Source organism: Raoultella sp. (assembly GCF_039594335.1).
GTDB lineage: Bacteria > Pseudomonadota > Gammaproteobacteria > Enterobacterales > Enterobacteriaceae > Klebsiella.
In genome coordinates this window covers 1-57671 of the sequence record NZ_JBCNNS010000009.1, presented here as the reverse complement: position 1 = coordinate 57671, position 57671 = coordinate 1, and the positions used below count along the sequence as shown (strand labels likewise).

Here is a 57671-nt window from a genome sequence, read left to right as displayed (position 1 = left end):
TGCCCAGGTGGCGGTCTATTCTGACCATTTCAGCCATGTATCGGTCATGAGAAAGGTCCTGCTCCGCATGGCCAGTTGGATACACTACCTCTATCTGGACCATTAATTGCGATGAGGGCAGGCTGACGTTAAGTCTGACCTGCCTTTTGCCTTCGAGTGAACCATACTTACCTTTTTGTTGGCGATAAGGAGCAGGCAATGAAACTGATCGGCAGCTACACCAGTCCCTTTGTGCGTAAAATCTCCGTCATTCTGCTGGAGAAAAACCTCCCCTTCGAATTCGTCAATGAATTTCCCTACCAGGACGTGAACGGCGTCGGGAAATATAATCCCCTGGGCAAGGTGCCGGTGTTGGTCACTGACAGCGGCGAATGCTGGTATGACTCCCCGATCATCGCGCAATACCTTGATCAGCTCGGCGCTGCGCCGGCAATGGCGCCATCGGACCCGAAAGCGGCGTTGAAAATGCGCCAGCTGGAGGCGCTGGCCGATGGCGTAATGGAGGCGGCGCAGGCACTGGTGCGCGAAAAGAGCCGTCCGGCGGCGCAGCAGTCAGAAAGCGAGCTGTTGCGCCAGCGGGAAAAAGTGGCTCGGGGCCTTGATGCGCTGGAAGCCTATGTCGCCGACGGCAGCCTGCGTATCGATGAGGTTAATCTGGCGACGATTTCAGCGGCGTGCGCCATTGCCTATCTTAACTTTCGGCGGGTTGCGCCCGGCTGGTGTGCGACCCGGCCTCAGCTGATTAAGCTGGTCGATGCGCTTTTTCAGCGCGACAGTTTTGCCCGTACCGAACCGCCGAGGACTTGACCCAGGCAGGTAACAGTTTCCCCCCGGAGACGTTACAATCACTGCTGATTTGTTGACTCCCTCTCCCGTCGGGAGGGGGGCAAATAATTTACCGCCAGGTCCATTCATGACTACCGATATTCGTGTGCTTTACACCCGGCTTCCGGCCACCGACCGTTTGCTTCGCGACCCCGCTTTTTCTACTGTGCTGGCCCGCTATGGTCATGCTCAGGTGGTGGCGCTCCTGCGCCAGATGCTGGAGGAGGCGCGGGAATACATTCGTCAGGCGCAGGCGCTACCGGGCTGGTGCGATGACTGGCCGCAGGAAACCGGGCGACGGCTGGCGCAAACCGGGCAAAGCGCGCTGCGTCCGGTGTTCAACCTCACCGGCACGGTGCTGCATACCAACCTGGGGCGCGCCATCCAGGCGGAAGCGGCGGTTGAAGCGGTCACCCAGGCGATGCGCGCTCCGGTCACGCTGGAGTACAGCCTGGATGATGCCGGGCGCGGCCACCGCGATCGGGCGCTGGCGGATCTGCTATGCCGCATAACCGGCGCGGAAGATGCCTGCATCGTTAACAATAACGCCGCAGCGGTGCTGTTGATGCTGGCGGCCACTGCCGGCGGTAAAGAAGTGGTGCTCTCGCGCGGCGAGCTGGTGGAGATCGGCGGCGCATTCCGCATTCCCGATGTGATGCGCCAGGCGGGTTGCATCCTGCATGAAGTCGGCACCACCAACCGCACCCATGCAAAAGATTATCGCCAGGCCGTGAATGACAATACCGGGCTGTTGATGAAGGTCCATACCAGCAATTACAGCATCGAGGGCTTCACGGCAGCCGTCGATGAAGCCGGGCTGGCGGCGATTGGCCGCGAAGCGGGCATTCCGGTGGTCGCTGATCTGGGCAGCGGTTCGCTGGTTGATTTGAGCCAGTATGGTCTGCCGAAAGAGCCGATGCCACAGGAGATGATCGCGGCGGGCGTCAGTCTGGTGAGCTTCTCCGGCGATAAGCTGCTGGGCGGCCCACAGGCGGGGATTATCGTGGGTGAGAAGGCTATGATTGCCCGCCTGCAGCAGCACCCGCTTAAGCGCGCGCTGCGGGCGGATAAAATGACCCTTGCCGCGCTGGAAGCCACTCTGCGGCTCTATCTGCATCCGGAAACGCTGGCCGATCGGCTGCCTACCTTGCGCCTGCTGACCCGCACGGCGGAGGCGATTCTGGCGCAGGCGTTGCGTTTGCAGCCGTTGCTGGCCGCGCATTACGCGGAGTTTGAGGTACGGGTGGAGCCATGTCAGTCGCAAATCGGCAGCGGTTCGCTACCGGTGGACCGCCTGCCTGGGGCCGCGCTGACCTTTACGCCGCGCGATGGTCGTGGCAGTCAGTTGGAGGCGCTGGCGGCCCGTTGGCGTGGGCGGACGATCCCGGTTATCGGCCGGATTTACGATGGGCGTCTGTGGCTGGACTTGCGCTGTCTTGAAGATGAACCCCGGTTTATGGAGATGTTATTACAATGATTATTGCCACCGCCGGACATGTTGACCACGGCAAAACGACGCTGCTGCAGGCGATCACCGGCGTTAATGCCGACCGCTTGCCGGAAGAGAAATCACGCGGGATGACGATCGATCTGGGGTACGCCTACTGGCCCCAGCCCGATGGTCGTGTGCTGGGATTTATCGATGTTCCGGGCCACGAAAAGTTTCTGTCAAACATGCTGGCGGGCGTGGGCGGCATTGACCACGCGTTGCTGGTGGTGGCCTGCGATGACGGCGTGATGGCGCAGACCCGCGAACATCTGGCTATCCTGCAACTGACGGGAAAGCCGTCGCTGACGGTGGCGTTGACCAAAGCCGATCGCGTTGATGCGGCGCGCGTGAGCGAGGTGCATGCCGATGTGGAAGCGGTGCTGGCCGAATTTGCTTTTACCCATGCGACGCTGTTTGTCACCGCGGCGACGGAAAACCGGGGGGTTGACGAGCTGTGCGAACATCTGCGCTGGCTACCTGAACGCACCCACCCGCAGCATCAGCGTTTTCGTCTGGCTATCGATCGCGCCTTCACCGTAAAAGGGGCGGGCCTGGTGGTAACCGGCACCGCGCTCAGCGGTGAGGTCAACGTCGGCGATACGCTATGGCTGACCGGGGTGAATAAGCCGATGCGCGTGCGCGGGCTGCATGCGCAAAACCAGCCGGTCGACCGGGCGTGGGCCGGTCAGCGAATCGCGCTGAATATTGTCGGCGATGCGCAGAAAGAGGCGCTGAATCGCGGCGACTGGTTGCTGTCCACTCAGCCTCCCGAGCCGTCCGGGCGAGTAATTGTTGAATTGCAGTGCCACACGCCGTTGACACAATGGCAGTCTTTGCATATCCACCATGCCGCCAGCCATATAACCGGACGCGTATCGCTGCTGGAGGGCAATCTCGCCGAACTGGTACTCGATACTCCACTGTGGCTGGCAGATAACGACCGGTTGGTGCTGCGCGATATCTCCGCCCGCGCGACCCTGGCGGGTGCCCGCGTGGTGACGCTAAATCCGCCGCGTCGCGGGAAACGGAAAGCAGAATATCTGCAGTGGCTGCATGCGCTTGCGGCGGCGGCGGCGGATGCTCAGGCGCTGGAGACGCACCTGCAACGTGATGCGGTACGTCTGGATGAGTTTGCCTGGGCTCGCCAGCTGAACGAAAATGGCCTGGTGGCGCTGACCCACAACGCTGGCTATCTGCAGGCCGGTCATAACTTGCTCAGCCCTGCGCTGGCGGCACGCTGGCAGACAAAACTCCTTGATGCGCTGGCGCGCTATCACGATCAGCATCGCGACGAGCCTGGACCGGGCCGCGAACGTCTGCGGCGCATTGCGCTGCCGATGGAGGACGAAGCGCTGGTACTGCTGCTGATTGAACAGATGCGCGCCAGTGGCATTATCGGCAGCCATCACGGATGGTTGCATCTGCCGGAACACAAAGCGGGCTTTACCGAAGAGCAGCAGGCCATCTGGCTACGGGTTGCCGACCTGTTTGCCGATGAGCCCTGGTGGGTACGCGACCTGGCGAAAGAGGCGGGTGTTGAAGAGTCGCTGATGCGGGCGGTGCTGCGGCAGGCGGCACAGCAGGGCATGATTACCGCGATCGTCAAAGATCGTTATTATCGCAACGATCGGATTGTGACTTTTGCCAGAATGATCCGCGATTTGGATCAGTTGCGCGGTTCAACCTGTGCGGCAGACTTTCGCGATACGCTGAACGTCGGGCGGAAGCTGGCGATTCAGATTCTCGAATATTTCGACCGGATTGGCTTTACCCGCCGTCGTGGTAATGACCATATCCTGCGCGATAAAGCGTTGTTTCTTTAAGTCTCTTCAGGCGTCCGGCCAGCGGCAGCCCGTGTGCGCCCCTCTGGCCTGGTCAGCACAGCGCCGCCGGGGGTTTTCTGGTTAAATTCCCTCGGGGCGCAGCGATACCTCCCGCGTTTATTCGTCCGTTTCTTCCACCCAGATGCGCATTTCTCCTTCGCCGCGATTCGCCCAGCTAAACCACGGAATAAAGGTTAAGGTCTGAAGCTGGCGCGTGGCCGGCGTGTGGTCATAACTCCATAGTGCCTGGTTTTCCGCATTCTTCGCCGTTTGCTTATAACCCGGCGCCTGAAGAAGCATTTTATGCGCAAATATTCCTTTTCCTTCAAAAGTGCTGAACCGGGCGTTGCGCGGCAGCTGCAGGTTATGCAACTGCTCGCCGTTGTCCGCCTGCTCCAGACAATATACCAGCGGCCCTCGCTGTACGGCGACCTGGCCGGCCTGATGGCGCACCAGCGGATTACCGTAGACGCGGCGCACCGGCATTGGCAGTGTTAGCAGGATAATGTCGCCTTCCTGCCAGCGACGGCTGATGTGCAGATAACCTTTGCGCACATCCCGTTCAACCGCAATACCGTTCATCGTCACCTGCGGGTTTTCGCACCAGTCTGGCAGGCGCAGCGCGAGGGTATGATTCACCGGCGTGGAGGAGTCAATGGCGATTTTTACCCGCTCCTGCCACGGATAGTTGCCGCTGATACGTAGCCGCAATGTCTTGTCGCCGACCGGGATCTCTGCGCTGTTGCCGATATACAGATTGATGTAGAGCGCCTCGTCATGCGGCGTGTAGATGTAGTGTCCCAGCGAAGTGAGTACGCGGGCGATATTCGGCGGGCAGCAGGCGCAGCCAAACCAGCGCTGACGAACGGGTTTCACATGGTCATAAATATGGTTGAATTTTAACGACTTCGGGTGCACTTCCAGCGGGTTAACGTAGAAAAAGTGTTTACCGTCCAGCGCCATTCCGCCCAGCACGGTGTTATACAGCGCGCGTTCCATCACGTCGGCGTACTGGCTGTCGGCCTCCATTTCCAGCATTCGGCGAGCAAACATCATTAAACCGATGGATGCGCAACTTTCGGCATACACCGTATCGTTTGGCAGGTCATAGTCGCTGCTGAACGCCTCCCCGCTGCTCTGCGAACCGATGCCGCCGGTGATATACAGCTGGCGCCGGGCCATGTTCTGCCACAGGCGCAGACAGTCCCGGCGCTTGCCTTCGTCCTGGCTTAAACGGGCGAGATGGGCAACGCCGGTCATCAGGTAGACAAAGCGCACCGCATGACCGATGGCGACAGACTGTTCAGCAATCGGCTGGTGTGCCTGGCTATAGGGCTTATCCTTCACCATCCATGCCGGGCCATAGGTATTCCAGTAGGAGGTTTTACCGCGCTTTTCATATTCGATATCGTAAAAATGCGGCTGCGTTCCGCGCGCTTCAACGAAGTAGTTCGTCAACGCCAGGTAGCGCGGCTCCCGGGTTACGTCATACAGGCGCATCAATGCCAGCTCAATTTCCGGGTGCCCTGGGTAGCCGTGTAGCTGATTTTCTCCGGGGCCAAACACGCTGTCGATATGGTCCGCCAGGCGACAAACCACTTCCAGCAGGCGGCGTTTGCCGGTGGCCTGGAAGAAGGCGACGCCAGCTTCAATCATGTGCCCGGCGCAGTAGAGCTCGTGGCATTCGGCGAGATTCGTCCAGCGTTCCGTTGGTGCTTTGACCGTGAAGTAGGTATTCAGGTAGCCATCTTCACACTGGGCGTCAGCCACCAGTTCAATCACTTCATCAGCGGTCTTTTCCAGCCCGGCATCTGGCTTCTGGCACAACGACCAGGCGACGGCTTCCAGCCATTTCGCCACGTCACTGTCCTGAAAAACCATACCGTAAAATTCGCCTTGCTGGCGTCCGGCGGCGATACGGAAGTTTTCTATCGCATGGCTTGGATCGGTCTCCTCGATGCGGTCGTTAAGCGCATCCCATTGGTAGGGGATCACCACGTCGCGCACCAGTTGCTGGTACTGACCGAGGAACGGATCGGTGATTTTCAGTTTGTGCAGATCGACTTCCATAACAGACATGACGGACTCCTTAAGGCTGAACGTGGCGCGTGCGCAGGTCGCTGGCAATGCGCGCCATCATCGGATTATTGAGCTTGCAGGCGCGGATAGCGAAGGCGAGCAGCAGATGGAAAAGGGCGGGCAGCAGGGTTTCCATGGTTGTGATACCGGCCAGCGATGATGCCGTCTGGTGTTCTGCACCCGGATGATAGGACACGTAAATAAACACGAGGCTGATGATGCCGGCGCTGGAAGCCCATGCCAGTTTGATGAAGAACAGATTAAAGGCGAAGTTCATGCCGGAAGAGCGCACGCCGGCCTTCCATTCGCCGTAGTCGTCAGAGAAGGCCATCAACGAGAAGTGCAGCGGTAAGGTGAAGCCGAGAATGATACCGTTGCCGAGGATCACCACTAGCCACAGGGTCTGGTATGCATGGCCGGTCGGTAAAAACCACATCGCGATTGCCAGAGCAGCCAGCACCAGGTTGGTGTAGTAGTAGAGCTTGACGGTATCGAAGTGGTGTGAAAGCAGGTTGATGATGATGGAGCCGAAAATCGACGCGAAGGTCACCATGGTGAAAAATAGCGAGATGTAGCCGGTGGATCCTCCAAGGACGTAGGTGATGAAGTACATGTAGCCGCCGCCACGGATATTAAAAACGTTGATCAGCAGGAATGACATCACCAGCATCAACAGCAACTGGTCGTTTCTACGCAGTCCGGCAATATGTTCTCGCAGGGTAAATTTCCCCATCACATCCAGCGAGACACGTTCGCGAACCCAGAAGAAACAGCACAGGAACATCACCACCGCAATGGCACAGAGTACGCCAACGCCATACTGATATCCCTGAGCGGTATTACCCTGGCCCAACGTTTTCACCAGCCACGGTAACCCGACGGAAACCAAAAATCCTGCCACGCCGCATAATACAAAACGCCACGCCTGGCATGAGATCACTTCACTATGACGAGTGGTCATGGTGTTGATCAGCGCACAGTACGGCACGTTAATCGCGGTGTAGCTGATCGACAGCAGAAGATAGGTGCCGAATGCCCAGGCGATTTTTACTCCCATGCTGGCATCAGGCACGGTAAACGTCAGTACGCCGATGATGCCGATCGGCACGGCAATCCACAGCTGCCAGGGACGAAAACGTCCCCAGCGGCTTTGAGTTCGGTCGACCAGAGCGCCCATGATCGGGTCGGAAATCGCGTCGAAAATGCGCAGTGCCAGGAACAGAGTCCCGACCAGCGCGGGCGTTAGCCCGAAGACATCGGTATAGAAAAAAGTTAAAAAGTTCATGATCAGGCAGGTTATGACCGTTCCGCCTGCATCCCCAAGTCCGTAGCCGACTTTTTCACGTACGGACAATTTATCGTCCAGCGCTTTTTGCGCCGAATCGGCAGTGGAAATTAATGTCGAAGTCATGGAGAACGCCTCACATATTCGGAGATTTTGTTTCCAGAAAATAAGCCGCTTGGTTGTGGCTCTTGTTGTGTAGTTTGCAAAGTACCTTTTTATTTTGCATTGAATTCAGCACACAGCAAGGGAAGGGAAAAGTACAAAAAGGTGATGATTCCGACCTGATTGAGAAAATGTGATTTCGATCCGCTAAGTCATCCTGTTTTCGTTAATAATCAATAATAAGGCGTTTGTTTTCATCACGTAATAGCGAGAGTTGACATAGTTATGCTCGAATTATCCATAGCGCTTCCGATACGGGTGCAAAACGGAGGGTTATTTATTTCTCGCGGTGTGGGGAGCCACCCATCGCGTACCCTGCATTCCTGGGAGGTTATTTTTGTTGAAAAGGGGACATTAACGATCCGTGAAGAGGATACGATTTTTACGGTAAATTCAGGAGAAAGTTTATTACTCTGGCCGCAACGCCGTCATGTTGGCGTGGGGAAATTTCCGGCAGATTTAAAGTTCTACTGGCTGCATTTTGAATTAACGCCGTCGGTGGAAAAAAAAGCGCATCCATCGGCGTTGATGTTACCGCAGCACACAACGTTAAGTGACCCACAATATATGACCGGGTTATTTCGACAATTCTTAAATGAGCAGGAAAATGTGCATCGTAGCGTAGCGCTGGAATGTATTTTGCTGCTGATTTTACAGCAGATATCCGCTTCTGCTTTAAGTGAAAGAGCGGAGAATAACCCTGGTATTGCGCTGGCCTGGAAAGCCCGTCAGATGATCGGTACGCACTTTCATCTGCCTATTTCGGCGTCGCTGTTGGCGAAAGAGTTGCACTGCAATGTGGACTATCTAGGGCGGGTTTACCGACGGGCCTTTCGTCTGACGTTAACCGAAGCCATTCACCGTCAGCGTGTACGGGCAGCGGAGAAGTTGCTGATCAGCGATTCGCTGTCGCTAAAAGAGGTGGCGGAGCAGTGCGGTTTTCACGATGTGGGCTATTTTCGGCAGATCTTCCGCAAGCATACCGGCATAACGCCCGCCGCGTGGAAGCGGCGGTATTGTAAGGAGCATATTAATTCGGAATGAGGCTTTGCATTGCGCGGTCGGAGGCCCTGATCCCTGACGCTCTCCCACAGAAGATCGTCAGGGGGGCCGCAGAGGACAGGCTCACTGCCCGTAATAGGCATTCGCTCCGTGCTTACGCAGGTAGTGTTTATCCAACAATTCAGACTGCATATCCGGCAGTTGTGGTGCCAGCTGGCGCGAGAACAGGCCCATATAGGCGCACTCTTCCAGCACTACCGCATTGTGCACCGCGTCCTGGGCATTTTTACCCCAGGCAAACGGGCCGTGGGAATGCACCAGGACCGCTGGAACCTGCATCGGGTTCAGAGCGCGTTCCTCAAATGTTTTGACGATCACTTCGCCGGTTTCGTATTCGTACTCGCCGCCGATCTCTTCAGAGGTCATCAGGCGAGTGCATGGAATCGTCCCGTAGAAATAGTCCGCGTGGGTGGTGCCCCAGGCGGGCAGGTCCAGTCCGGCCTGTGACCAGATGGTGGCGTGGCGGGAGTGAGTATGCACAATGCCGCCGATCTCCGGGAAGCGACGATATAGCGCCAGGTGCGTTGGCGTATCGGAAGAGGGTTTCTTGCTGCCGTCCACCACTTTGCCGCTGACGATATCCACCACCACCATATCTTCGGCTTTCATCACGGCGTACTCCACGCCTGAAGGCTTAATCACCATCAGTTTGCCGGTTTCATCCACCGCGCTGACGTTACCCCAGGTGAAGGTGACAAGCCCATGAGCGGGCAACGCCAGGTTTGCCGCCAGCACCTCGGCTTTCAGTTGCTCTAACATACGAATCCTCCTTCCTCCATACGGGCTTCAATCCAGCGACGTGCCTGAATGATTTCCAGTACTGGCTCTTTGGCTTTTTCGGTCCACATCTCAATCAGAAATGCACCGCGATAATTCAGATTCTGTAATGTGCTGAAGACCTTGACGAAATCGACGCATCCTTCACCAAACGGCACATCACGGAACTGGCCTGGGCTGGTGTCGGTGACTGGTTGCGTATCTTTCAGATGAATAGCGGCGATGCGGTCGATACCCAGTGCCAGCTCTGCCGGGACGTCATTACCCCAGGCGCTGAGGTTGCCCACGTCCGGGTAGACGGTGAACCACGGCGAGGCGAGCAGTTGGTCCCATTTTTTCCACTTGGTGATGGAGTTCATAAACGCGGTGTCCATGATCTCCACCGCCAACATCACCTGAGCACCTGCCGCCTGTTCAACGGCCCACGCCAGCCCTTCGGCGAAGCGCTGCTGGGTGCCCGCGTCATGCTCTTCGTAATAGACATCGTAACCGGCGAGCTGGATGGTGCGGATACCCAAATCGCGCGCCAGCTTGATGGCTTTGGTCATGATGTCCCTGGCACGCTCGCGCACGGCTGCGTCGCGGCTACCGAACGGAAAACGGCGATGCGCGGAAAGGCACATCGACGGAATCGACACATTGGTTTCCAGCATCGCTTCCACTACCGAGGCGCGCTGGGCGGTGGTCCATTCGAGTCGCGACAAGCGCTCATCGGTTTCGTCGACGGACATTTCCACGAAGTCGAAGCCGCAGCTTTTAGCCAGAACCAGACGCTCTGGCCAGGATAAGTCTTTCGATAACGCTTTTTCATAAATACCTAATGGATGGTTACGCATAATTACGTTCTCCAGATGTCGCGAATGCGGGTGTGGAACTCTTCAGCCACCTGCAGCGGATCCGCGGCGCTGGAGAGGGCGCGTCCGGCAATAAAGGCCTTCACGTTAATCTCTTTGAACAGCGGCAGGTCGCCAGGGTTGATGCCCCCCGTGACGGAGAGCTCCAGGCCGATATCCGACAGCGCTTTCATGCGCGCCAGATCCACTTCGCCCCACTGCTGGCCGCTCGCCTGGGCGTCGCGTCCACGGTGATAAATCGCCTGACGCACGCCGACGCTGTACCAGTCGCGGGCATCGTCGAAGGTCCAATGACCAAACAGCTCGATTTGGATTTCGCCTCCACGAGCAGCTGCAACGGCGTGACCTTTCTCGATGGTGGCCAGCGGTGCGGCACAGATGATGGTCATCCAGTTGGCCCCCGCTTCCAGCGCCTGCTGGGCCAGAGTTTCCCCGGCGTCAGCGACTTTCCAGTCGGCGACGATCAGTTTTTCCGGGCATTGGGCGCGCAGGGCGCGGATGGCATTTAGCCCCTCGCTCAGGCAGAGAATGGTGCCTGCCTCTACGATATCCACGCGGTCTTTTAACAACGCAACATCGCGCTGGGCGGCGGCAAGGTCGGTGTGATCGAGCGCCAGCTGCAGTAATGGTCGGCTCATAAAGAGTGCTCCTTAATACGGGTGTGAAAGCCCTGAAGTGCTTCAATTAAAATCTGGTAACGGTGGTATTTGCGCTGGTAGGCCGCGTGGGCGTTCATGTCCGGCGTCAGGGTGCGCATTTCGTAGTTGAGGATCTGCTGGGCGTCGGTGAAGTTTGCGTAAACGCCGGTGCCGACGAGGGCTGCAATGGCGGCACCAAAGCAGCCGGTCTCTTCTACCTGCGGCAGCTCAACGGGCAGGCCGCTGACATCCGCCAGCATTTGCATCCACACGGGAGAGTGCGCGGGGCCGCCGGTGACGCGCAGGGAGCGTACCTCGGTGAAGCGTTCGCGCATGCGGTTGAGGTGCGTCATGTGGCTAAACACGACTCCTTCATAGACCGCCTGGAACAGGTGCGCTCGGGTATGCAGCGCCTGCATGCCATAAAAGCCGCTGGTCATATCAAGTCCGGCATTACTGCCGTACAGGAAGGGCAGGAAGAAGACATCGCTGGTGGCTTTCGGCAGGCTGTCGACGAGCTTGTTGATTTCATCAAAGCTGATGTCGCCAAATTGTGCGGTCAGCCATTCGAGGTTGCCGGAGGAGGTGGGACTGGCTTCGTGGACGATGTACTGGCCATCGTTGACGTAGCGTCCGTAGACGAAGGGGTGCGCTTCGTTATCACGCAGCCCTTCAGCGATGCCGCTGGTGACCGCCCAGGTCCCCATTACGGCGTTCAGCGTGTACTCGTCGTCAAGCCCGGCACAAAGAGCGGTAGAAACCACATCAAACAGACCGCCCACAACGGGAGTTCCCGCCGCGAGACCGGTAATGGCGGCTGCCTGAGAGGTGATTTCACCGCTGATTTGGGATGAACCGACAATGGGCGGCAGCGCAGCGTTGATTTCGCTGATGCCAAGCCATTGCGTCAGGCAGGGATCGTACCGCCCGGAGGTCATATGGTAGAGGTTGGATTCAGAGATATTGCTCTCTTCGCATCCTTTCACGCCGGTGAGGCACCAGCGCAGATAATCGTGGCCCATCATCACGCAGCCAATTTGTGCGTAACGCTGCGGCTCGTGCTCCTTCACCCAGCGCAGCAGTGAAGCCGGGTGCCCGGTCCATAAGGTCTGGCGCGTTAACGGATAGAGCTTTTGTGGCATGCCGTCCTGCTGCCAGCGTTTGACGATCTCCATCGCGCGGCGATCGGAAGAGAGGAGCGCGGTGCCCAGCGGTTGGTCATTTTTATCCAGTAAAAACAGCCCCTTGCCCTGAGCGGAAATCCCGATGCCTTTGATTTGTTCACCGCGAATGCCGGTATGTTGCAGCAGGCGGGAAATGGTTGCCGCGCAGTGCTGCCACAATGCCGTCATGTCGCGCTCCGCCCAACCGGGCTGCGGGCTGAGGGTGTGAACGGACTGGCGTTCAATGGCGAATTCTTTCCCCTGGCTGTTGTACAGGCCTGCTTTCAGATAAGTACCGCCACAATCGATACCTAGCCAGAAGGTCTCTTTTTCACTCATCTTTTTTTCCTGGTTTGCCCCTCTCCCCGTGGGAAAGGGGGGAAGGTGTCAGATCGCGCGTTTCGGTGCGTTTACCGCACCGATAGATGAACTGTTGGCGTCGCACCTGGACGGCAGCAGCAGCGCCATTAGCGCGGCAATCGCCAGTGAAATCGCCAGGCAGTAAACGCCCGCATCTTTGCTGTAAAGAGTGATCAGCACGCCCACGGCATACGGGCCGCAGAAGCCGCCGAGGTTGCCCAGGGCGTTGATCACACCGCGTGCGCCACCGGCCATTTCGGCACTGAACAGACGCGCTGGAATGGTCCAGAACACCCCGGCAGCGGACTGCAGGAAGAAGCCACATCCGACCAGCGCGGTGTACGACAGCCAGACGCTCTCTTTCAGCACAACGGAAAGGAACATACAGGTGGCGAAACCAATCAGCGGTAGGGAGACGAACAGCTTGCGTTTGCCGGTGCGGTCAGACAGGGAAGAGAACAGGAACATCCCGGCAATCGCCCCTACGTACGGCAGAATGGCGAGCATTCCAACCTGGCCCATACTGGTGTGGGTCAGCTCTTTCAGGATGGTCGGTAGCCACAGGGTGTAGCCGTAAATCCCGGTCTGGTAGAAGAAGTTCAGGGCAATCAGTTGCCACATCGTGCGGTCAGACAGCACGGTGCCCAGAGAGGCATTCATCGTGGTTTTACCGGCAATGGCGCGCTGTTCAGCGGCCAGGGTTTCCACCAGGTACTTTTTCTCTGCGTCGGAAATCCAGCGGGCCTCCTGCGGGCGGTCATAAACAGTCAGCGCCCACATCACCAGCACGACGAGGGAGAGCAGGCCTTCGATGATGAACAGCCAGCGCCAGTCGAGGGCGGTGATGATCCAGCCAGAAAGCGGGGCGGTGATGATCCCGGCGATTGGCACGAACATGATGACAATGGCGTTAGCGCGACCGCGCTCGGCATCCGGGAACCAGTTACTGATCATGGTGAGTACCACAGGCAGCATGCCGCCTTCCGCCACACCCAGCAGGAAGCGCAGTGCCAGCAGTTGGTAGTGGTTGGTCACAAGACCGGTGAACACGGAAATCACCGCCCACGCGACCAGCGACCAGCCGATGAATTTTTTGCCGCTGCCGTGAACGGCGATTTTGCCGCCTGGAACCTGTAAGAATAGATAGCCGAGGAAGAAAATACCGCCAGCCAGGCCTGCCATCGTCGCGGTGATGCCTAAATCCTGATCCATCCCGCCGGGCATGGCAAAGGCAATATTCACACGGTCCATATAAGAAATAATACACGCGATAAGAATCGGAGGAATAATTCTTAACCAGCGTTGGCGCGGAATGTTCGCGGTTGTAGCGTACGAGGAAGTGTTCATATTAATCTCTTGTTTAAATTAACTGGCCTTGCGATTAAATTGACGCTTTATATTTATTGTTGGGCGATGTTTAACGCGTGAATGCCATCGCGTAATATGGCTATGCGATGATTCGTATCAGCATTCGCATCAATTTCCAGTAATTTAATACCGACAAACTGTAATTTTTCTGAATCAGCCACATTAAATAATTCTTTTGCATGAGCCGCCGTTAACAGGCTTTGCGGGCAGAACGGGGCGAACGGTGTGTGCAGGTCGGTCCATTCTCCGTACGGTCCTTCGGTTGCGGTGCCTGAGAACATCAGCGCCCCCAGTTTGCCTGCGGCATGCACCACCTGAGTGTGGGTCAGCGGCAGAGTGGGGTTACGCCCTTCAATCGCTGAACGCGCCCAGTTGATACAGACATCAATGCTGTAACCTGCCAGGGCCTCGAGCACGTTTTCCAGCGGTAGAAAACCTTTGCGGGGGGCAGGCTGGTTCATGGCATCACAATGTTCCAGTACGAGTGAGCATGACCAGTCCCAACCCGCAATCTCTTTGATTGAGCGCGCGAAGGCATCGGTTGCCTGCCCTACGTTCGCATTGCCTGCAAGCGGTGCTGCCTGCAGTTCAAGGGAGATGACCTTGCCGGTAAAACGTTTGTTTAGCGCATTGATTTTGTTGTGTAAATGACGATGGAATTCGACACATGCCAGGCGCTGTTGTTCATCGCTGGAGGCCAGGCCGAAAGCCGTGTTGCCGCCGCCACGACGACGCATCGTTTCCGGGATGGCAGTCACCACCATCTTCCATTCCTGCGGCGTATGCTGAAACAACCACTCATCGCCATAGGGGTGAAAGTTCTCATGGCATGGCTGCTCCAGCCCACGGATGTGGGGCGTGTCGGCGAGTAAGCGCCAGAATTCCTTCTCTTCTTGTTCACTCTTTTGGTGAAATGAGGGCGCGCAAGGGTATGCGCCGATAATATAACCGGCGTCATTTCTTTCCATTTTTTACTCCTTTTATTTATCGGTGTTCGACAAATAAATGACGGATTAATCTAAAGCGGAAATAGCAACTTTAACCACAACTTTCCTGATTTCCGTTTCCCGGTTTTTATTACAGGCCGGGCGATGAACATCCTGTGGGAAAAATATGGCGTAGTTCCCCGGTCTCATTTCTATTAACGATTCGTTTTCGCTGTCGTGATAGAAAATAATATCTCGCTGCTCAAGTAATTCTTCACTTACTGTATTATTGCCGGTATCGATAGCGACACCAATCTGCTCTTCACCGGAATATAAAAACTGGATATCCAGGTAGCGGCGGTGCACTTCCGGGCGCAGCTCATCGTGCGGACGGGTGGTCAGGTCGAGGATCTGCGCGAAGATTGTGCGCCCCTCGATTTCGACCACGCCGGTCTCCAGTTTGCTGAAGTCCGTGGTGCGCAAAAATTCCAGTGCTTTTTCAATCGCTGTCGGATACCTGCAGGCGTTAGGTTGAGAAATATGTCCATAAATCATGATGATATTCCTTATAGCGCTTTGATTTTTGCCCAAACGCTGTCATCAACGGTGATTCCGTTGCGGCGGTTCTCTTCCAGCAGACGGGAAAACTCATGACCGGGCAGACGGACCGGCACGTTTTCGTCGGCACGCTCGGCGCTGGTGATGTAATCCATGATGCGTTGCAGCTTGGCATCGCGGGTGGCACCCTCGATCAGCTTGTCCACTTCGATAGCAATAAAAACTTGCGAAATGTTGAACTCGTCGCTGTTGTCTTCAGTTACCGCAGCAACGGAAGAGCCATCGGAGAGCAGGGTGGCTATCATGTCCAGCACGATGGAGAGGCCTGAACCTTTCCAGTAGCCCATCGGCAGAATACGGCGGTTTTTCTCGATGGGGGCCGGGTCTCGGGTCAGATTGCCTTCGTCATCGAAGCCGCCGTCAACCGGCAACTGGCGGCCTGCCAGACGGTTCACTTCCAGCATGCCGTAGGAGAACATCGACATGGACATGTCCACCATGGTAATCGGCGTAGACGGAATGGCGACGATCAGCGGATTAGTCCCGATGCGGCACTCTTTGGCGCCCCACGGCGGCATCACGGCAATGGAGTTGGTCCAGCAGATACCGATGTAGCCTTTTTCAGCCGCCTGCCAGCCGTAGCTGCCGCCGCGCATCCAGTGGTTGGCGTTTCGCACAGCAACCAGGCCAATACCGTGGTCAGAAGCCAGTTCAATTGCACGGTCCATCATTTTTTTGGCGGTCAGGTTGCCGATTGAGCGCCGGGCATCCCACTGTTCAATCGCCCCCAGCGAAGCGGTGCGTTCTGGCAGGGCTTCCGGGATGATATCGCCGTTTTCCAGTTGCTGAATAAAGCGCGGGAAGCGGTTTACGCCGTGTGAATAGACCCCTGACTCGGTGGTGCGGGCGAACATTTCCGCACAGGCATCGGCGGTTTCAACCGCCACGCCGCGTGCCAGCAGGACGCGGTTAAACTCATTTTTAAGGTCAGAAAAACTCAATAACATACGCTTTCTCCATCACATCTTTTATTTCACATAGTGGAATTTCGTTTCACCCAATAGTGTTGGGTTGCAAAACCACGCCGGCAGGACCGGTGCGTTTCGGTGTTACTCCGGTTTATCCCTGAAGGCGGGATGGGGCGAGGATCACCCGGTATAGTGATGTCGTCGCCGTAATAAAAAGCGTATTGCCGTCGGGGCCGCCAAAGGTGCAGTTAGAGACGCGCTCGGGGACCGCAATGGTTTCCAGTAATTCGCCTGCGGCGGAGAAAATCAAAATCCCTGTCTCGCAGCTGCAGTAAATATTCCCATCCTGGTCGACGCAAAATCCGTCCGGAATACCCGGTTTAACCTGGGTTACGACGTGGGAAAATAACGCGTTATCACCTTCAAGGCGGTAAGCACGAATTTCCCGCCGGCCCTGGCTCGGAAAATCAATCACCGACATATCTGCCACGTATAGCCATTTATCATCCGGCGAAAAGGCCAGTCCGTTAGGGCGTTGGGTATCGCTGATGGCAATAGCGACCTGGTTACGCGCTTCATCAAATCGGTAGACGTAGCAGCCAATGACCTGGCTTGCGGCGCGATAGCCCTCTTCGTCACCGATGATGCCGTAGGGCGGATCGGTAAACCAAATCGACCCGTCCTGACGTACCGCGATATCGTTGGGGGAGTTAAAACGCAGCCCGTCGACTTTATCCACCAGCAGGGTGTGATTGCCTGCGGCGTCGGTACGGCTGATACCGCGTCGACCGTGCTCACAGGTCAACAAACGCCCTTGCTTGTCCAGCGCGTTGCCGTTGGCATAGTGGGATTCGGCGCGAAACACGCTGACGCCATTTTGCGCATCCCAACGGAACATTCTGTTGCCCTTCACATCGCTGAAAATCAGGCACTGCTGGTCTGCCAGCCACACCGGGCCTTCCGCCCAAATGGCCGGTGAGCACAGGCATTCAACACTTCCCATGACGGCTAACATCTCACTTCACACCCCAGATGGCTTTGTAGCGATCGCGGTAATGGTTGTCCGGGTCGAATTCGTTGTTCTGACCACCGTCGGCGCCGATGTTCTCTTTGGTCACCAGATGGGCCGGAGTGACATAACCCGACGGCTCTTTGCCCGCGAAGGCGCGGTTCAATTCATCCAGCAGCTGCCAGCCGTGCAGTTTCAACGGCTCCGGGACGGTTGCGATCTGCGCTTTGCCTTCACGCACGCGCTGGTAGGCTGTGACGGAACCATCGCCAGCGGAGATGTTGTACGGTGGTTTATCTCCGGTGCCTTTGCCCGCGGTTTGCAGGGCTGGAGCCATAAAGTCGAAGTACAGGTCGTTAATCGCCAGCGAGTATTCGAACTTGTCGCCATATTTTTGGATCAGGCTGTAGGTCATGCCCGGCATGCGGTTGGAGGTGTCGGCAAGCGGGGTATCGATAAATTCCACCACCTGGCAGCCGCTGCACTGCTCAATGACCTTCTTCATGGCGTTGGCTTTATCCAGCGCGATTTGGTACAGCGAGTCGGTGAAAATAAGCACTTTGGCGGTGCCGTTGGATTTCGCCACCGCATACAGCGCCGCCATGCGCGAGACTTCGTTCGAATCGGAGGTCACGTTATAGAAAATGTTGTAAGCCGGGACCGGGCCAGGCGCGGGAACCGCGTGCCATGCGGTCAGCACGATGCCCTCTTTCACTGCTTTTTTCAGCGGAATTTTGGCGACGTTCGGGTTCCAGCCGCCAATGACAATACCGTCCGGTTTGCGGGCGATCGCCTGGTTGAGTGCCGCCAGTTGATCTTTCACCGAACCCGCACCATCCAGCACATCCAACTGCCAGCCTGCCGTTTTCGCCGCTTCTTCCAGACCTTCTTTAACGCCCAGCACGCCGCCGTTTTTCATGTCCGAGGCGATGAAAATGATCTTCTTATTCGGCTGCAGCAACGGGCCCTGGGTTGGGCCATCCCAGGTGGTGACTGGCGCAGTTGCTTTGGCAATCGCCGTTTTCGCCTGCTGAACAAAGGTATCGTCGGCGAGGCTGAAACCACTTGCCATCATCAACCCGGCAGCCAGACAGTATTGAACTATTTTGTTATTCATTTTCAGTTCCTTACGCGAGAGTCATTGGGTAACGGAGGAGCCTGATGCTGGCGATTGTGCCCGCTGCACCAATTTTTTATTTAATGCCCGACGGCGTTGGGCATAGCCTGCCAGGGTAATCGACAGCAGCAACGTCGCGCCGTTAAACAGCGGTTCGACCCAAAACGCGCCGCCGAACTGCTGGATGCCCGCAATACCAATTGCCAGCACCGCAATACCGACCACTGTGCCCCAGACGTTCACCCGGCCGGGACGAATGGTGGTACTGCCAAGGAACGCGCCCACCAGAGCCGGGAGCAGATAGTCCATACCGACGCTGGCCTGGCCCACGCCCTGTTCAGCGGCGATGATCACCCCGGTAAAGCCCGTTAAGGTGCTGGAAGTAATAAATGCCCCGATGATGTAACGATTAACGGAAATGCCGTTGAGCGCTGCGGCGACCGGGTTACCGCCCACCGCATACATGCAGCGACCAATCGGGGTATGTTCGGTAATAATCCACAACACCACGGCGGCAAAAAGGACGTAGAAGGCCACAACCGGAATGCCGAACAGGTCGGAGTGATGCAGGGCGATAAAGGCGTCCGGTAAATCACCGACGATCTGTCGGCCACCAGAGTGCCAGAGCGCGATGGCGTACAGCACCGTACCGGAACCCAGGGTCGCAACAAAGCTGTCGATATCCGCCAGCGCCACCAGAATACCGTTCAGCAAGCCATAGAGCGCAGAGAGCACCAGCACGATCGCCACAGCGGCGGGCCAGGAGAAACCATATTCAACCTGCAAAGTAATGGCGAGGATGTGCCAGAGCACGATGCCGAAGCCGACGTTCAGGTCGATTTTGCCGACAATCATCGGGATGGTTGCTGCCAGCGCCAACAGGGCGATTTTCGATTTGCTGTCGAGGATCGCCTGCAACGTCAACAGGGAAGCAAACGAAGGTGTTGTCAGTGAAAAAATGATAACCAGTACCACGCAGATCGCGGGTAAACCGTAACGAGTGGTCAATTGTCCAAGCCAGGTAGCCACACCGTGTTCATGAAGCGATACGCGTGATTCCAGGGCCGTCGATTTCATTGATGTTTTAGCCATAACGCACTCCGACTTAATGTATGGTGCCGCTGCCCGATGCCAGCTCAAGCAATCTGGCAAAGGTGACATCCTGGTTGAGAAGTTCGCCGACGATCTGCCCACGGTTAAACACCAGCGCCCGGTTACAGATGTGCGCCACCTCTTCCAGGTCGTTGGAGATGACCAAAATGGCAACGCCGTTTCGCAGCGCCTGATTGAGTAAATCGTAAATTTCTGCGCGTGCGCCTACGTCAACGCCAGCAGAAGGATCTTCCAGAATGAGCAGAGGGGCATTGAGCGAGAGCCAGCGTGCCATTACCACTTTTTGCTGGTTGCCGCCCGACAGTGCACTGATTTCAATATTTATCTGCGAGGGGCGCACGTCGAACTGGCGGATTTTCTCCCAGCACAGCGGCGCTTCGCTTTTTTCGTTATAGCGGGAAAGCGGCGCATGACCGTGTTTACATGGGTTCATAAACAGGTTTTCACGCACCATCATGCCCGGAATCAGACTTTCATGAAGACGGTCGCCGGCGACAAAAGAGACGCCTGCGGACATCGCCTCCCCTGGTGTTGTCGCCGTAAACGGCACGCTATTTAAAGTGATTTTTCCACTTTCCTGCGTCCTGCAGGCAAACAGTAAACGTCCAATCTCTTCCTGACCGGCGCCACGCAGACCGGCGAGTGCCACCATCTCACCGGCACGCAACTCGAAGGAGACCGGCCCGGTATCGCCCACTTTGACGCGATCCATTTTCAACAGCACCGGCGCGCTGGCATCGGGTAAGGCCTGACGCTGGTCATCACGCAGGCCTTCGCCCACAATCAGCTCGACCAGACCACGCAGGCTGTAGTGGCCGATATCGCCGCCCCCGGCGTAGCAGCCATCGCGCATCGCACAAACCGTATCAGCCATCTCCATCACCTCATCCAGGCGGTGGGTGATGTAAATCATGCCGACCTGCTTCTCGCGCAGGATATTCATGACGCGGAACAGATGGCGTACATCGTCGGCAGGCAGTGAAGCTGTCGGTTCATCGAGCACCAGCACCGAGGCGTCAACCGCCACCGCGCGGGCAATCGCCAACAGGGATTTTTCCGTGCGGGAAAGGTCAAACACGCGGTCATCCGGGTCGAGCTGAATGCCGATATCTTCCAGCGCTTTTTGCGCCTGGCGTTTGGTGGCCGCCCAGTCAATCAGACCAAAGCGACGGGGAAACCCCATCACCAGAGCCATGTTTTCGGCGACGGTCATCCACTCTACCAGGCCTAAATCCTGATGAATAAAGGCGATAGGCTGTTCGTTGCCCTGACGTAACGCGGCGGCTGAATCCACCGGCTGACCGCGAAACAGGATCTCGCCACCATCACGGGAATAGACGCCCGCCAGCACCTTAATCAACGTCGATTTGCCGGCACCGTTTTCTCCCAGCAACGCCACAACCTGGCCCGGATAAATATCCAGACTGACGTTATTGACCGCCACATTTCCACCAAAGCGCTTGATGATGTGGCGCATAGATAACAACGGAGACAACACTGCTGCTTCTGCCATTTAAGGTGACCTCCCGACGAGGGAATAAGAACGTTTTGCCATCTATAAATTTCACTATGCGAAATCTGATTTCAAATATATCGATCATGATTTCACAAAGCAATCGGTGAGGCTGTTTTTGAAATTCAATAAAATCAGTTAATTACAAAATTTATGTTCAGATCGTGAAGTGAAACACACTTTGCGCTACCATCAGGTCGCCACTGAATGGAGAGCAGAAGCGATGAACATAAAAGAGAGTGAAAACGCGCCGGAGAAGGAGCGGCCGGCTGGAAGCCAAAGCTTGTTTCGCGGTTTGATGCTGATAGAAATCTTGAGTAATTACCCGAACGGTTGCCCGCTGGCGAATCTTTCAGAACTGGCCGGGTTGAACAAAAGCACCGTGCACCGATTACTACAAGGGCTGCAATCCTGTGGCTACGTCACTCCCGCACCTGCCGCCGGGAGTTACCGTTTAACCACGAAATTTATCGCCGTCGGGCAAAAAGCCCTGACGTCGCTGAATATTATCCACGTAGCGGCGCCGCATCTGGAAGCGCTGAACCTCTCTACCGGGGAAACCATCAATTTCTCCAGCCGTGAGGACGATCACGCCATTCTGATTTATAAGCTGGAACCGACGACCGGGATGCTGCGTACCCGCGCTTATATCGGCCAACATATGCCGCTGTACTGTTCGGCAATGGGTAAGATTTACCTGGCATTTGGTCAGCCGGAATATGTGAAAGAGTACTGGGAGAGGCATCAGGAGCAGATTCAGCCTCTGACGCGCAACACCATTACGGGGCTACCTGCGATGTACGATGAGCTGGCGCAAATTCGTGAAAGCGTGATGGCGATGGACCGCGAAGAGAATGAGCTTGGCGTTTCCTGCATCGCCGTTCCGGTGTTTGATATTCAACACCGTGTGCCGTATGCCATCTCCATTTCACTCTCGACGTCACGTCTGAAACAGATTGGTGAGAAAAATCTGCTCAAGCCGCTACGCGACACGGCACAGGCCATCTCTAACGAACTGGGATTTACCTTACGCGTGTAGGCAAAAAGGCAGATGCGGTGAGGCAGGTGACAGATCTGGCAATAATCCCCGCCAGGATCAAAGCGAAGGCGGTTCGTTTTCTGGCACTCTGACGCTAATCAACGTCAGGCGGGGGGGAAAATGAACCGTTTTATCATTGCGGATTCGGCCAAATGCATTGGCTGTCGTACCTGTGAAGTCGCCTGCGTGGTGTCACACCAGGAAAATCAGGATTGCGCCGCACTTTCTCCAAAAGCCTTCAGCGCACGCATTTGGGTGATGAAAAGCGGGTCTTTTACAACCGCCGTGACCTGTCATCATTGCGAAGATGCGCCCTGCGCCAACGTCTGCCCGGCGGGGGCTATTAGCCGGGTCCGCGATGCGGTATACGTTGAACAATCCCTTTGTATTGGCTGCAAAAGCTGCATGCTGGCCTGCCCGTATGGCGCGATGTTGGTGATGATGACCGGCGATGGCGTGCAGGCGTTGAAATGCGATTTGTGCGGTCATCGCGAAGACGGCCCGGCCTGCGTAGCGGCCTGCCCGACCCAGGCGCTGTACTGCATGACGCCGGCAGCGCTGGAGAGAGTAAGCGGCGAGCGCCGTCGGCGGACGGCGCTGGCGATTTAGGCGGGCGACAAAACACGCGATTACGCGTCTTGTTCCCCCCAGGCCCGCTCAATCTCTTCGGCGAGGATTTTCACGCCCGCTTCAATTTTCTCCGGGTCTGGCACGTAGTTCATGCGCATGCACTGGTGGGTATGCGGCCAGGGCTTATCAAGGCCCGGGAAGAAGTAGTCGCCCGGCACCATCAGCACGCCGCGTTTTTTCAGCCGCTGGTACAGCAACTCGGTGGAGATCGGCAGATCTTTAAACCACAGCCAGAGGAAAATCGCTCCTTCAGGTTTATGAATCAGGCAGCGATCTTCCGGCAGATAGCGGCGAATAATGGCGATAGTTTCCTGTACGCGCTGGTAGTAGAACGGTTTGATGACCGTTTCCGACAGGCGCAGCAGGTCATTGCGTTTGATCATTTCGTACATCATTGCCGGCCCTATTCCGCCCGGCGCAAGGCTGATAATCCCGTTCATGTTGCTGATAGCGGTAATGATTTTCTCATTGGCCACAATGATCCCGCAGCGGCTGCCCGGCAGGCCCAGCTTGGACAGGCTCATACACAGCACAATATTCGGGTTCCAGAGCGGCCTGGCGTCGCTGAAAATAATCCCCGGGAAAGGCACGCCATACGCATTATCAATCACCAGCGGGACGCCGTGTTGGTGGGCCAGCGCATCCAGTTTGATCAGCTCTTCGTCGGTAATCACGTTACCGGTCGGGTTGGTCGGGCGAGAGACGCAAATCATTCCCGTCTCTTCCGTGACCTGCAGGTGCTCAAAATCGACGTGGTATTTAAACTGACCTTCTGGCAGCAACTCAATATTCGGGCGAGTGGCAACAAACATATCCTCTTCAAGGCCCGAGTCGGCGTAGCCGATATATTCCGGCGTCAGCGGGAACAGGACTTTGCGGGTGCTACCATCCGCACGGCGCCCGGCAAAGAGATTAAACAAGTAGAAAAATGCACTCTGACTGCCATTTGTCAGTGCAATATTCTGTGGTTCGATCTCCCAGCCCAGCTCTTCACGCAGCATCTGCGCCAGCACAGTCAGAAGCTCGCTTTTTCCCTGTGGTCCGTCGTAATTACAAAGCGCATCAAGGGCTTTACCATTACTGAGCATATCGGCCAGCAGGTTCTGGAAGTATTCGTTCATTTCCGGGATCTGCGCGGGATTACCGCCGCCCAGCATGATTGCGCCCGGAGTGCGCAGGCCATCATTGAGGTCTTCCATCAAGCGGGTAATGCCTGAATGACGGGTGAATTTGTCGCCGAAAAGTGAAAATGTCATTGCGGATAATCTGTCGGTGTTGCTGGAAAGTGGATAACCATAACGCCAGCCTCGACGCGGTGCAAATCGGCAGGAAAGTTTAAGATTTCACTTTTATGCTGTGTTGTGTTTTTTTATTGGTTTTTTATTCTGTAAAAGGCTCCCCGAACAGACCAGGGAGCCATCAGAAGAGGGGAGTTATCGTTGGCCTGCCCAGATCACCATGACTTTATCATCGACGTATTCACGGACGAAACCGTAACCCTGCGGTACAGAGAGCGTGGTTTGTTTGCCCATCCCGATTGCCGGGTGGCGGGCGCGGAACTGGCCGAGTTTTTGCCAGTGGGTGACGTTGAGCGCGGCTTTCCCCTCGACGTCCTGCCAGTTCATATCTGAGCGCGTTCCCTGCAGCGGATCTGAGCCGGTAGGCCCGAACGGCCGCGCGGACTCATCGCCATAGAAGAGCTGTACCGCGCCTGGCGCGAGCAGCAGCAGTTCTGCCGCGGTGCTGCCGCCTTCGCGGAACAGACGCGTGTCGTGGGATGAGAGATAGCTCAGGACGTTAAACGTCTGCAGTTTATCCGCCATCTGCTGCCAGGTCAGGTCAATACTGGAGAGACAGCCTGACGCTTTCGCCGCCTGATCCTGGTAGTCGAAGTTAATCATCGCATCAAAACCGTGGCGGTAGTAATCGCTTTGCATCACCCCATGACCCCAGGCTTCACCGGTCATCCAGAAAGGCGCGTTATCCAGCGCTTTATCCGGGTTGGCCTTTTTCCATGCCGCCAGCGCCGCGGTGGCCTGGGTTTTCAACTGCTGCCAGGCTGCTTGTTCAACATGTTTGGCGGTATCGACGCGGAAACCGTCAATACCGTAATCACGTACCCACTGACTCAACCAGTGGGTCAGATAATCGCGCGGCGTATAGCCGGGAATCTCTTTTGCCGCCGTATCAGGCTTTTGTTGATAGAAATTGGGCAGCCCGGAAGGGGCGGTCGATTCGGTTTTCAGATCCGGCAGGAAGGCCAGGGACATGGTCAGATCGTCAAAGCCGGGGTTGTCGTAGTCGCCTATGTCGGTACGAATCCACTTTTTCCCCCACCATTTTTCCCAGCCGGCTTTATCGCTGAAGTTGATGTAGTCGTTGAAGCTGTGCCAGGTCTGGCCCGGGCCGGGTTGCCAGTTGGTCCAGTGTTCCCCGAGCGTTTTTTTCAGCTCGTCGCCCTGCAGATACAGCGAGCCGAATTTGAACTCCTGCATATCGGCCAGGGTAGCGTAGCCGGTGTGGTTCATCACCACATCAAACAGGATGCGAATACCGCGTTTGTGCGCCTCATCGACAAGGCGACGTAAATCCTCCTCGGTGCCCATATTGGCATCCAGTTTTGTCCAGTCCTGGGCGTAGTAGCCGTGATAGGCGTAATGCGGGAAATCGCCCTTGGTTCCGCCGCCTACCCAGCCGTGAATTTGTTCCAGCGGCGAGCTTATCCACAGCGCGTTAACACCTAACGCTTTCAGGTAGTCAAGTTTGCTGGTCAGCCCTTGCAGGTCGCCGCCGTGGAAGGTGCCGATTTCCTGCATACCGTCTTTGTGCCGCCCATAGCTGTTATCGTTGGCCGGGTTGCCGTTGACGAAACGGTCGGTCAGCACGAAATAGACGGTGGCGTTATGCCAGTTGAAGGTGGCGTCGGCAGTGGTGTCGGCCCGCTCAAGTAGCAGTAAGCCGTTGCTGTTGGGGGCTGGCAGCAGCGTAATTTTCCCGGCACTGACCGTTGCGATATTGCCACTGTAAAAATCACGGACTTTGCTGCCCTCGGCAAAGGTTTTGCTGACATCCAGCGTTAGCGGCTTACCATCCCATTTTGGACACTGAAGCAGTTGCGGCGCGGAAGTCGCTGCCGCCTCTTTTTCCTCCAGAGAAAGCATCAGCGTTGGCGTCCCGGAGCGGGTATCCACTTCAAGCGTGTAGCGACCTTCGCGGAAGACCCGCCACTGCGCCGGGGCGCCGCGACAGGGTTCCATGGACAGCATCTGGTTGAGTTTGATAGCCCCGGCGGGCTGCCAGCACTGCTGGTCAAAATTAATTTGTAGCGGACGTGTACCCTTCGCCACCTCATTTTGACTGATAAATCTGCCGGAGCCCTCTTCGCTAAAGGCCGGAAAATCGGTGGTGGTCCAGGCGGCGAAGGCCATTCCTGGCAACAAGAGCGACGCTAGCGCAGCGAGTTTCATTCTGGAGTCCTGTGAGCGGTTTTTTGTTCAGTTTGCCCGGTAAACCGGATAATGAGCTCATCCCGTCTGCGCTTTTGCAGGGAGGACAAAAAGGGGTGAGTGACAGAGGTCAAAAAACAGGCAAAAAATGAGACGGCGCTAACATTTTCGCTCTCTGGTGACGGCGCGGAAACCGATTTCAGGTGACAGCTTTTAGGAATTGGACTATTTCTGTTAGTGCTCTCACTGGGTATTTTTGATACTATTCGCAACTCAATTAACGTTTTTTTGCGTAAAACAAGGTGTTGGAATGATTAAATCCGACCAGGAGACCTAATGATATCGATTCCCATGCGACGATATGGGGCTGCGATACTCATGTTACTTACCTGCATATTTTCAGGTAGTGTGTTGGCAACAACCCACACAGCAACAACGAGTCATAAAGCCTCACAAGTAAAGAAAAGTAGTCAAGTTAAGGTAAGCAGTAAACAAGAGTATTCTCGCAATAGTGTAAAGAGTAGTTCACTTCCTGATTTGCGAAAATACCCTTCCGGAACCCCAAGGAAAAAAGCGTTTCTCCGGACAGTAATGCCTTATATTACTAAACAGAATCAGGTGATTACCGCCGATCGTAATTGGCTTGTTTCCAAACAATACGATTCACGCTGGTCACCGACAGAGCGCACGCGCCTGAAGGATATTGCGGCACGCTATAAGGTGAAATGGTCTGGCAATACGCGCCATATTCCATGGAACACGCTGATGGAACGCGTTGACATCATTCCCAACAGTATGGTGGCGACCATGGCGGCGGCGGAAAGCGGTTGGGGTACGTCCAAACTGGCGCGGATGAACAACAATCTGTTTGGTATGAAATGCGGTGGCGGAAATTGCCGCGGTGCGATGAAAGGCTACTCCCAGTTTGATTCGGTGGAGGAGTCTGTACAGGCTTACGTGACGAACCTGAACACGCATCCGGCATACAACGCCTTCCGTAAATCACGCGCGCAACTGCGTAAAACGGATCAGGAAGTGACGGCCAGCACCATGATTCATAAGCTGAAGGGCTATTCGACCAAAGGGTCGAGCTACAACAACTATCTCTTCGCGATGTATCAGGACAACCAGCGGTTGATTGCTGCCCATCTGTAATAGCAAATGCCCGGAGCGTCAGCCCCGGGCATTTGTCTTTGCGGTCTCACACTCTCTACATCATCACTTCACTGTGCCGATCCCGATACTCCTTCGGCGTCACGTCGTACTCTTTCTTAAATACCGAATAGAAATATTGCAGCGACGGATAGCCGCACATTTGCGAAATTTCATTAATCGACAGCGTGGTAGATACCAGCAGGCTACGTGCCTTTTCGAGTTTCTCGCGGTGAATGATGGAGTGAATGGTGTCGCCGACCTCCTCCTTGAAGCGCTTCTCGAGGTTAGAGCGGGAGATGCCGACGGCATCCAGCACCTGTTCGACCTTGATGCCCTTGCAGGCGTTATTGCGGATGTAGTGCATCGCCTGAATCACCGACGGATCGGTGAGCGAGCGATAATCCGTGGAGCGCCGTTCGACAACCCGCATCGGCGGCACCAGCCGGCGCTGCAGCGGGAGCGGCTCTTTATCCAGCAGCCGATGCAGCAGCTTGGCCGCCTGGTAACCCATCTGCCGTGTCCCCTGTGCCACTGAGGAGAGCGCTACACGCGACAGGTAGCGGGTCAGCTCTTCATTATCAATGCCGATGACGCACAGCTTTTCCGGCACCGGAATATGTAGCAGCTCGCAGGCCTGGAGCACGTGGCGGGCTCGGGCATCGGTCACGGCGATGATCCCGGTTTGTGGGGGGAGCGTTTGCAGCCAGTCTGCCAGGCGGTTCTGCGCGTGTTGCCAGTTTTCCGGCGCGGTCTCCAGTCCCTGGTAAACAACGCCGCGATATTTCTCCTTCGCGACCAACTGGCAAAACGCGTATTCGCGCTCGACCGCCCAGCGTTTTCCGCTGGAAATGGGCAGCCCGTAAAAGGCGAAGCGCTGGACGCCTTTTTCTTTCAGATGCAGGAAGGCGCTTTCGACCAGCGCGGCGTTATCCGTCGCAATATAGTGCACCGGGGGATAGCATTCGGGGCGATGGTAGGAGCCGCCGACGCCGACAATCGGGACCTCGACGTCTGCCAGCAGTCTTTCGATTTCCGGGTCGTCATAATCGGCAATCACGCCGTCACCAAGCCACTCTCTGATATTCTCGATACGCGCCCGAAAATCCTCTTCAATGAAGATATCCCATTCCTGTTGCGATGCCTGTAAATATTCTCCTACCCCCTCGACCACCTGCCTGTCGTAGGCTTTGTTGGCATTGAATAGCAGCGTAATACGGTGGCGCTTTGCAAACATAGTCTCTTTTCCTGGTTTCCCTTTCTGGCCATACAATACCGGCCAATGCCCGAAACATGGCAAGCCTCTTATGCGTAAATCCGGCGGTAGCGCAAAGAATTCGGGCATTCTTAATTCGACAGGCCTACGTTCTGCGCTTCGTCGCCGAATCCATCCATACCGCCAACAGTAAAATGGCGCCTTTGACGATGTACTGCCAGAACGTGGCGACGTCCATCATACTCATACCATTATCCAGCGCCGACATGATAAATGCCCCCATGACTGCACCGGCGACGCTACCAACCCCGCCGGCGAGGCTGGTGCCGCCGATGACGCAGGCGGCAATAGCATCCAGCTCGGCAATGTTACCGGCGGAAGGCGAACCGGCGCCCAGCCGCGAGCTGAGGATCAGACCGGCGATGGCCACCATCAGACCATTGATGGCGAAAACGGCCAGCTTGGTTCGTTCAACGCTAATTCCGGACAGACGTGCGGCTTCCAGATTGCCGCCAATGGCATAAATTCGCCGGCCAAAGGCTGTTCGGGTGGCCATAAACATCCCCGCCAGCAGCAGAGCTGCCAGGATGAGAACCGGCGTGGGGACGCCGCGATAATCGTTTAATAGCCAGATGGCGCCGAGCACGATAACCGCGGTAATGCTCTGACGAGCCACCGTTGAGGTTGGCGCTGGTGTGGTTAACCCCAGGGACTGGCGACGCAGGCGACCGCGCCATTGCCAGACAATAAAGGCCGCCATGCCAATGACGCCGATGCCGAAACCCAAACCGTCAGGCAGATAGCTTTGTCCGATTTGCGACATGGCCGGGCTGGTGGGGGAGACGGTGGTGCCGTTGGTGATACCGATCAGAATACCGCGGAACGCCAGCATCCCGGCGAGAGTGACGATAAACGACGGGACTTTGCGGTAGGCGACCCACCAGCCGTTCCAGGCGCCGAGAATCAGCCCCATCACCAGCGTGACCACAATGGTCAGCGGTAGCGGCCAGCCGAGCCAGACGTCAAAAATCGCCGCTGCCCCACCGAGCAACCCCATCATCGAGCCCACGGAAAGATCGATCTCGGCGGAAATAATGACGAAAACCATCCCGACCGCCAGGATACCGGTGATCGCTGTCTGCCGCAGCAGGTTAGAAATGTTACGTGCGCTTAAATAGGCTCCTTCGGTGGCCCAGGTGAAGAACAGCATAATCACCACAATCGCGGCGATCATCACGAAAACCTGAAGGTTCAGCCCTTTGAGTCCAGGCATACCGGCAGGGGCGGGCGGGATGATTTTTATCTCAGACGACGTGTTTTTCGACATGGTGTTCGCTCCTCAACGCGGCTTCCATCACCTGTTCCTGGGTCAGATGATGATTGACTAAATTGGCTTTCAGCTTGCCTTCATGCATCACCAGCACACGATCGCTTAACCCGAGAACTTCAGGCAGTTCGGACGAGATGACGATGACGGCTATCCCCTGCTGCACCAGCTGATTAATCAGTTTGTAGATTTCGTATTTCGCACCGATATCGATCCCGCGAGTGGGTTCATCGAGGATCAGGATGCGCGGATTCAGCAACAGGCAACGGGCGAGAATCGCTTTCTGCTGGTTGCCGCCGCTCAGACGACCAATGGCCAGTTCTGGCGATGACGTTTTGATTTTCAGCCGCTGGATGGATTGCTGGATGCACTGCTGCTCCCCGGCATCATCGAGGCTGCTCAACGGACCGGTAAACTGATTTAACGCCGCCAGAGTGATGTTCTTACCCACCGCCATCACCGGCACGATACCGTCTTTCTTGCGGTCTTCCGGGACCATAGCAATACCGTGGGCGATAGCCTGCTGGCAGTGGTGAATCGCCACCGGATGACCGTCAATGAACACTTTCCCTTCCCAGCGTCCCGGCCAGACGCCGAACAGGCACTGTACAGCCTCGGTACGCCCGGCGCCGACCAGCCCGGCAATACCGAGGATTTCACCGCGACGCAGTGAAAAAGAGATATCGTTGACCCGCTTAATGTGCCGGTTGACCGGGTGCCAGGCGGTTAAATGCTCGACGCGTAAAATTTCATCGCCGCAGTCGTGCGGCTCGTTTGGGTAGAGAGCGGTGAGTTCGCGACCCACCATCATGGTTATCACATCATCTTCATTCATGCCGCTGGCGTCGCGGGTACCAATATGCTGGCCATCGCGAATGACGCAGATGGTGTCGGAGATGGCTTTCACCTCATTCAGCTTGTGGGAAATATAAATACAAGCGATACCATGGGCCTGCAGATCGCGAATGATATCCAGTAGAATGGCCGTTTCCTGCTCGGTGAGAGAGGCGGTAGGTTCATCAAGGATTAATAAACGCACCTGCTTATTGAGCGCTTTGGCAATTTCAACCAGCTGTTGTTGCCCAAGGCCGAGATCGCCGACGCGGGTATCGGGTGAAATGGTCAAATTCACCTGTGCCAGCAGCTTCTGGCAGCGCAGGGTCATGGTTTCATAATCAAGGAGACCATAGCGGGAGATTTCCGCACCAAGAAAAATATTTTCCAGAACGCTCAGGTGCTTAACCAGCGCCAGTTCCTGGTGAATAATGGCGATACCTTTGCGTTCGGTGTCGCGAATATGAGTAGGCTTAAGCGTTTCACCGGCGAAAACAATCTCACCGTCATAGCTGCCGTGTGGATAAATTCCACACAGGACTTTCATGAGCGTGGATTTACCAGAACCATTTTCGCCGCAGAGTGAGACAATTTCACCTGCGTTAAGCCGCAGGCTGATATTATCTACCGCCTTCACGGTACCGAAGGTTTTGGTGATGTTTTTCATTTCAAGTAACCAGGACATAGATGCTCCGCATAAGCGATATCCAGCTGGACGAGAATGACGCCCCGGCGAGGGGCGTCAGGAATTATAATTCGCTCTTTTTGTGGAAACCGTCTTTGATGACCGTCTGTTCAATATTGTCTTTATTCACTTCGATCGGGGTGAGCAGGCGGGACGGAACATCTTTAAGGCCGTTATTCAACGTGGTATCAGCATGCGGAGCTTTATCATTACCGAGCTCGACGGCAATTTCAGCGGCGGTGGTGGCAAGGGTGGTAATCGGTTTATAGACGGTCATGGTCTGCGTGCCGGAAATAATACGCTTCACGCCAGCAAGGTCGGCATCCTGGCCGGAAATGGCGACTTTGCCCGCCAGCCCCTGCGCGCTTAATGCCTGAATCGCGCCTCCGGCGGTGGCATCGTTGGAAGCGACGACCGCGTCGATTTTGTTATTGTTAGCGGTGAGGGCGTTCTCCATAATCTTTAATGCATTTTCCGGTAGCCAGCCGTCAACCCACTGATCGCCAACGATCTTAATTTTACCTGCATCGATATAAGGTTTGAGCACCTTCATTTGTCCGGCACGGAACAACTTGGCGTTATTATCTACCGGGGAGCCGCCCATCAGGAAATAATTTCCCTGAGGGATTTTATCCACCAGGCTTCGGGCCTGCATTTCGCCTACTTTTTCATTATCAAAGGAGATATAGAAATCAATGTCTGCATTGTTGATCATACGATCGTAAGCTAAAACTTTAATGCCTTCCTGTTTGGCTTCTTTAATCACATTGCTTAATACCTGGCCGTTGTAGGGAATAATAACCAGAACATCAACGCCGCGGTTTATCATATTTTCAATTTGCGACATTTGTGTTTCTTCATTGCCATTGGCAGACTGAACAAAGACTTTGGCACCTAATGATTCGGCTTTGTTGACAAATATATCACGGTCTTTTTGCCAGCGTTCAAGGCGGAGATCGTCAATGGCCATACCAATCTTAACTTCTTTCGCAATCCCCGCCATACTGGTCAGCAGGAGTGAGGCACAGAGCGTGAGGCAAAGGTTCTTTATCTTCATAATAATCAGCCTTTTTTGTAAAGTGCAGGATAAGACGAACGGGGTAAAGAAACGGCCTGATACGTAGTAGATTCTTAACAGCTAAAGGAGGACTGGCAATTATCTGTTCTTATTTTTGGATTACGAAATTTAGTTTGTTTTCTGATTTATGACCACGATCTGGTTTTTAAAAATAAATAAAATCGCTATATCATTGATATGTCGTTGAAACGATGGCGGGGAGCGCATTGATAATATTCAGTTGTGCGATCTGGCGCACGTTTGTGGATTCTCTCAATCGCCGTGTGAAATAACGTAATTGAGGAAAGTAAAACATGAATTCTATATTGGCTTATGACTTATTACCCGCCGCACCCCTGAATATGGAGTTCATTATGCAAACCTATTTCGATCAACTCGATCGCGTTCGTTATGAAGGCCCAAAAACCACCAACCCGCTCGCGTTCCGTCACTATAACCCGGACGAGCTGGTACTGGGTAAACGCATGGAAGAGCATCTGCGGTTTGCCGCCTGCTACTGGCATACTTTCTGCTGGAACGGGGCAGATATGTTTGGCGTGGGCTCCTTTAATCGTCCGTGGCAGCAACCGGGCGACGCGCTGGAAATGGCGAAGCGTAAAGCGGACGTTGCCTTCGAGTTTTTCCATAAGCTTAATGTGCCATACTACTGCTTCCATGATGTGGATGTCTCACCGGAAGGGGCGTCGTTGAAGGAGTATCTGGACAATTTTGCCCGGATGGTTGATGTACTGGCAGCGAAGCAGGAACAGAGCGGCGTGAAGCTGCTGTGGGGGACGGCAAATTGCTTTACCAACCCGCGCTACGGCGCAGGGGCGGCGACCAACCCGGATCCGGAGGTCTTCAGCTGGGCGGCGACTCAGGTGGTGACCGCCATGAATGCCACCCACAAACTGGGCGGAGAAAACTATGTCCTGTGGGGCGGCCGCGAAGGCTACGAGACCCTGCTCAATACCGATCTGCGCCAGGAGCGCGAGCAAATTGGCCGCTTTATGCAACTGGTGGTGGAACACAAACATAAAATCGGCTTCCAGGGCACGCTGCTGATTGAGCCAAAACCACAGGAGCCGACCAAACATCAGTACGATTATGATGCTTCAACCGTCTACGGTTTCCTCAAGCAGTTTGGCCTCGAAAAAGAGATCAAACTGAATATCGAAGCGAACCATGCAACCCTGGCCGGACACTCCTTCCACCATGAGATTGCGACCGCCATTGCGCTGGGTCTCTTCGGCTCCGTGGATGCCAACCGCGGCGATCCGCAACTGGGCTGGGATACCGATCAGTTCCCGAACAGCGTGGAAGAGAATGCGCTGGTGATGTATGAAATTCTCAAAGCCGGCGGCTTTACCACCGGCGGCCTGAATTTTGATGCCAAAGTTCGTCGCCAGAGCACCGATAAATACGATCTGTTCTATGGCCATATTGGGGCGATGGATACGATGGCGCTGTCGCTGAAAGTAGCGGCTCGAATGATAGAAGAGGGTGAGCTGGATAAGCGGGTCGCGAAACGCTATGCCGGCTGGAATGGTGACCTGGGTCAGCAAATCCTGAAGGGGCAGATGACACTGACGGAGATTGCGCAGTACGCGGCGCAGTATAATCTGGCTCCCCAACATCAGAGTGGCCATCAGGAGCAGCTGGAAAACCTGGTTAACCATTATCTCTTTGATAAGTAATAAGGATACCCGGCAGTGCCGGGTGTGAGTGAGAACATGCTTTCTCGCGCCACGGTTAACCGTGGCGCACTGTTAAGGAGAGACCGTATGTACATCGGGATTGATTTGGGCACCTCGGGCGTAAAGGCCATTCTGCTCAATGATCAAGGTGAGGTTCTGGCTTCGCACGCTGCGCCCCTCACCGTATCGCGCCCACACCCGCTATGGTCCGAGCAAGACCCCGAGCACTGGTGGCAGGCGACGGACCGCGCCATGAAAGCGTTGGGTGAACAGCACGTTCTGTGCGATGTAAAAGCGGTGGGACTCGCCGGGCAGATGCACGGCGCAACGCTGCTGGATAAACATCAGCGGGTGCTTCGTCCGGCTATTTTGTGGAATGACGGCCGCAGCGGCGACGAGTGCGTCCAGTTGGAAAAAGCGGTGAGCCGCTCGCGACAAATTGCCGGTAACCTGATGATGCCGGGGTTTACGGCGCCAAAATTGCTCTGGGTCCAGCATCATGAACCCGATATCTTCCGCCAGGTAGATAAAGTGCTGTTGCCGAAAGATTATCTCCGCCTGCGCATGACCGGTGAATTTGCCAGCGATATGTCTGACGCTGCCGGGACGATGTGGCTGGATGTGGCCAAACGCGACTGGAGCGATGAGTTGCTCGCCGCCTGCGACCTGAGCCGCGATAACATGCCGGCGTTGTTTGAAGGTTGTGAAGTGACGGGAACGCTGCGTCCCGCCATCGCTCAGGCGTGGAATATGCCGCAGGCGCTGGTGGTCGCTGGCGGCGGCGATAACGCTGCCGGTGCGGTAGGCGTCGGCATGGCGGATGCGGGGCAGGCGATGTTGTCCCTGGGAACCTCCGGGGTCTACTTTGCCGTCAGCAACGGTTTTCTCAGCAAACCTGAAAGCGCCGTACACAGCTTTTGTCACGCTCTGCCGGGACGCTGGCATTTGATGTCAGTGATGTTGAGTGCTGCTTCCTGCCTCGACTGGGCGGCAAAACTGACCGGCCTCGGTACGGTTCCTGCGCTGGTGGCGGCGGCGGAATCGGCGAGTGAAAATGCCGATCCCATCTGGTTTTTGCCCTATCTTTCCGGCGAGCGCACGCCGCATAACAACCCTCATGCTAAAGGCGTCTTTTTTGGCCTGACGCATCAGCACGGCCCGGCAGAACTGGCGCGTGCAGTACTGGAAGGCGTGGGCTACGCGCTGGCGGATGGGATGGATGTGGTGCACGCCTGCGGCGTGACGCCGGAGAGCATTACTCTGATTGGCGGCGGCGCTCGCAGTGCCTGGTGGCGGCAGATGCTGGCTGATATCAGTGGCCAGCAGCTGGATTACCGCACCGGCGGTGACGTTGGGCCTGCGCTTGGGGCCGCCAGGTTAGCCCAGTTGGCGCAGCATAAAGAGGCCGCTTTTTCCGATCTGTTGCCGCAGCTGCCGCTGGAACAGGCCCATCAACCTGATGCCGAGCGCTTTGCTCGCTATGCGCCGCGCCGCGAAACGTTCCGTCAGATTTATCAGCAACTGTTGCCTCTGATGTCGTCATAAACGTCCGCCCCGAATGGGGCGGGGGAACGTAGGTCGCGTTAGCTGACCAGGCGTCGGGTATCCAGACGCTGCACCAGCGTCGATAGCAGCAGGCTGCCCCCTAACGCTATGCCGAATACCCAGAAGATATCCAGTAGCGGCCAGCGCGTCAGTTCCAGTCCGCTGGCCCGTAACGCATGAATTATCAGGGCATGAAATCCGTAGATCCCCAGCGAATGGTGCGCAATTAGCGTCAGGGCAGGGATCGAACGTGTGTTAAGGGTATTCTTCACCAGCGTTAGCATGGTTATCGCGCAGACAAAAACCGCCGGCCCGCAATATAAGTACCAGGTATCGCCGAAGTCGCCGCGCCACTTAAGTTCGTGCAATGTCCCGCGGGAAATGGCCCACACCGTGGTAGCAAAAAGCGCCGTGCACAGCAGTGTGAGCCACTTTTTATCGGTGTCCATCATACCGATCGCCCGCCCCAGTACGCCATACAGGACATAGTAAAACGTATCGCCGTTGATATAGAGATTGAGCGGCAGCCACTCGATTCCGCCAGCGTTGACCGACACCATGTTGGGGTTTGCCAGAAGGCCCGTCACCAGCATCAGAATCAACAGCATCTTGCCGCTGACCTGCTTAACCTGCAGCAGTGGAGAGAGCAGGTAAATGACGATAATCGCGAAGAAAAACCACAGATGGTAGAACACCGGCTTTTGCAGCAAATGCTTCAACGACAGCACCACGTTGATATGGGTGAACAGCGTGATGTAGAGCAGGGACAGAGCGCTATAAAACGCCACGCACAGTACGATCCGCAGAAAATGCCGCGGTTGGGCGCTGCGCTCACCGAAAAACAGATAGCCGGACATCATGAAAAACAGCGGGACGCTGACGCGAGAAGCCGAATTAAGCAGGTTGGCAATATTCCACTCCAGCAAGCTGATGGTATGAGGGTGGGTGATATACCAGGCTGTGCTGTGAATCATCACCACCATCAGGCATGCGATGCCGCGCAAACTTGTTATCCAGTTTATTTTTTCCTGCATCGGTACCTCAGTTGCTCCTTCTTAAAGAGGGTCTGACTCCTCCTGGCTGGCCATGTCGCAATGGAAAATTCCGAGTTTGTCGCGACGCTCTTGTCGAGATGCGGAGAGATTCGCACAATGCCAAGGTATTTTCACGTAACCTGCACGATAACAATTTGCTAATAAGGCGGCTGAGGAAAATAGTGATGAGATATTTCTTTTCTGGACTGTTATTGCTCCTGCTGGCGGGCTGCAGCCAACAGTCGTCTCAGCCGACACAGAAAGCACAACATGCACGGATTACCCCGCAAACTACCCTGAATATGGCGCAACTGTGCAAGGATAAGGCGGCAAAACGCTACAGCACGGGGCCCCGCATGGTGGACATTAGCCACTTCGAGCAGTTTCAGGGGAGCTATGAACTGTCGGGTCTGACATCACAGAATGAGCGCTTTATCTGTTCTTTCGATCCGGACGGTCAGTTTCTCCATCTTTCTATGCGCTAAATCGGCCTCTGATGCCGGGCGGTGGCGTTAATTTCCGCAATTTTATTTAAACAACGCCGTTTCGTACTGTATATCTCGCAGCCAGCGGGTATACTGATCCCTTCCTTTAAATCCACACGTATCCAGCACGAAATAATATGCAAAAGTTTGATACCAGGACCTTCCAGGGCCTGATCCTGACCTTACAGGATTACTGGGCTCGTCAGGGCTGCACCATTGTTCAACCACTGGACATGGAAGTTGGCGCCGGCACCTCTCATCCGATGACCTGTCTGCGTGCTCTGGGGCCAGAGCCAATGGCGACTGCCTATGTGCAGCCTTCCCGTCGCCCGACCGACGGACGCTACGGCGAAAACCCGAACCGCTTACAGCACTACTATCAGTTCCAGGTGGTCATTAAGCCATCGCCGGATAACATTCAGGAGCTGTACCTTGGGTCTTTGAAAGAGCTGGGCATGGATCCGACGATTCACGACATCCGCTTCGTGGAAGACAACTGGGAAAACCCGACGCTGGGTGCCTGGGGTCTGGGCTGGGAAGTGTGGCTGAATGGGATGGAAGTGACGCAGTTCACTTACTTCCAGCAGGTCGGCGGTCTGGAGTGTAAGCCGGTGACCGGCGAGATCACCTACGGTCTGGAACGTTTGGCGATGTACATTCAGGGCGTGGACAGCGTTTACGACCTGGTCTGGAGCGACGGTCCGCTGGGTAAAACCACCTACGGCGACGTGTTCCATCAGAACGAAGTGGAGCAGTCCACCTATAATTTTGAATACGCAGACGTCGACTTCTTGTTCTCCTGCTTCGAGCAGTATGAGAAAGAAGCTCAGCAACTGTTGGCGCTGGAAAACCCGCTGCCGCTGCCTGCCTACGAGCGCATTCTGAAAGCCGCCCACAGCTTCAACCTGCTGGACGCGCGTAAAGCCATCTCCGTCACCGAGCGTCAGCGCTACATTCTGCGCATTCGCACCCTGACCAAAGCCGTGGCAGAAGCCTATTACGCTTCCCGTGAAGCCCTGGGCTTCCCGATGTGCAACAAGAATAAATAAGAGGCGGCCATGTCTGAAAAAACTTTCCTGGTGGAAATTGGCACCGAAGAGCTGCCACCAAAAGCCCTGCGCAGCCTGGCGGAATCTTTTGCTGCGAACTTTACTGCGGAGCTGGATAACGCTGGCCTCGCCCACGGCAACGTAGAGTGGTTTGCCGCCCCGCGCCGCCTGGCGCTGAAAGTGGCAAATCTGGCTGAGTCGCAACCGGATCGCGAAGTTGAAAAACGCGGCCCGGCGGTTTCCGCCGCGTTCGATGCGGAAGGCAAACCGAGCAAAGCGGCCGAAGGTTGGGCGCGTGGCTGCGGTATCACCGTTGACCAGGCCGAGCGTATGGTCACCGACAAAGGTGAATGGTTGCTGTATCGTGCACACGTGAAGGGCGAAAGTGCGGAGGCGCTGCTGCCGAACATGGTGGCCACGTCACTGGCAAAACTGCCGATCCCGAAACTGATGCGCTGGGGCGCCTCCGACGTGCAGTTCGTGCGTCCGGTTCACACCGTGACCCTGCTGCTTGGCGATAAAGTCGTACCGGCAACCATTCTGGGTATTGCTTCCGATCGCGTGATTCGCGGCCATCGCTTTATGGGCGAGCCGGAGTTCACTATCGACAGTGCCGATCAATATCCGCAAATTCTGGTTGAGCGTGGCAAAGTTATTGCTGACTACGAGCAGCGTAAAGCCAAAATTAAAGCCGATGCCGAAGAAGCGGCGCGCAAAATTGGCGGCAATGCCGATCTGAGCGAAAGCTTGCTGGAAGAAGTGGCCTCTCTGGTTGAATGGCCGGTGGTGCTGACCGCGAAATTCGAAGAGAAATTCCTCGCGGTGCCGGCAGAAGCGCTGGTTTACACTATGAAAGGCGACCAGAAGTACTTCCCGGTCTATGGCAATGACGGCAAACTGCTGCCGAACTTTATTTTCGTGACCAACATCGAGTCGAAAGATCCGACGCAGATTATCTCCGGGAACGAAAAAGTGGTTCGCCCGCGTCTGGCGGATGCCGAGTTCTTCTTCAACACCGACCGTAAAAAGCGTCTGGAAGATCATCTGCCGCGTCTGCAAACCGTGCTGTTCCAGCAGCAGCTCGGTACCCTGCGCGACAAAACCGACCGCATTCAGGCTCTGGCGGGTTGGATCGCGGGCCAGACTGGCGCCGACGTCAATCACGCAACGCGTGCGGGCCTGCTCTCCAAGTGTGACCTGATGACCAACATGGTGTTCGAGTTTACCGACACCCAGGGCATCATGGGCATGCACTATGCGCGTCACGATGGCGAAGCTGAAGACGTTGCGGTGGCGCTGAACGAGCAGTATCAGCCGCGCTTTGCCGGCGATGATCTGCCGTCGAATCCGGTGGCCTGTGCCGTGGCGATTGCCGATAAGATGGATACCCTCGCGGGCATCTTCGGTATTGGTCAGCATCCGAAAGGCGATAAAGACCCGTTTGCGCTGCGTCGTGCCGCGCTCGGCGTGCTGCGTATTATCGTTGAGAAGAACCTGAACCTGGACCTGCAAACGCTGACCGAAGAAGCGGTTCGTCTGTACGGCGAAAAGCTGACTAACGTCAACGTAGTCGATGATGTCATTGACTTCATGCTCGGTCGCTTCCGCGCCTGGTATCAGGATGAAGGCTACACCGTTGATACCATCCAGGCAGTTCTGGCTCGTCGTCCGACTCGTCCGGCTGATTTCGACGCGCGCATGAAAGCGGTGTCTCACTTCCGTACTCTGGAAGAAGCGGCCGCGCTGGCAGCAGCCAACAAGCGTGTATCTAACATCCTGGCGAAATCGGAAGAGACGCTGAACGATGCCGTTCATGCCTCCGTGCTGAAAGAACCGGCAGAAATTAAGCTGGCGACCCATCTGGTGGTCCTGCGCGACAAACTGCAGCCGTTCTTCGCCGAAGGCCGTTATCAGGAAGCGCTGATTGAACTGGCTTCCCTGCGTGAGCCGGTAGATGAGTTCTTCGAAAACGTGATGGTGAATGCGGAAGATAAAGATGTCCGTATCAACCGTCTGACGCTGCTGTCGAAACTGCGAGACCTGTTCCTGCAGGTGGCAGATATTTCCCTGCTGCAGTAATCGCCTGTTTTTGCATAATAAAAAACCTGCCCTATGGCAGGTTTTTTTATGGCGCTAAGCGACTCTCTCGCCCATTCGGACGCCTTGCGGCGGCCAGATTTACAGCAAATTCCCCGCGGTCAGACTCTCTTTATCAAAAGCGTGGCTGACGTTGATACGGTTCTGATGCACTGATGTGTCCATGTTGGAACCGGCTTCCGGTTGCGCGGGACGATGTTCTGCGGCGATGGCGCCGGATGCCAATGAAGCGGCCAGGAACAGGGCAGTTATCACGCTGATATTTTTCATTTTATCTTCCTTTTCATCGTGTTGTCGTTGTCGCCTGCCTGGTTAACGTCCGGCGGCCCGGCAGATGGCGTTATTTGCTCAGTTCTGCGGTCATATGCACGCGGTTGTTGAACTGGGCGCTGGTGATTTTATAAGACGCGCCTTGTTCAGCGGCCTGGGCGGCAATTTTTGCTTCAGCACGATCCAGCGTGGAGGCGGTAGCGCTGATGCTCTGTGCGAAAGCGCCGAAAGACATCAGAGAAAGGGCAGAAACTACAACTAAAGTTTTGATGGATTTCATGGTCATATTCCTTAAGTGATTTTGTTTGGTATGGAGCGTTGTTGCTCCGATGTGATAAATGATAGGACGATTATTGATCGATTAAAATTGGAATAATTTGCGCATATCATTCAAAAAAATAGAATGAAAATTGAGCATGTAAAAGAGGAGCGATTTCGAGGAGGTTTGACGTTCCGGCAACGGAAGAACCGCCCAGTCCGAACGCATCTGCTGAAAAATGAACCTTGAAATATAGGGGTGAGTATGACTATCCTGTGCCCCGACGAATCCCTCGTCTCATAGAGAGCACACTGAAAATGAACAAACACACCTGCTGAATTCGGATCCTTGCTGGCGTATTGCGTCGGTAGGGGAAATATGAATTTCATTCAGGAGTGCTTATGGCCCATTGTACCCAATCCCCCTCTTTTATTTTGCATCAGGTCACCTGCCAGTTTACGACGGGAGAAACGCTTTTTGGCCCGTTAAATCTCTCTCTGGAAAATTCCCTCAGCGGCCTGGTCGGACGTAATGGTGTCGGGAAAACCCGCCTGCTGCGGCTGCTGGCCGGTATCGATATGCCTTCGGGGGGGCATATCGAACGGTCTGTTTCTCGGGTCTGCGTTGCTCAGCAGCAGGCCATAACGCCGCAGACCACGCTAGCAGTACTGCTGGGCTACGGCCCCCACTTTGCTGCCTTGCAACGCCTCGGGCGCGGTGAGGCCCTGGCTGACGATGTCGATTGCCTCGAGGGTTGCTGGGATCTTCCGGATCGCCTGAGTGCAGGTTTCCGCGAGGCGGGTTTAGCGGATTTTGATCCCGATCGGCCCGCGGTATCATTGAGCGGCGGTGAGCGGGTGAAGGCCCTGCTGTGCGGTGCCTTTCTGTCCGCGGCCGATTACCTGCTGCTGGATGAGCCAACCAATCACCTGGACAGACAGGGGCGCGACTGGCTGTATGAGCAGCTTGAATACTGGCCCGGCGGGGCGTTGATAGCCAGTCACGATCGCGCGCTGTTGTCCCGCATGTCACGCATACTCGAACTGACGCCTGGTGCGTTGCGAAGCTACGGCGGTAACTATGCCGCTTATCAACAGCAGCGCGATGGGGAGCAGAAGGCGGCACGCGCGGCATTAGACCATGCCGTCACCAAACGCCGTCGCACGCGGGCGCGGATGCAAAAAGAACACGATGCCAGTCAGCGGCGCTCTGCTCAGACGCTGCGCGTGGTGGATACGCTGAATATCGCCTCTTTTGAACGGGTAAAATATAAAGGGGCGGCGAAGGAGCGGCCTGGCACACTACATCGTCAGCACCAGGAGCAAAATAGTGCGCTAAATGCCGCCGTTGTTCAGGCCCGTGAGCGGGTGGAGGAGGAGGCTGCGGTGATGTTCACTCTGCCGGGAAGCCAGGTTGCCGCCGGCAAACAGGTGTTGGTCCTTGAGGCTTTGCAACTGGCATTCTCCGCTATGCCACCACTCGACTGGCGTCTTGACGGGCCACTGCGCGTGGCGTTGCGTGGCCCCAACGGCTGCGGGAAAACCACGCTGCTGAAAACGTTAATCGGTCTGGTATCGCCGCTATCCGGCAAGTGTCGGGTGTCGGTGCATGCGGCCTGGCTGGATCAGCATCTCACGCAACTGGATCTGTCGCTGTCGGTCATGGCGCACCTTAATCTTGATGATACGCCGCTGGAGGCGGGTGTATTACGCAGTCGTCTTGCCCGGCTGCAGCTGGGCGCGGATAAAATCAATCTGCCGCTGTCGGCTTTAAGCGGCGGTGAACGTCTTAAAGCCGCGCTGGCCTGCGTGCTGTGGCGGCGTGAAGCGGCGCAGCTTCTGCTGTTGGATGAGCCGACAAACCATCTTGATTTGGCTTCCGTTCGGGCCATTGAGTCGTCTTTAGCCACCTTTCCTGGCGTGATGATTGTCGTCTCTCATGATGAGGATTTTCTGCGCGGACTGCGGCTGACCCACTCTCTGACGTGGCAGGAGGATGGCTGGCATTTCTCAGTGCTTTGAAGACAAAAAACCGCCCTCTGATGAGCGGCGGTTCTTGATTATCAGATAAAAAAATCCCCGCCGCGAGGCAGGGATCTTAAATTCTGAGCTTAATTTAAGCTTACAGGCTGGTTACGTTGCCAGCTGCCGGGCCTTTAGCGCCGCTTTCGATGGTGAAGGAAACTTTCTGACCTTCATCCAGAGATTTGTAGCCATCGTTCATGATAGCGGAGAAGTGTACGAATACATCTTTAGAACCGTCATCAGGAGTGATGAAGCCGAAGCCTTTGTCAGCGTTGAACCATTTTACGATACCAGTCATTTTACCGGACATAGCGAAATACCTTTAAATAAGAAATGAACCTTTCGGCGGTACGGTCTGGACTACAGATTTGAAGCTATAAAGGTAAAGTTCACTACCGGGGTATCTATGATAACCGTTCAAGGACTACTCTATACTAATGCTCTGTGGTCTGTACATCAAACCTGTGAGCATTAACTCATTTTTGCGCAGTGATAGCAAACCTTTTTTCACAGAAATAAAAACGGTCCCGATATAAGGACCGTAACCAGACCTGCTCCTTATTACCGAACTTTAGTCGATAAGCTGCCTTGAAAGCTGCGGGTTTGCCTGAATCAGACGCATTAATTTGAGTTCCGTGGATGAGGGTTTCACCCGTCTTGACTCCCACTCTTGTACCATCGCCACGCTGACGCCCATGGCATTGGCAAAATCATCAATTTTCAGGCCAGTGCCTTTACGAAGCTGTTCAAACTCGCTAAATGCGGTCTGCTTACGAGGCTGGGCGATCGTCTGGGTAATATCTTTAAAAACAATTTGTTCCAGACTGCTAAGCAGTTCAAACACCGGATCTTTATATTCCATTGAGAACTCCTTCTGTCACACAGCAAAAGAAAAATTTCATCGAGCCTATTAAGAATAGTCAGAAAAAACGCAAAGAATAGTCACGGGGGTTATTATGCGCAGGCAGTCTATCGTGTTAGCGGATATTTGGGGACGAAAACGGCAGATAAGGTGATGATTAATCATCAGACGTGTCGCAATGGAAAATTTTTGTAAACAGTTAAAAAATCGCTCAGGCCAGCGGTTGTCCGCTGGCCTGAGGGTCAGGCTTTTTGCATATTCTCGGCTTTCGCCTGCGCAGATAGCGGCTGGCTTTTGCTGGTTTTATATTTCACCAGCAGCGCGATAGCGGACAAAAACGCCGGAATCGACAACAAAGTAAAGATGGTCACGAAAGAGAGTTGCGCCTGCATCAGAAAGGCTCCGCTGAAGGCGCCCAGGATGCCGCCAAACCGGCCGAGGCCCAGCATCCAGGCAACGCCGGTCGCCCGCCCCTGGGTGGGGTAAAATCCGGCGGCCAGTGCTGGCATTGAGGATTGCGCGCCGTTCATAATGCTGCCGGCAATAAAGACCATCACGCCCATCAGCACCAGGCTATTGGTTGAGAAGCCGACCAGAAAGACGAAAACACCGGTCAGCAGCCAGCCTACGGCGACCACTTTATTGGGGTTTATTTTGTCCATCAGCGCGCCGAGGATCAGTACCCCAATGCCGCCGCCCAGTGGGAAGAGCGCGGTGATAATCGACGCCTGGCTCATTGACGCGCCGGTTTCGCGAATCAACAGCGGCAGCCAACTGGTCAATAAATAGAAAATCAGCAGCCCCAGAAAGTAGGTCATGCACAGCATCACAGTGCCGACGAGATAGCGGGGTGAGAAAATAACCGCAAGGGCCGATTTGTCTTTCACCTGACCGGCTTCGCGCAGTTCAAACTCAACCTGTTCAGGCAGCGGGGCAATACGACGCAGAATGGCGGCGATACGCTGCGATGGCTGGCGCTTGACGACCAGATAGCGCGCCGACTCCGGCAGTAAGAATACCAGCGCTACGGCAAGCAGCAGAGGCATCACGCCGCCCAGTATCAGCACGCTTTGCCAGCCGTAATGCGGGATCATCCAGGCTGAGAGGAATCCACCCAGCGAAGACCCCATCGGGAACCCGACAAACATCAGATTGACCAGTAAAGCGCGACGGCGTTCCGGTGCATACTCGCTCATCAGCGTTGCTGCGTTGGGCATGGCGGCGCCCAGCCCCAGCCCAGTCAGAAAGCGCAGCAGCGTCAGTTGATTGAGGCTGGTGGCGAAGGCGGTCAACAGACTAAAGCTACCGAAAACCACAATCGACATGAGCAGAACTTTTTTTCGACCAATGCGGTCGGCCAACGGGCCTGCGGTCAGCGCCCCCACCGCCAGACCGACGAGCGCAGCACTCATCACCGGGCCTAACGCGGATTTTTCCACTCCCCATTCCTGCACCAGGTCAGAGGCAATAAAACCGATGATGGCGGTATCAAATCCGTCCATTGCGACGGTGATAAAACACAGGGCCAGAATCATCCACTGGTACCTGGTAAATGGATGTTCGTTGATAAAAGCCTGAATATCGATGGTTGTCTTATTCATACAGCATTCCTGGCAGCCAGAGCGGGGGACGGAGCCGGGCGATTACCGCCTCCCTCGCTGTCGTTAATGTGATTTGTGCGATAATCGAACGTATAGCCGTTAATCGCTCATTCATCAAACCATTGAACCGGGTTTCAGGCAACGCAGCCAGCCCAGGAAGCGTGCGATTATCGTTCGCTTTCCTGAATTCGACGCACGATGATGATTTTATTTACAATAAAATCATGCTGTTATTGGGTATTTTCTGTGGGTGAGTTATGGCGTTAATTGTGATGGGCTTAACAGACGTTGGCGATCGGCGGTCGAATGCCGTGAACGGTGCTTTTCCTGCTGAAGAATGTCAGGAAAGAGTATCCTGTAAGCCCGACCTGGACTATCCTTGTCAGCGTCTGGCTCGCGTGCGTCTGTGCGCGCTTTTTTTGGTAGAAAGGAGTAAAAAAATGGCGACAGGAAAGTCCTGCTCTCGCTGGTTTGCGGCTATTGCGGCCTTATTAATGGTGGTTAGCCTGAGTGGGTGTTTTGATAAAGAAGGCGATCAGCGTAAAGCGTTTATCGACTTCCTGCAAAATACGGCAATGCGTAGCGGCGAACGTCTGCCGACGCTGACTGCCGATCAGAAAAAACAGTTTGGTCCTTTTGTTTCCGATTACGCGGTGATTTACGGCTATTCGCAGCAGGTAAGTCAGGCGATGGATGCGGGTCTGCGTCCGGTCGTAGACAGCGTGAATGCGATTCGCGTTGCGCAGGATTATGTGACTCAGCGCGAACCGCTGCGCCAGGCAAACGGCGCGTTGGGCGTGCTGAGCCAGCAACTGGAAAATGCGAAAATGCAGGCCGATGGTGCACATAGCGCGCTGAAGCAGAGCGACGATCTGAAACCGGTCTTTGACCAGGTTTACAACAAAGTCGTGACCGCACCGGCGAACGCACTACAGCCGCTGATTCCAGCCGCACAGGTCTTTACTCAACAACTGGTGCAGGTGGGTGACTTTATCGCTCAGCAAAATACTCAGGTGAGCTTCGTGGCAAACGGGATTCAGTTCCCGACCTCACAGCAGGCCAGCCAGTACAACGCTCTGATTGGCCCACTGGCTGCCCAGCATCAGGCTTTCAACCAGGCGTGGACGGCGGCGGTTAACGCAACGCGTTAACCGGTTCGCCAGCCCGGGTCAGGCGTTGACCTTGACCCGGGTTGCTTTAGCTTGTCTTCACTTCACCTGCGGGTTGACGCAGTTCTTCTCAACCTGGCCATTCAGCGCATCAATCAAATTGTCTACCGCACAAGCCGCCATATTGTAGCGGGTCTCATGCGTGGCAGAACCGATATGCGGCAGCGCGACGACGTTCGGCAGGCTTAACAGCGGCGAATCTTGCGCCAGTGGCTCCTGTTCGAAAACGTCCAGACCCGCCGCGTGGATTTGGCCATTCTGCAGCGCGGCAATCAGCGCCTTCTCATCCACGACCGGCCCACGCCCGGCGTTAATAAAGATAGCGGAGGGTTTCATTTGGGCGAATTTTTCCGCGTTGAACAAGTGATGAGTCTCGGCGGTCAGCGGTAGGATCAGACAGACAAAGTCGGCTTCCTGCAGCAGCGTATCCAGATCGCAGTAACGCGCGTTAAAGCGCTCTTCCGCCTGCGGGTGACGGCTGCGGGCGTTATACAGAATCGGCATGCCAAAACCGGCGTGCGCGCGCTGCGCCAGCGCCATCCCGATACGACCCATGCCGACGATCCCCAGCGTTTTATGGTGTACATCGCTGCCGAACCAGTCCGGGCCGATGCTTTTTGTCCACTCCCCGGCTTTCACCCGGTTAGCGACCTCTACCACCCGACGGGAAGTGCTGAGCACCAGCGCCATCACCGTATCGGCAACGGTTTCGGTGAGCACGGTCGGCGTATGCATCAGCAGCACCTTGCGCGCATTCAGCGCCTCAACGTCGAAGTTGTCATAGCCGACGGAAATGGTGGAGGTCGCACGAAGTCTGGGCATTTTCTCCAGTAACGCGGCATCAACTTTTTCGCTCGACCCCAGCAGACCTTCCGCCTGGGCAAAGGCTTCCGCGTGCTGCTGGACGGTATCAGGGCTCAGGTTTTTCACCCGAGTGACGGTAAAGTGTTTTTCCAGACGTTGCTGCAAGTCGTCGGGAAGCGTTTTATAGAGAATAACGGACGGCTTCATGCGGATCTCCGTAAGTAGTAATGGTCAGGCGTGACGAGCGCCAATGGGGAGCTTTTGATTGTTAGCAGGCTTAACAATTAAAGTAAGCCACACCGAGGCGAAAAGCGCCACTCCCATGAAAATGTATGAGGCTGACGGACTACCGGTGGTGCCATTGAGGTAGCCCACGAACCACGAACCAAAGAATGAACCTAATGCCCCCATACTGTTGATGAGCGCCATTGCGCCACCGGCGACGTTACGCGGCAGCATTTCCGGAATGATGGCGAAGAACGGGCCGTAAGGGGCGTACATTGCCGCGCCGGCAATCACCAGCAGCGTATAAGAGGCCCAGAAATGGTTAGCGCCGACGGCCCAGGAGCCAATAAACGCCAGCCCGCCAATCAGCAGCAGAGGCCAGACGAACAGTTTACGGTTCTGCATTTTATCGGAAGCCCAGGAGACGACGATCATCGCAATAGTCGCGGCCAGATAAGGCACCGAAGAGAGCCAGCCGACTTCCACCATCCCCATATTGACGCCGCCGCTGCGAATAATTGACGGTAGCCACAGAACAAAACCGTACACGCCGATGCTCCAGGCAAAATACTGCATGCACAGCAGAATGACGTTACGTGAGCGGAAGGCTTCACCGTAGTTACGTACGGCTTTAATACCCAGCTGTTCACTCTCCAACTGCGCCTGCAACGCGGCTTTTTCGTTTTCCGACAGCCAGTTCACCTGCGACGGTTTATCCTTGACCAGCACCCACCAGCAGAAGGCCCAGAGAACGGCCGGAACGCCTTCGATAATAAACATTTCACGCCAGCCGAAGGACTGAATCAGGTAGCCGGAGACCACTGACATCCACAGAACCGTGACCGGATTCCCAAGGATTAAGAAGGTATTCGCGCGTGAACGTTCTGATTTGGTAAACCAGTTACTGATATAAATCAGCATCGCTGGCATGACAGCCGCTTCAACGACGCCGAGAATAAAACGGATCGCTGCCAGTGCCGGAATATTGTGCACCATCCCGGTCAGCGAGGCGCAAGCGCCCCACAGGATCAGGCAGATGAAAATCAGCTTACGTACGCTACGGCGTTCAGCGTAAATCGCCCCCGGGATCTGGAAGAAGAAATAACCGAGGAAGAAAAGTGCGCCAAGGAGCGACGAGATGCCTTTGGTAATGCCTAAATCTTCCGTAATGCCCGCTGCCGAAGCAAAGCTGAAGTTTGCGCGGTCAAGATACGCCAGGCTATACGTGATAAACACGATAGGCATGATGTACCACCAGCGTTTGGTTGCATTGGTAGAGCTGTTCATAGGCTTGCCTCTAAAGTTGAGGTTCATGACGCCGCCGCCGTATGTAGGGTACAGAGGAGGCCGTTCTTATGACGCGGGGCCGGGCTATTCGCCCAGCGCCTCGCGTGTGGGTAATCCTTCGCTGTCGCCCTGGACCTGAATGGCCAGCGAGCCAATTTTGTTGCCGCGCCGTATCGCCTGCTGCAGCGTTTTGCCCTCCAGCAGCGCGCTAATCACGCCGACGGCAAAACCATCGCCGGCGCCCACGGTATCCACGACGTTATCGACTTTGATGGCAGCGACGGCACCCTGTTCGCCCGCGGCGGTTTTGAACCAGGCGCCGTCGCTGCCGGTTTTAATGATCACGGTCTGAACGCCGCGCGTGAGATAGAAATCGGCAATCCCTTCCGGGGTTTGTTGGCCGGTGAGGATCAGGCCTTCTTTGATACCCGGCAGAACCCAGTCGGCCTGAAAGGCGAGCTGATTGAGTTTTTCCACCATCTCGGCTTCGCTTTTCCACAGCACTGGGCGCAGATTCGGATCGAACGAGATCGTCTTCCCTTGTACCTTCATTGTGGTGGCCGCCTGCTCCAGCAGGGCGTATGAACTCTCCGACAGCGCAGCGGCCACGCCGCTGAGGTGCAGATGGCGGGCGCTGGCGAAGTAGTCGGCGCGAAAGTCTTCTGGCGAAAGATGGCTGGCAGCAGAACCTTTGCGGAAGTATTCCACAATGGGATCGGTTCCATTTTCGACTTTAGATTTCATCTGGAAGCCGGTTGCGTAACGGCTGTCTTCGCGAACACCACGCGCATCGATCCCTTCTTTGGCCAGCGAACGCAGCACAAAGCGGCCGAAACTGTCTTTACCCACGCGGCTAACCCAGCCGACGTTCAGCCCCAGACGGGCCAGGCCGGTGGCGACATTCAGCTCTGCGCCGGCTACGCGTTTCGTAAAGTGTTCTACTTCGGCCAGATCACCGGTTTCCGTCGCGACAAACATCGCCATCGCTTCTCCGATGGTGACGACATCTAATGTGTTTTCCATGGCTTATTCCTCGCGTAACAAATTCACATAGCGACGGGTGACGGCCGTCAGATCGTGACCAACCAGTGGAAATTCGATACCGCGTGGGGCATCGGCAGGCAGGTTGTCGAGTAGCGCCAGCCAACGAGCAGGGGCCTCGTCAGGGGGGACGGCGCGAAAGTGCGCATGATGCGGCTCTGCGGCTTTGACGTGGATATAGCTGACGGCGGGCGCCAGATGACGTGCTGCTTCTTCCGGCGAATCGCCAACCCACAGCCAGTTACCCGTGTCGAAGGTCAGCGTGACGGGTAGCTGATTCACCCGGCAGGTGGCTTTAAAGCGCTGCATTGGCGCAAGCTGACCGCAGTTGGTCTGGTCGTTTTCTACCACCAGCGTCATGCCGCTCTCCTGCAGGATGCGGCGCAGCGATTCCAGCTCGTTGTTGTGGGTAAAATGGCCGAGCGACAGTTTTAACCACAGGGCGTTGAGGGTCTGTGCTTCCTGTAACAGCGCCGGTAGACGCGGGTTAAGCGCACCATTCGCTTCAAACAAGGCTTCCGGTGCGGAGTAGCAGGCCAGCAGGTTGTGGCGCTCAATGGTCGCGGCCAGCGCCGGCAGCTGATTGAGCTCGTCAGCGCTGAATAACTCGCGGCGAATTTCCACGCCGTCAGCTCCGGCTCCGGCGATAAACGGCAGTACGGCGGACTGACCGCCAAGTTCTTTAATGCAATCATGACCATAGGCGGCGGTCACGACAATAATTTTTCTGGCCATCTGACAAACTCCCGGTAGCGCTGTAGCGAATCACTCTATTACGCTAGATGGTACCGGTTCCAAAGAAAAGGAGAGGATGTCTAATTTATGATCACCATCACGAAGGAGGATTATCGGGAGGTCGATCCCCGCACGATCAGCTCGCCAGAGAAGAGCCGCTCGCAGATGGGGTCGTTAGTTCCTTCAATCCGGCGCACCACCTGTTCGACTGCGGCATAGCCAATCTGCCACGTAGGCTGTTTGAGCGTGGTAATTCCCACGCCCGCCAGCTCCGCCCACTCCAGTTCGTCGAAGCCGAGCAGACCGATATCGCTGCCCCAAATCAGGCCGATTCGCTTGAGCGCGCGCGCAACCTGTAGTGTCAGGGCGCCGTTGGCGGAAATCAGCGCCTTGCGCATACCGCGGTGGCGGGAGTGAAACTGGCGCAGCACCGTATCGAGCATTGCGCCGTCGTTAAGCGGAACTTCGGCGTTTTCCGCGACGATGCCGGTGTAGCGCTGGAGGGTGGCGCGAAACGCGCTCAGGCGTTCACGACGGGTGTTCACAGCACCGAGCGGCTCGCTCAGGAACAGCAGAGCTTCAAACCCTTTCTCCACCAGATGTTCTGTGGCGGTGGTCGCGGCCTGAGTGTTGTCCAGACCGACAACGTCACAGGCGAAGTCCGGGATTTTGCGATCAATGAGCACCATCGGCAGCGCCGACTGCTGCAGGCGATTCAGCCCCTCTTCGCGCATCCCGACGGCGTTGACCACGATCCCCTCCACCTGGTAGCTGCGCAGCAGGTCGAGATAGTGTAGCTCCTGGTCGAGCTCGTTATTGGTATTACACACCAGCAGAGTAAAGCCTTTTTCGCGACAGGCTGCTTCGATGCCGCTGAGGACATTGACCGAGTAGGGGTTGGTGATATCGGCGATGATCAGGCCAATCAGCCGGGTACGGCCATGTTTCAGGCCGCGGGCCATCAGGCTGGGACGGTAGTCGAGTTCGGCAATCGCTTTTTCAATGCGCGCCAGCAGGTCATCGGAAAGCAGGTGTTTTTCGCCGTTGAGGTAGCGTGAAATGCTGGTTTTTCCGGTCTTAGCGGCTTTCGCCACATCGCTAATGGTTGCTCGCGCCGCTTTCGCCATAATGGCTTCCTTTGCTGAAATCTGGAGGATACCTTAACGCGAAAATCCGCTATATCAAGCATTTTGCCCGGTAAGTGGCGCTTACCAGGCGAAGGATACGGTGGTGGGGGTTCGACCCCGGACTGACAGGAGCGGGCTCAGGGTGATTTCTGTGCGACAGTTTTGCGCTTTCCCTTCTGCCGTGCTTCAGTACCATGGCCACGCCGGTCAGGGTGCTTGTACCCGCCGGTTTCAGATTAGCGCTGCTGCTGTCAAAGGTGACATTATTTGACATATACAGCACGATGTTATCGCCATTTCGCGTCATGTTGACGCCAGTTTCCTGCATTTTCTCCCACAGTTTTGCTTCCCGTGCATCCATGTAATAACCGATTCCGCCATCCAGCGCCGCCCCGGCCGCTGCGCCCATCAGCGCGCCTTTGTGCGATCTTGTTCGACGAGGAGAGTGCGCCGACGCCCGCGCCGACCAGCGATCCGATCCCGGCGCCGATGCCGGATTTCCCCGCTTCACGTTCGCCGGTATACGGGTTGGTGGTACAGCCAGAAATCGCCAGGATGCCGTTAACCACCGCCGCAATCATGAGTACGCGTTTTTCATGTTCTTTCCTTAATCCTTTTTATTCTTTGTCACAGCGCGCGCGAAGGTTGATTATGACGTTCAGTTACGTAGAAAATTCCCCGGACCGGCACTCTTTTGTAAATAATATTGCACGGTCGTGTCACTGATCGTCACAACACCTGCATTCGCTGACCAGGAGCTCGCTTTGCCAACCTCATCTGCAACCAAAACCATCTTAACCGCGGCTCACTGGGGGCCTATGCTGGTTGAAACGGATGGTGAAAATGTCCTCTCTTCCCGCGGTGCGCTGGAGACCGCTTTCGCCAACTCCTTGCAAACCGCCGTGCGCGAGCAAGTACATAGCAAAACCCGCGTCCGCTATCCGATGGTACGTAAAGGTTTCCTTGCCGCGCCGGAGAGTCCGCAGGGCGTACGTGGCCAGGACGAGTTTGTGCGGGTGAGCTGGCAGGAGGCATTGGATCTTATCCACGCACAGCATCGGCGGATTCGGGAAAGCTACGGCCCGGCATCGATTTTTGCCGGCTCCTACGGCTGGCGCTCTAACGGCGTGCTCCACAAGGCGGCGACGTTGCTGCAGCGCTATATGAGCCTGGCAGGCGGATATACCGGTCATCTGGGGGATTACTCCACCGGCGCGGCACAGGCGATCATGCCCTATGTGGTTGGCGGCAATGAAGTTTACCAGCAGCAGACCAGTTGGCCGATGGTGCTGGAGCATAGCGATGTGGTGGTGCTCTGGAGCGCCAACCCGCTGAATACGCTAAAAATTGCCTGGAACGCTTCCGATGAGCAGGGGATCCCGTGGTTTAACCGCCTGCGTCAGAGCGGGAAGCGGGTGATCTGCATCGATCCGATGCGATCGGAAACGGCGGAGTTCTTTGGCGAGGCGGGCGAATGGATCGCGCCGTATATGGGGACGGACGTCGCGATGATGCTCGGCATTGCCCATACGCTGGTGGAAAACGGCTGGCAGGATGATGAGTTTCTCGCCCGCTATACCAGCGGCTATGACGTTTTTGCCCGTTATCTGACCGGTGAAAGCGATGGTACGCCGAAAACCGCAGAGTGGGCGGCGGAGATTTGCGGCGTTAGCGCGGACAAGATCCGCGAACTGGCCGCGCTATTCCATGACCATACCACCATGCTGATGTCCGGCTGGGGGATGCAGCGCCAGCAGTTTGGTGAGCAGAAGCACTGGATGCTGGTGACGCTTGCCGCGATGCTGGGGCAGATTGGGACTCCCGGCGGCGGTTTTGGCCTTTCCTACCACTTCGCCAACGGCGGCAACCCGACCCGCCGGGCGGCAGTGCTGGCCTCGATGCAAGGCTGTGTGGCAGGCGGCACCGAGGCGGTCGAAAAAATACCGGTGGCGCGCATTGTGGAAGCGCTGGAAAACCCTGGCGCGCCATATCAGCACAACGGAATGGACAGGCATTTCCCGGATATTCGCTTCGTCTGGTGGTGCGGCGGCGCGAACTTTACCCATCATCAGGATACTAACCGCTTGATTCGGGCCTGGCAGAAACCGGAGCTTATCGTTATTTCGGAGTGCTTCTGGACCGCTGCCGCCCGTCATGCCGATATTGTCCTGCCAGCGACAACGTCGTTTGAACGTCATGATATGACTATGACCGGCGATTACAGTAACCAGCACCTGGTACCGATGAAGCGCGTGGTCGCGCCGCGCGATGAAGCCCGGGATGATTTTGACGTCTTTGCCGATCTCAGCGAGCGCTGGGAAGAGGGAGGACGCGAGCGTTTTACCGAAGGGAAAAACGATCTGCAGTGGCTGGAGACCTTCTATCAGATTGCTGCGCAACGTGGGGCCAGCCAGCAGGTGACGTTGCCGCCATTTGACCGGTTCTGGCAGGCTAACCAGTTGATAGAAATGCCGGAAAACCCGGAAAATGACCGTTTTACCCGCTTTGCGACATTCCGTGCCGATCCGCAAGCCAATCCGCTGAAAACCGCGAGCGGCAAAATTGAGATTCATTCTCCAACCATTGCCGGCTTTGCCTACCCGGACTGTCCACCGCACCCGATGTGGCTGGAACCGGACGAGTGGCACGGTAATGCTCAGCCCGGCCAGCTGCAGGTGCTCTCCGCTCATCCGGCACATCGTCTGCACAGCCAGCTCAACCACACGTCGCTGCGCGAAAAGTACGCGGTCGCCGGCCGCGAGCCATTAACCCTTCATCCGCGGGACGCGCAGGCGCGTAATATCGCCGACGGCGACGTCGTGCGGGTGTGGAACGCGCGCGGCCAGGTGCTGGCCGGCGCCGTGGTGACGGAAGGCATCCGGCCAGGGGTTATCTGTTTACACGAAGGTGCCTGGCCAGATATCGATCCGCAGGCCGGTATCTGCAAAAACGGCGCGGTGAATGTTCTGACCAAAGATATTCCGACTTCGCGGCTGGGCAACGGCTGCGCCGGGAATACGGCGCTGGCGTGGCTGGAAAAATATGACGGACCCGAGCTGACACTTACGGCGTTTGATCCGCCGGCCAACGCATAATCCAGGTCGGCTGTAGCGTATCGTCCTGCCATGCGCAGTCTTCTATCCGGAAGCCTTGCGCATGGTAGAAATTCACCGCCTGAATATTTTTCTGGTAAACCTCAAGGCTGAGCCAGCGGTAATGCTGTTTGACCTCGTTTAACAGCGCGCTGCCGATGCCGCGGCGGATAGCGTCCGGTGCGACAAACAGCGCGCCGATAAAGCGGGACTCCATCACGCTGACAAAACCCTTTATCGTCATGTTCTCTTCCCACACCCAGGTGCTGGCGGCGGGCAGGTAGACATCGCGTACGATGGCGATGCTCTCGTGCCAGTATGCTTCGTTGATAAAGGGATGGGCATGAATCGTGCTTTCCAGCCACAGTGTGAGCAGCGGCAGGCTCTCTTTAGCGTCCCACTTGCGGATCATCATCGCCTCCCGGATGACAGAAACAGCTCGTCACATGATCGTTGACCAGACCACAGGCTTGCATAAAGGAGTAGCAGATGGTGGAGCCGACAAACTTAAAACCGCGCTTTTTCAGCGCCTTTGAGAGCGCGTCGGAAGCCGCGGTGGTGGTGGGTATCTCCGCCAGCGTGGCGGCATGGGAGATCTGTGGCTGATTGTCGACGAAAGACCAGACAAAGTCGGTGAAAGATTCGCCGCTCTGTTCCATGGCCAGGAAGGCGCGGGCGTTGCCAATAATGGCCTGAATTTTCCCGCGATGGCGAATAATTCCGGCGTCCTGGAGCAGGCGTTCAATATCAGCCTCATTCATGGCGGCGACACGAACCGGATCGAACTGATGAAAGGCCTGACGGTAATTTTCACGCTTTTTCAGCACCGTAATCCACGACAGCCCGGCCTGCTGGCCCTCGAGGCAGATCATTTCGAACAGTTTGCCGGCATCTCTTTGCGCAACGCCCCACTCGTTATCATGATACTGGATATAAAGCGGGTCCTGGCTTACCCATCCGCAACGCTGCATGTCTCTCTCCCTTTAGCAATAAAACTTACGCGTTCGCCTTGACGGCTGAAAGATAAAGATAATAGTTAATACAGGGATACCACTCTCAAATATACCCGCCATTATTCAGGTTGCATGTGCATTGGCCGCATTCGTTCGCCTGGTCACATTATTCTGGGTATTGAGGGGAAGCCCGTCCCATAAAAACACAGCAATAATGCCGGTTTGGCTCTTTTCTGGAGTCGCATTAATGATAATAAAGAAATGCAATGGCCTTCGGGGGATTATGCTCCCGGCGTGTACAGTCGTCTGGGGCTCGTTTGTCAGTAGCGCGAATGCCTGGCAACAGGAATATATCGCTATTGATACCAAAAGTAATACCCCTGAACGCTATACGTGGGATAGCGATCACCAACCACGCTATGAAGATATTCTGGCGGAGCGGATGAATGCGTCCGACGATCTTCCCGGTATTGCGCTGAATCAGGCTGTGGTGCCGCCGGATAGCGGCCGCGGGATGAGCGTGGGGTGGAATTTTATCCTGGCCAACGGTATCACTTCCGGCCCGGTGGCGAGTTTGCGTAGCGACGTGATATCGACCGCTGCCGCGCGCCGCGCGTCAGACAACCCTTATGTGAATACCCTTGGCTGGCGGATGGATTATCAGGAGCTATGGGGCGTCCATCCGTGGGCGCAGGTGAGCTATAACCAGGCGCTCTCTTCGGATCTGATGGGGTCTAATCGCGGGCAGGATGGCGCCTGGCGCGATGTCACCTTCGGGGCGGATATGGCGCTCAATTCACACCTTGCAGCCTGGGCCACATTATCGCAGGCGGAGAATACGATAGCGGGAGCCAACTATCTTTATGTGATGGGGGTGAGCGCTAACTTTTAGCCTTTTTTTAGCATGCGTGAAACGTTCTTGTTACTTAAAGAACACAGTAATGGCGAATCTCTGTAAGATAGTAGTTACTAACTTATTTCTGCTGTTGTGATGTGCCTGCCTTTTTCGATGTCATTCATTCCGGCTTATATGCATTTCATTCCTTGCTAAGGGCATTTCATGCCTTTTTTACCCTGGCATTCAGGTGGCTTCGCTATTGTGGCGACAGTTAATTATCCAGGACATCTGCTATGAACGCTGCAAACAGTCAATATACCCGCTGGCTTACGCTGGCCGGCACGATCGTTACACAATTCGCGCTGGGATCGGTTTATACATGGAGTTTGTTCAACAGTTCCCTTTCCGCAAAACTGGACGAACCGGTAAGCCAGGTGGCTTTCTCTTTCGGTCTGTTAAGCCTCGGTCTGGCGCTATCCTCCTCCGTCGCCGGTAAACTGCAGGAACGCTTTGGCGTCAGGCGCGTCACGATGGCTTCCGGTGTTCTGCTGGGGCTCGGCTTTTTCCTTACTGCTCACGCCAACAGCCTGATGATGCTCTGGCTGAGCGCGGGCCTGTTGGTGGGGCTGGCGGACGGCGCGGGCTATCTGCTGACGCTCTCCAACTGCGTGAAGTGGTTCCCGGAGCGTAAAGGGCTGATTTCCGCCTTCTCCATTGGTTCCTATGGCCTCGGTAGCCTCGGGTTTAAATTTATTGATAGCAATCTGCTGGCCACCGTCGGGCTGGAGAAAACCTTTATTATCTGGGGCGCCATTGTTCTGGTGATGATTATTTTCGGCGCTACCTTAATGAAAGATGCGCCGAACCATACTACTGCCTCCCATAATGGCGTGGTGGAGAATGACTTCACGCTGGCCGAGTCGATGCGTAAACCGCAGTACTGGATGCTCGCTGTGATGTTCCTGACTGCCTGCATGAGCGGCCTGTATGTCATTGGCGTAG

At 55.8% G+C, this 57671-nt stretch carries 50 protein-coding genes and 2 pseudogenes (1 of these 52 running past the window's edge); 18 read left to right on the top strand and 34 right to left on the bottom strand.

Translation table 11 applies throughout. From position 1 onward, the window contains the following. The 4 genes and pseudogenes from ACZAHD_RS02880 to selB all read left to right on the top strand — a co-directional run. Positions 1 to 106, top strand: a pseudogene (locus tag ACZAHD_RS02880) (HlyD family secretion protein); it begins 1015 nt to the left of the window's first position. Positions 107 to 198: 92 nt separating this feature from the next. Continuing rightward, on the top strand, positions 199 to 807 hold the full coding sequence (locus ACZAHD_RS02875) for a glutathione S-transferase (protein WP_462455454.1): 609 nt from the start codon (positions 199 to 201) through the stop codon (positions 805 to 807). A gap of 106 nt (positions 808 to 913) precedes the next feature. Then, positions 914 to 2302: an L-seryl-tRNA(Sec) selenium transferase gene (gene selA / locus ACZAHD_RS02870; protein WP_462455453.1), complete on the top strand. Its 1389-nt coding sequence runs from the start codon at positions 914 to 916 to the stop codon at positions 2300 to 2302. Continuing rightward, positions 2299 to 4137 carry a selenocysteine-specific translation elongation factor gene (selB, locus tag ACZAHD_RS02865; RefSeq protein ID WP_462455452.1) on the top strand — a complete coding sequence of 613 codons (1839 nt, stop codon included), beginning with the start codon at positions 2299 to 2301 and terminating at the stop codon, positions 4135 to 4137. The genes selA and selB overlap by 4 nt, the downstream gene beginning before the upstream one ends. Before the next feature lie 117 nt (positions 4138 to 4254). Here the strand turns inward: selB and ACZAHD_RS02860 are convergent, their stop codons facing one another. Beyond that, positions 4255 to 6216 carry a glycoside hydrolase family 127 protein gene (locus tag ACZAHD_RS02860; RefSeq protein WP_462455451.1) on the bottom strand — a complete coding sequence of 654 codons (1962 nt, stop codon included), beginning with the start codon at positions 6214 to 6216 and terminating at the stop codon, positions 4255 to 4257. A 10-nt stretch (positions 6217 to 6226) separates the two neighbouring features. Further along, positions 6227 to 7627: an MFS transporter gene (locus ACZAHD_RS02855; RefSeq protein ID WP_462455450.1), complete on the bottom strand. Its 1401-nt coding sequence runs from the start codon at positions 7625 to 7627 to the stop codon at positions 6227 to 6229. 261 nt (positions 7628 to 7888) lie between these two features. Here ACZAHD_RS02855 and ACZAHD_RS02850 point away from each other — a divergent pair, with 261 nt between their 5' ends. Further along, a complete protein-coding gene (locus tag ACZAHD_RS02850; protein WP_462455449.1) occupies positions 7889 to 8707 on the top strand; it encodes a helix-turn-helix domain-containing protein in 819 nt (272 codons plus the stop codon). An 81-nt stretch (positions 8708 to 8788) separates the two neighbouring features. Here ACZAHD_RS02850 and araD read toward each other — a convergent pair whose 3' ends face one another. The 12 genes from araD to ACZAHD_RS02790 form a co-directional block, all read right to left on the bottom strand. Then, positions 8789 to 9484 (bottom strand): L-ribulose-5-phosphate 4-epimerase, encoded by a 696-nt coding sequence (araD, locus tag ACZAHD_RS02845; protein WP_462455448.1) that lies wholly within the window; start codon positions 9482 to 9484, stop codon positions 8789 to 8791. Next, on the bottom strand, positions 9478 to 10338 hold the full coding sequence (locus tag ACZAHD_RS02840) for an L-ribulose-5-phosphate 3-epimerase (protein WP_462455447.1): 861 nt from the start codon (positions 10336 to 10338) through the stop codon (positions 9478 to 9480). The genes araD and ACZAHD_RS02840 overlap by 7 nt, the downstream gene beginning before the upstream one ends. A 2-nt stretch (positions 10339 to 10340) precedes the next feature. Then, a complete protein-coding gene (gene ulaD, locus ACZAHD_RS02835; protein ID WP_462455446.1) occupies positions 10341 to 10994 on the bottom strand; it encodes a 3-keto-L-gulonate-6-phosphate decarboxylase UlaD in 654 nt (217 codons plus the stop codon). Beyond that, positions 10991 to 12496, bottom strand: coding sequence for an FGGY-family carbohydrate kinase (locus ACZAHD_RS02830; RefSeq protein WP_462455445.1), 1506 nt, complete (start codon positions 12494 to 12496; stop codon positions 10991 to 10993). Before ACZAHD_RS02830 ends, ulaD begins: the two co-directional genes overlap by 4 nt. A 48-nt stretch (positions 12497 to 12544) precedes the next feature. Then, a complete protein-coding gene (locus tag ACZAHD_RS02825) occupies positions 12545 to 13864 on the bottom strand; it encodes an MFS transporter (RefSeq protein WP_462455444.1) in 1320 nt (439 codons plus the stop codon). Positions 13865 to 13917: 53 nt separating this feature from the next. Continuing rightward, entirely contained in the window at positions 13918 to 14853 is a 936-nt protein-coding gene (locus tag ACZAHD_RS02820) for a DUF4862 family protein (protein WP_462455443.1), read from the bottom strand. Positions 14854 to 14898: 45 nt separating this feature from the next. Beyond that, the gene (locus ACZAHD_RS02815) at positions 14899 to 15366 is read right to left on the bottom strand and encodes a NanQ anomerase/TabA/YiaL family protein (RefSeq protein ID WP_462455442.1); all 468 of its coding nucleotides are present in this window, start codon (positions 15364 to 15366) and stop codon (positions 14899 to 14901) included. Positions 15367 to 15377: 11 nt separating this feature from the next. Beyond that, positions 15378 to 16376 (bottom strand): 3-dehydro-L-gulonate 2-dehydrogenase, encoded by a 999-nt coding sequence (gene yiaK, locus ACZAHD_RS02810; protein ID WP_462455441.1) that lies wholly within the window; start codon positions 16374 to 16376, stop codon positions 15378 to 15380. Positions 16377 to 16488: 112 nt separating this feature from the next. Then, positions 16489 to 17352 (bottom strand): SMP-30/gluconolactonase/LRE family protein, encoded by an 864-nt coding sequence (locus ACZAHD_RS02805; protein WP_462455440.1) that lies wholly within the window; start codon positions 17350 to 17352, stop codon positions 16489 to 16491. A 1-nt stretch (position 17353) separates the two neighbouring features. Then, the gene (locus ACZAHD_RS02800; RefSeq protein ID WP_462455460.1) at positions 17354 to 18421 is read right to left on the bottom strand and encodes an ABC transporter substrate-binding protein; all 1068 of its coding nucleotides are present in this window, start codon (positions 18419 to 18421) and stop codon (positions 17354 to 17356) included. Positions 18422 to 18484: 63 nt separating this feature from the next. Continuing rightward, positions 18485 to 19555, bottom strand: coding sequence for an ABC transporter permease (locus tag ACZAHD_RS02795; protein ID WP_462455439.1), 1071 nt, complete (start codon positions 19553 to 19555; stop codon positions 18485 to 18487). Between the two features lie 13 nt (positions 19556 to 19568). Continuing rightward, a complete protein-coding gene (locus ACZAHD_RS02790) occupies positions 19569 to 21089 on the bottom strand; it encodes a sugar ABC transporter ATP-binding protein (protein ID WP_462455438.1) in 1521 nt (506 codons plus the stop codon). A gap of 223 nt (positions 21090 to 21312) precedes the next feature. On the opposite strand from ACZAHD_RS02790, the gene yiaJ reads away from it, so the two are divergent. Beyond that, entirely contained in the window at positions 21313 to 22128 is an 816-nt protein-coding gene (yiaJ, locus tag ACZAHD_RS02785; RefSeq protein WP_462455459.1) for an IclR family transcriptional regulator YiaJ, read from the top strand. 120 nt (positions 22129 to 22248) lie between these two features. After that, entirely contained in the window at positions 22249 to 22737 is a 489-nt protein-coding gene (locus ACZAHD_RS02780) for a 4Fe-4S dicluster domain-containing protein (protein WP_462455437.1), read from the top strand. A 20-nt stretch (positions 22738 to 22757) separates the two neighbouring features. Here ACZAHD_RS02780 and avtA read toward each other — a convergent pair whose 3' ends face one another. Both avtA and ACZAHD_RS02770 read right to left on the bottom strand, forming a co-directional pair. Then, positions 22758 to 24014, bottom strand: coding sequence for a valine--pyruvate transaminase (avtA, locus tag ACZAHD_RS02775; protein ID WP_462455436.1), 1257 nt, complete (start codon positions 24012 to 24014; stop codon positions 22758 to 22760). Positions 24015 to 24191: 177 nt separating this feature from the next. Further along, entirely contained in the window at positions 24192 to 26225 is a 2034-nt protein-coding gene (locus tag ACZAHD_RS02770) for an alpha-amylase (RefSeq protein ID WP_462455435.1), read from the bottom strand. 315 nt (positions 26226 to 26540) lie between these two features. Between ACZAHD_RS02770 and ACZAHD_RS02765 the strand changes: the two genes are divergently transcribed. Next, positions 26541 to 27359, top strand: coding sequence for a protein bax (locus tag ACZAHD_RS02765; protein ID WP_462455434.1), 819 nt, complete (start codon positions 26541 to 26543; stop codon positions 27357 to 27359). Positions 27360 to 27414: 55 nt separating this feature from the next. Here the strand turns inward: ACZAHD_RS02765 and xylR are convergent, their stop codons facing one another. The 4 genes from xylR to xylF all read right to left on the bottom strand — a co-directional run bounded on the left by xylR (position 27415) and on the right by xylF (position 32475). After that, complete coding sequence (xylR, locus tag ACZAHD_RS02760) at positions 27415 to 28593, bottom strand: D-xylose utilization transcriptional activator XylR (protein WP_462455433.1); 1179 nt, start codon at positions 28591 to 28593, stop codon at positions 27415 to 27417. A gap of 124 nt (positions 28594 to 28717) precedes the next feature. Further along, positions 28718 to 29899, bottom strand: coding sequence for a xylose ABC transporter permease XylH (gene xylH, locus ACZAHD_RS02755; protein ID WP_462455432.1), 1182 nt, complete (start codon positions 29897 to 29899; stop codon positions 28718 to 28720). Next, positions 29877 to 31418, bottom strand: a complete 1542-nt coding sequence (locus ACZAHD_RS02750; RefSeq protein ID WP_462455431.1) for a xylose ABC transporter ATP-binding protein — start codon at positions 31416 to 31418, stop codon at positions 29877 to 29879. The genes xylH and ACZAHD_RS02750 overlap by 23 nt, the downstream gene beginning before the upstream one ends. 64 nt (positions 31419 to 31482) lie before the next feature. Continuing rightward, the gene (xylF, locus tag ACZAHD_RS02745; RefSeq protein WP_462455430.1) at positions 31483 to 32475 is read right to left on the bottom strand and encodes a D-xylose ABC transporter substrate-binding protein; all 993 of its coding nucleotides are present in this window, start codon (positions 32473 to 32475) and stop codon (positions 31483 to 31485) included. 374 nt (positions 32476 to 32849) lie between these two features. Between xylF and xylA the strand changes: the two genes are divergently transcribed. Both xylA and xylB read left to right on the top strand, forming a co-directional pair. After that, the gene (gene xylA, locus ACZAHD_RS02740) at positions 32850 to 34172 is read left to right on the top strand and encodes a xylose isomerase (protein WP_462455429.1); all 1323 of its coding nucleotides are present in this window, start codon (positions 32850 to 32852) and stop codon (positions 34170 to 34172) included. 87 nt (positions 34173 to 34259) lie between these two features. Further along, the gene (xylB, locus tag ACZAHD_RS02735; protein WP_462455428.1) at positions 34260 to 35717 is read left to right on the top strand and encodes a xylulokinase; all 1458 of its coding nucleotides are present in this window, start codon (positions 34260 to 34262) and stop codon (positions 35715 to 35717) included. A 38-nt stretch (positions 35718 to 35755) separates the two neighbouring features. On the opposite strand, the gene ACZAHD_RS02730 is transcribed toward xylB, so the two are convergent. Beyond that, a complete protein-coding gene (locus tag ACZAHD_RS02730) occupies positions 35756 to 36751 on the bottom strand; it encodes an acyltransferase (protein ID WP_462455427.1) in 996 nt (331 codons plus the stop codon). 185 nt (positions 36752 to 36936) lie between these two features. Between ACZAHD_RS02730 and ACZAHD_RS02725 the strand changes: the two genes are divergently transcribed. The 3 genes from ACZAHD_RS02725 (at position 36937) to glyS (ending at position 40364) form a co-directional block, all read left to right on the top strand. Continuing rightward, a complete protein-coding gene (locus ACZAHD_RS02725) occupies positions 36937 to 37236 on the top strand; it encodes a YsaB family lipoprotein (RefSeq protein ID WP_462455426.1) in 300 nt (99 codons plus the stop codon). A 137-nt stretch (positions 37237 to 37373) separates the two neighbouring features. Continuing rightward, positions 37374 to 38285 (top strand): glycine--tRNA ligase subunit alpha, encoded by a 912-nt coding sequence (gene glyQ / locus ACZAHD_RS02720; RefSeq protein WP_004126458.1) that lies wholly within the window; start codon positions 37374 to 37376, stop codon positions 38283 to 38285. Positions 38286 to 38294: 9 nt separating this feature from the next. Further along, the gene (gene glyS, locus ACZAHD_RS02715; RefSeq protein WP_462455425.1) at positions 38295 to 40364 is read left to right on the top strand and encodes a glycine--tRNA ligase subunit beta; all 2070 of its coding nucleotides are present in this window, start codon (positions 38295 to 38297) and stop codon (positions 40362 to 40364) included. A gap of 99 nt (positions 40365 to 40463) precedes the next feature. Here glyS and ACZAHD_RS02710 read toward each other — a convergent pair whose 3' ends face one another. Together ACZAHD_RS02710 and ACZAHD_RS02705 are read right to left on the bottom strand one after the other, a co-directional pair. Then, positions 40464 to 40652, bottom strand: coding sequence for a hypothetical protein (locus ACZAHD_RS02710; protein ID WP_462455424.1), 189 nt, complete (start codon positions 40650 to 40652; stop codon positions 40464 to 40466). A gap of 70 nt (positions 40653 to 40722) precedes the next feature. After that, positions 40723 to 40932 carry a YdgH/BhsA/McbA-like domain containing protein gene (locus tag ACZAHD_RS02705; protein WP_462455423.1) on the bottom strand — a complete coding sequence of 70 codons (210 nt, stop codon included), beginning with the start codon at positions 40930 to 40932 and terminating at the stop codon, positions 40723 to 40725. Positions 40933 to 41312: 380 nt separating this feature from the next. Here ACZAHD_RS02705 and ACZAHD_RS02700 point away from each other — a divergent pair, with 380 nt between their 5' ends. After that, positions 41313 to 42932 (top strand): ABC-F family ATP-binding cassette domain-containing protein, encoded by a 1620-nt coding sequence (locus ACZAHD_RS02700; protein WP_462455422.1) that lies wholly within the window; start codon positions 41313 to 41315, stop codon positions 42930 to 42932. A gap of 100 nt (positions 42933 to 43032) precedes the next feature. On the opposite strand, the gene cspE is transcribed toward ACZAHD_RS02700, so the two are convergent. The 3 genes from cspE to ACZAHD_RS02685 all read right to left on the bottom strand — a co-directional run bounded on the left by cspE (position 43033) and on the right by ACZAHD_RS02685 (position 45398). Beyond that, the gene (cspE, locus tag ACZAHD_RS02695) at positions 43033 to 43245 is read right to left on the bottom strand and encodes a transcription antiterminator/RNA stability regulator CspE (protein WP_004868803.1); all 213 of its coding nucleotides are present in this window, start codon (positions 43243 to 43245) and stop codon (positions 43033 to 43035) included. 261 nt (positions 43246 to 43506) lie between these two features. Next, entirely contained in the window at positions 43507 to 43797 is a 291-nt protein-coding gene (locus ACZAHD_RS02690) for an HTH-type transcriptional regulator (RefSeq protein ID WP_462455421.1), read from the bottom strand. 242 nt (positions 43798 to 44039) lie between these two features. Next, positions 44040 to 45398, bottom strand: a complete 1359-nt coding sequence (locus ACZAHD_RS02685; protein WP_462455420.1) for an MFS transporter — start codon at positions 45396 to 45398, stop codon at positions 44040 to 44042. 440 nt (positions 45399 to 45838) lie between these two features. On the opposite strand from ACZAHD_RS02685, the gene ACZAHD_RS02680 reads away from it, so the two are divergent. After that, positions 45839 to 46549 carry a DUF3053 domain-containing protein gene (locus tag ACZAHD_RS02680; RefSeq protein WP_462455419.1) on the top strand — a complete coding sequence of 237 codons (711 nt, stop codon included), beginning with the start codon at positions 45839 to 45841 and terminating at the stop codon, positions 46547 to 46549. A gap of 57 nt (positions 46550 to 46606) precedes the next feature. Here the strand turns inward: ACZAHD_RS02680 and ghrB are convergent, their stop codons facing one another. The 6 genes and pseudogenes from ghrB to ACZAHD_RS02650 all read right to left on the bottom strand — a co-directional run. Continuing rightward, positions 46607 to 47578, bottom strand: coding sequence for a glyoxylate/hydroxypyruvate reductase GhrB (gene ghrB / locus ACZAHD_RS02675; protein ID WP_462455418.1), 972 nt, complete (start codon positions 47576 to 47578; stop codon positions 46607 to 46609). 24 nt (positions 47579 to 47602) lie between these two features. Then, entirely contained in the window at positions 47603 to 48883 is a 1281-nt protein-coding gene (locus tag ACZAHD_RS02670) for an MFS transporter (RefSeq protein ID WP_462455417.1), read from the bottom strand. An 84-nt stretch (positions 48884 to 48967) separates the two neighbouring features. Next, a complete protein-coding gene (locus tag ACZAHD_RS02665; protein WP_462455416.1) occupies positions 48968 to 49906 on the bottom strand; it encodes a sugar kinase in 939 nt (312 codons plus the stop codon). Between the two features lie 3 nt (positions 49907 to 49909). Continuing rightward, positions 49910 to 50659 (bottom strand): sugar phosphate isomerase/epimerase family protein, encoded by a 750-nt coding sequence (locus ACZAHD_RS02660; RefSeq protein ID WP_462455415.1) that lies wholly within the window; start codon positions 50657 to 50659, stop codon positions 49910 to 49912. 110 nt (positions 50660 to 50769) lie between these two features. Continuing rightward, on the bottom strand, positions 50770 to 51786 hold the full coding sequence (locus ACZAHD_RS02655) for a LacI family DNA-binding transcriptional regulator (protein ID WP_462455414.1): 1017 nt from the start codon (positions 51784 to 51786) through the stop codon (positions 50770 to 50772). A gap of 184 nt (positions 51787 to 51970) precedes the next feature. Continuing rightward, positions 51971 to 52367 (bottom strand): annotated as a pseudogene (locus ACZAHD_RS02650) (glycine zipper domain-containing protein); the annotation flags it as partial. A 183-nt stretch (positions 52368 to 52550) separates the two neighbouring features. On the opposite strand from ACZAHD_RS02650, the gene ACZAHD_RS02645 reads away from it, so the two are divergent. Continuing rightward, on the top strand, positions 52551 to 54881 hold the full coding sequence (locus ACZAHD_RS02645) for a molybdopterin guanine dinucleotide-containing S/N-oxide reductase (protein ID WP_462455413.1): 2331 nt from the start codon (positions 52551 to 52553) through the stop codon (positions 54879 to 54881). On the opposite strand, the gene ACZAHD_RS02640 is transcribed toward ACZAHD_RS02645, so the two are convergent. Both ACZAHD_RS02640 and tag read right to left on the bottom strand, forming a co-directional pair. Then, entirely contained in the window at positions 54850 to 55290 is a 441-nt protein-coding gene (locus tag ACZAHD_RS02640; protein ID WP_462455458.1) for an N-acetyltransferase, read from the bottom strand. The genes ACZAHD_RS02645 and ACZAHD_RS02640 overlap by 32 nt on opposite strands. Continuing rightward, positions 55268 to 55849: a DNA-3-methyladenine glycosylase I gene (tag, locus tag ACZAHD_RS02635; protein ID WP_462455412.1), complete on the bottom strand. Its 582-nt coding sequence runs from the start codon at positions 55847 to 55849 to the stop codon at positions 55268 to 55270. The genes ACZAHD_RS02640 and tag overlap by 23 nt, the downstream gene beginning before the upstream one ends. Positions 55850 to 56078: 229 nt before the next feature. Here tag and ACZAHD_RS02630 point away from each other — a divergent pair, with 229 nt between their 5' ends. Next, a complete protein-coding gene (locus ACZAHD_RS02630) occupies positions 56079 to 56723 on the top strand; it encodes an autotransporter outer membrane beta-barrel domain-containing protein (RefSeq protein WP_462455411.1) in 645 nt (214 codons plus the stop codon). 239 nt (positions 56724 to 56962) lie between these two features. Beyond that, on the top strand, positions 56963 to 57671 hold a 709-nt coding region (locus ACZAHD_RS02625; RefSeq protein WP_462455410.1), incomplete at its 3' end, for an MFS transporter.

Excerpts from the sequence above, each read along its gene's own strand:
- glyS (WP_462455425.1), top strand. The coding sequence starts at position 38,295 with ATGTCTGAAAAAACTTTCCTGGTGGAAATTGGCACCGAAGAGCTGCCA.
- selB (WP_462455452.1), top strand. The coding sequence starts at position 2,299 with ATGATTATTGCCACCGCCGGACATGTTGACCACGGCAAAACGACGCTG.
- ACZAHD_RS02710 (WP_462455424.1), bottom strand. The coding sequence starts at position 40,652 with ATGAAAAATATCAGCGTGATAACTGCCCTGTTCCTGGCCGCTTCATTG.
- araD (WP_462455448.1), bottom strand. The coding sequence starts at position 9,484 with ATGTTAGAGCAACTGAAAGCCGAGGTGCTGGCGGCAAACCTGGCGTTG.
- ACZAHD_RS02800 (WP_462455460.1), bottom strand. The coding sequence starts at position 18,421 with ATGATGGCAAGTGGTTTCAGCCTCGCCGACGATACCTTTGTTCAGCAG.
- glyQ (WP_004126458.1), top strand. The coding sequence starts at position 37,374 with ATGCAAAAGTTTGATACCAGGACCTTCCAGGGCCTGATCCTGACCTTA.
- ACZAHD_RS02825 (WP_462455444.1), bottom strand. The coding sequence starts at position 13,864 with ATGAACACTTCCTCGTACGCTACAACCGCGAACATTCCGCGCCAACGC.
- ACZAHD_RS02630 (WP_462455411.1), top strand. The coding sequence starts at position 56,079 with ATGATAATAAAGAAATGCAATGGCCTTCGGGGGATTATGCTCCCGGCG.
- ACZAHD_RS02660 (WP_462455415.1), bottom strand. The coding sequence starts at position 50,659 with ATGGCCAGAAAAATTATTGTCGTGACCGCCGCCTATGGTCATGATTGC.
- ghrB (WP_462455418.1), bottom strand. The coding sequence starts at position 47,578 with ATGAAGCCGTCCGTTATTCTCTATAAAACGCTTCCCGACGACTTGCAG.
- ACZAHD_RS02680 (WP_462455419.1), top strand. The coding sequence starts at position 45,839 with ATGGCGACAGGAAAGTCCTGCTCTCGCTGGTTTGCGGCTATTGCGGCC.
- ACZAHD_RS02795 (WP_462455439.1), bottom strand. The coding sequence starts at position 19,555 with ATGGCTAAAACATCAATGAAATCGACGGCCCTGGAATCACGCGTATCG.
- ACZAHD_RS02840 (WP_462455447.1), bottom strand. The coding sequence starts at position 10,338 with ATGCGTAACCATCCATTAGGTATTTATGAAAAAGCGTTATCGAAAGAC.
- ACZAHD_RS02830 (WP_462455445.1), bottom strand. The coding sequence starts at position 12,496 with ATGAGTGAAAAAGAGACCTTCTGGCTAGGTATCGATTGTGGCGGTACT.
- ACZAHD_RS02670 (WP_462455417.1), bottom strand. The coding sequence starts at position 48,883 with ATGAACAGCTCTACCAATGCAACCAAACGCTGGTGGTACATCATGCCT.
- ACZAHD_RS02665 (WP_462455416.1), bottom strand. The coding sequence starts at position 49,906 with ATGGAAAACACATTAGATGTCGTCACCATCGGAGAAGCGATGGCGATG.
- ACZAHD_RS02705 (WP_462455423.1), bottom strand. The coding sequence starts at position 40,932 with ATGAAATCCATCAAAACTTTAGTTGTAGTTTCTGCCCTTTCTCTGATG.
- xylA (WP_462455429.1), top strand. The coding sequence starts at position 32,850 with ATGCAAACCTATTTCGATCAACTCGATCGCGTTCGTTATGAAGGCCCA.
- ACZAHD_RS02685 (WP_462455420.1), bottom strand. The coding sequence starts at position 45,398 with ATGAATAAGACAACCATCGATATTCAGGCTTTTATCAACGAACATCCA.
- tag (WP_462455412.1), bottom strand. The coding sequence starts at position 55,849 with ATGCAGCGTTGCGGATGGGTAAGCCAGGACCCGCTTTATATCCAGTAT.
- ACZAHD_RS02780 (WP_462455437.1), top strand. The coding sequence starts at position 22,249 with ATGAACCGTTTTATCATTGCGGATTCGGCCAAATGCATTGGCTGTCGT.
- yiaJ (WP_462455459.1), top strand. The coding sequence starts at position 21,313 with ATGAACATAAAAGAGAGTGAAAACGCGCCGGAGAAGGAGCGGCCGGCT.
- ACZAHD_RS02700 (WP_462455422.1), top strand. The coding sequence starts at position 41,313 with ATGGCCCATTGTACCCAATCCCCCTCTTTTATTTTGCATCAGGTCACC.
- xylB (WP_462455428.1), top strand. The coding sequence starts at position 34,260 with ATGTACATCGGGATTGATTTGGGCACCTCGGGCGTAAAGGCCATTCTG.
- xylF (WP_462455430.1), bottom strand. The coding sequence starts at position 32,475 with ATGAAGATAAAGAACCTTTGCCTCACGCTCTGTGCCTCACTCCTGCTG.
- ACZAHD_RS02765 (WP_462455434.1), top strand. The coding sequence starts at position 26,541 with ATGATATCGATTCCCATGCGACGATATGGGGCTGCGATACTCATGTTA.
- ACZAHD_RS02815 (WP_462455442.1), bottom strand. The coding sequence starts at position 15,366 with ATGATTTATGGACATATTTCTCAACCTAACGCCTGCAGGTATCCGACA.
- ACZAHD_RS02860 (WP_462455451.1), bottom strand. The coding sequence starts at position 6,216 with ATGTCTGTTATGGAAGTCGATCTGCACAAACTGAAAATCACCGATCCG.
- ACZAHD_RS02820 (WP_462455443.1), bottom strand. The coding sequence starts at position 14,853 with ATGGAAAGAAATGACGCCGGTTATATTATCGGCGCATACCCTTGCGCG.
- avtA (WP_462455436.1), bottom strand. The coding sequence starts at position 24,014 with ATGACATTTTCACTTTTCGGCGACAAATTCACCCGTCATTCAGGCATT.
- ACZAHD_RS02770 (WP_462455435.1), bottom strand. The coding sequence starts at position 26,225 with ATGAAACTCGCTGCGCTAGCGTCGCTCTTGTTGCCAGGAATGGCCTTC.
- ACZAHD_RS02690 (WP_462455421.1), bottom strand. The coding sequence starts at position 43,797 with ATGGAATATAAAGATCCGGTGTTTGAACTGCTTAGCAGTCTGGAACAA.
- ACZAHD_RS02725 (WP_462455426.1), top strand. The coding sequence starts at position 36,937 with ATGAGATATTTCTTTTCTGGACTGTTATTGCTCCTGCTGGCGGGCTGC.
- ACZAHD_RS02850 (WP_462455449.1), top strand. The coding sequence starts at position 7,889 with ATGCTCGAATTATCCATAGCGCTTCCGATACGGGTGCAAAACGGAGGG.
- xylR (WP_462455433.1), bottom strand. The coding sequence starts at position 28,593 with ATGTTTGCAAAGCGCCACCGTATTACGCTGCTATTCAATGCCAACAAA.
- yiaK (WP_462455441.1), bottom strand. The coding sequence starts at position 16,376 with ATGTTATTGAGTTTTTCTGACCTTAAAAATGAGTTTAACCGCGTCCTG.
- ACZAHD_RS02655 (WP_462455414.1), bottom strand. The coding sequence starts at position 51,786 with ATGGCGAAAGCGGCGCGAGCAACCATTAGCGATGTGGCGAAAGCCGCT.
- selA (WP_462455453.1), top strand. The coding sequence starts at position 914 with ATGACTACCGATATTCGTGTGCTTTACACCCGGCTTCCGGCCACCGAC.
- ACZAHD_RS02855 (WP_462455450.1), bottom strand. The coding sequence starts at position 7,627 with ATGACTTCGACATTAATTTCCACTGCCGATTCGGCGCAAAAAGCGCTG.
- ACZAHD_RS02750 (WP_462455431.1), bottom strand. The coding sequence starts at position 31,418 with ATGTCCTGGTTACTTGAAATGAAAAACATCACCAAAACCTTCGGTACC.
- ACZAHD_RS02790 (WP_462455438.1), bottom strand. The coding sequence starts at position 21,089 with ATGGCAGAAGCAGCAGTGTTGTCTCCGTTGTTATCTATGCGCCACATC.
- ACZAHD_RS02640 (WP_462455458.1), bottom strand. The coding sequence starts at position 55,290 with ATGATCCGCAAGTGGGACGCTAAAGAGAGCCTGCCGCTGCTCACACTG.
- ulaD (WP_462455446.1), bottom strand. The coding sequence starts at position 10,994 with ATGAGCCGACCATTACTGCAGCTGGCGCTCGATCACACCGACCTTGCC.
- xylH (WP_462455432.1), bottom strand. The coding sequence starts at position 29,899 with ATGTCGAAAAACACGTCGTCTGAGATAAAAATCATCCCGCCCGCCCCT.
- ACZAHD_RS02730 (WP_462455427.1), bottom strand. The coding sequence starts at position 36,751 with ATGCAGGAAAAAATAAACTGGATAACAAGTTTGCGCGGCATCGCATGC.
- cspE (WP_004868803.1), bottom strand. The coding sequence starts at position 43,245 with ATGTCCGGTAAAATGACTGGTATCGTAAAATGGTTCAACGCTGACAAA.
- ACZAHD_RS02875 (WP_462455454.1), top strand. The coding sequence starts at position 199 with ATGAAACTGATCGGCAGCTACACCAGTCCCTTTGTGCGTAAAATCTCC.
- ACZAHD_RS02805 (WP_462455440.1), bottom strand. The coding sequence starts at position 17,352 with ATGTTAGCCGTCATGGGAAGTGTTGAATGCCTGTGCTCACCGGCCATT.